Origin of the sequence: Pseudomonas salomonii (assembly GCF_900107155.1) — a bacterium.
Classification (GTDB): Bacteria; Pseudomonadota; Gammaproteobacteria; order Pseudomonadales; family Pseudomonadaceae; genus Aquipseudomonas; species Aquipseudomonas salomonii.
This window is the reverse complement of sequence record NZ_FNOX01000007.1, coordinates 1-57671: the sequence shown is the minus strand read 5'-3', so window position 1 is coordinate 57671 and position 57671 is coordinate 1. Positions and strand designations below refer to the sequence as shown.

Genomic DNA, 57671 nt, shown 5'->3' with positions numbered 1-57671 from the left:
TTCTCCTTGAGGCGGGCTCAGTCGGCCAGGGCGGCGTTCTGCAGTTCGAAGATTTCGGCCATGCCTTTCTGGGCCAGGGCGAGCATGGCGTTCAGGTCGGCCGGCTGGAATGGCGCGCCTTCAGCGGTGCCCTGCACTTCGATGAAACCACCGGTGCTGGTCATCACCACGTTCAGGTCGGTCTCGGCAGCCGAGTCTTCCAGGTAGTCCAGGTCCAGCACAGGCTCGCCCTGATACATGCCAACCGACACGGCAGCGATCATCTGCTTGAGCGGGTCGCCGCCTTTGAGGCCGCCGCGCTTCTTGATCACTTTAAGCGCATCAACCAGGGCCACCATGGCGCCAGTGATGGAGGCGGTGCGGGTGCCGCCGTCCGCCTGGATGACGTCGCAGTCGACGTACAGGGTCACGTCGCCCAGCTTGGACATGTCCAGGGCGGCGCGCAGCGAGCGGCCGATAAGGCGCTGGATTTCGAGGGTGCGGCCGCCTTGCTTGCCACGGCTGGCTTCACGCTGGTTACGCTCGCCGGTGGCGCGCGGCAGCATGCCGTATTCGGCAGTCAACCAACCCTGGCCCTGACCCTTGAGGAAACGCGGCACGCCGTTTTCGACGCTGACGGTGCAAATCACCTTGGTATCGCCAAACTCGACCAGTACAGATCCCTCGGCGTGTTTGGTGTAGTTGCGGGTGATGCGGATCGAGCGGAGCTGATCGGCAGCGCGACCACTTGGACGTTTCATAGGGGATACCTGTACGAAGGACGAAAAACTGCCGAGCATTATAGAGCCGCGAACCGTTTCGGGGCACTTCTAAAAAATTCGGTTACGAATGTTCAGACTATTGCCCATTGTTTGGGCGCGCTCGCCCCACTGCGCTACAATCCTGCGCCTTCGCAGCCTGTCGGCTTCAATTTACTCATCAGCCCGCTGTGCGGGACTGCATCGCGAGGTACTTCCATGGTGCACAGCATGACCGCCTTCGCCCGCGTCGAAAAAGCCGGCGTCCAGGGCACCCTGAGCTGGGAACTGCGCTCGGTCAACAGCCGTTACCTGGAGCCGCACCTGCGCCTGCCGGAGTCGTTCCGCGACCTCGAGGGCGCCGTGCGTGAAGCGTTGCGCCAGGGTATCTCGCGGGGCAAGCTGGAATGCACCCTGCGGTTTACCGAAGAAACCACCGGCAAGCCGCTGCAGGTCGACCGTGACCGCGCCGCGCAGCTGGTAGCCGCCGCCGAAACCATCGCCGGCCTGATCAAACAACCTGCTGCGCTGAACCCGCTGGAAGTGCTGGCCTGGCCCGGCGTGCTGGTGGCCGACGCCACCGACCCGCAAGCCCTGAACGCCGAAGCCCTCGCGCTGTTCACCCAGGGATTGAAAGAGCTCAAGGCCGGCCGCGAGCGCGAAGGCGCCGAACTGGCCCGCCTGATCAATGAGCGCCTGACTTCGATCGAAGAAGATGTGGTCACCCTGCGCGAGCTGGTGCCGCAGATGCTCGCCACTCAGCGCCAAAAGGTCCTGGACCGCTTCACCGACATGAAGGCCGACCTCGACCCCGTGCGCCTGGAGCAGGAAATGGTGCTGCTGGCGCAAAAAAGCGACGTGGCCGAAGAACTCGACCGCCTGAGCACCCACATCCTTGAAGTGCGCCGCGTGCTCAAATCAGCGGGTGCCGCCGGTCGGCGCCTGGACTTCCTGATGCAGGAACTCAACCGCGAAGCCAATACACTGGGCTCCAAGGCGTTTGATCCGCGCAGCACTACGGCTGCGGTCAACCTCAAAGTGTTGATCGAGCAGATGCGCGAACAAGTACAGAATATTGAGTAAGGCAACTTCCATGACCCACAGCACCGGCACCCTTTACATCATTTCCGCCCCTTCGGGCGCGGGCAAAAGCAGCCTGGTCAAAGCCTTGACCGACGCCGACGAACACATCCGCATCTCGGTCTCGCACACCACCCGCGCCATGCGCCCAGGTGAAGTGAACGGCGTGCACTATCACTTCGTCGAGCGCACCGAATTCGTCAAGATGATCGAACACGGCGACTTCCTGGAACGCGCCGAAGTGTTCGGCAACCTCTATGGCACCTCGCAAAGCCACCTGCAGCAGACGCTGGACGAAGGCCACGATCTGATCCTGGAAATCGACTGGCAGGGCGCCGAACAAGTGCGCCAGTTGATGCCCAAGGCGCGCTCCATCTTCATCCTGCCGCCGTCTTTGGAAGCGCTGCACCAGCGCCTGACCAACCGTGGCCAGGACAGCGATGAGATCATCGAAGGCCGCATGCGTGAAGCCGTCAGCGAAATGAGCCACTACGTCGACTATGACTACCTGATCATCAATGACGATTTTGCCCACGCACTGGATGATTTAAAGGCGATTTTCCGCACCAATCAGCTCCAGCAAAAGCGTCAGCAGCAGCGTTTTGGCAAATTACTCGCCGAACTGCTCGGTTGATTGGCTCTTCCCAAAACCGCTGCAAGGGCTTTACATTGGCACTTGTAGCGCTTTTGCGAGGACGCGTGGAAAATCAGCGCTTCCCTAAACGCTGGTGATTTTTTAAACTGTTTAGTCCGCTCGCCCAACCGGGCAGCGCGCATCTTGCATTCGCTCCGAGGAATACCATGGCCCGCGTAACCGTTGAAGACTGCCTAGAACACGTGGATAACCGCTTTGAGCTGGTCATGCTCTCTACCAAGCGTGCCCGTCAACTGGCCACCGGCGGCAAAGAGCCCCTGGTCCAGTGGGAAAACGACAAGCCTACCGTTGTAGCCCTGCGTGAAATCGCTGAAGGCCTGATGAGCTACGAGTTCATCGCCAACGCTGAAATCGTTGAAGACGAACCGCTGTTTGCAGCGTTCGAGGACGAGTCCAACGAGGCCGTCTAAGCCTATGCCTGGTCGACGTAGCACGGCGCAGGGTCACAGCCAACGGCAGGAGTTCATACTTTGCCGAGCATAGACGCCCTCGCCGATCGCTTATCGGCCTACCTCGGCCCAGACCAGGTCAACCTGGTCCGCCGAGCGTATTTCTACGCCGAACAAGCCCACGACGGCCAACGCCGCCGAAGCGGTGAGGCGTATGTCACGCATCCTCTTGCGGTGGCAAATATTCTTGCCGACATGCACATGGACCATCAGAGCCTGATGGCCGCGATGCTGCATGACGTGATCGAAGACACCGGCATCGCCAAGGAAGCGCTCAGCGCGCAATTTGGTGAAACCGTGGCCGAACTGGTCGACGGGGTCAGCAAACTGACCCAGATGAACTTCGAGACCAAGGCCGAAGCCCAGGCAGAAAACTTCCAGAAAATGGCCATGGCCATGGCGCGGGATATCCGTGTGATTCTGGTCAAGCTGGCCGATCGGCTGCACAACATGCGCACGCTGGAAGTGCTGTCCGGCGAAAAACGCCGGCGCATCGCCAAGGAAACCCTGGAAATCTACGCGCCCATCGCCAATCGGCTGGGCATGCATGCCATTCGTATCGAATTCGAAGACCTCGGCTTCAAGGCCATGCACCCGATGCGCTCGGCGCGCATCTACCAGGCGGTCAAGCGCGCACGGGGCAACCGCAAGGAAATCGTCAACAAGATCGAAGAGTCGCTGAGCCACTGCCTGGCGATCGACGAGATTGAAGGCGAAGTCAGCGGCCGGCAGAAGCACATCTACGGTATCTACAAGAAGATGCGCGGCAAGCGCCGGGCCTTTAACGAGATCATGGACGTGTACGCGTTCCGGATCATCGTCGACAAGGTAGACACCTGCTACCGCGTGCTGGGCGCTGTACATAATCTGTACAAACCCTTGCCGGGGCGCTTCAAGGACTACATCGCCATTCCCAAGGCCAACGGCTATCAGTCGTTGCATACCACGCTGTTCGGTATGCACGGGGTGCCGATCGAGATACAGATCCGTACGCGGGAAATGGAAGAGATGGCCAACAATGGCATCGCCGCCCACTGGCTGTACAAGTCCAGCGGTGACGAACAGCCAAAGGGCACTCACGCCCGTGCTCGCCAGTGGGTCAAAGGCGTGCTGGAAATGCAGCAACGTGCCGGCAACTCCCTGGAATTTATCGAAAGCGTGAAGATCGACCTGTTCCCGGACGAGGTCTACGTGTTCACGCCCAAAGGCCGAATCATGGAGCTGCCCAAAGGCTCCACGGCGGTCGACTTTGCCTACGCGGTGCACACCGACGTCGGTAACAGCTGCATTGCCTGCCGGATCAACCGTCGCCTCGCACCGCTGTCCGAACCGCTGCAAAGCGGCTCCACGGTCGAGATTGTCAGTGCACCCGGCGCGCGCCCGAACCCGGCCTGGCTCAACTTCGTGGTTACCGGTAAAGCGCGGACACACATCCGCCACGCCCTGAAGTTGCAACGCCGCTCCGAATCCATCAGCCTCGGCGAACGCCTGCTGAACAAGGTCCTCAACGGTTTTGACAGCGCCCTGGACAAGATCCCGGCCGAGCGCGTGCAAGCGATGCTCCACGAGTACCGCCAGGAAACCATCGAGGACCTGCTGGAAGATATCGGCTTGGGTAACCGCATGGCCTATGTAGTCGCACGCCGCTTGCTCGGCGAAGGCGAACAGTTGCCAAGCCCGGAAGGCCCGCTGGCGATTCGCGGCACCGAAGGCCTGGTACTCAGCTACGCCAAATGCTGTACGCCGATCCCGGGCGACCCGATTGTCGGCCACCTGTCGGCGGGCAAAGGCATGGTGGTGCACCTGGACAACTGCCGCAATATCACCGAAATCCGCCACAACCCGGAGAAATGCATTCAGCTTTCCTGGGCCAAGGATGTCACCGGCGAATTCAACGTCGAGCTGCGTGTAGAGCTGGAGCATCAGCGCGGCCTGATCGCCTTGCTGGCCAGCAGCGTCAACGCGGCCGACGGCAATATCGAAAAAATCAGCATGGATGAACGCGATGGCCGCATCAGCGTAGTCCAGCTGGTGGTCAGCGTGCACGACCGCGTGCACCTGGCCCGCGTGATCAAGAAACTGCGCGCCCTGACCGGGGTGATCCGCATCACCCGCATGCGTGCATAGCCCCTCTCTTACAAGGAGCAACTCATGACCAAGACTGTTATCACCAGCGACAAAGCCCCGGCCGCCATCGGCACTTACTCCCAGGCGATCAAGGCGGGTAACACCGTCTACATGTCCGGCCAGATTCCGCTGGACCCAAAGACCATGGAACTGGTTGAAGGCTTTGAAGCGCAAACCGTACAAGTCTTCGAAAACCTGAAATCCGTAGCCGAAGCCGCCGGTGGTTCGTTCAAGGACATCGTCAAGCTGAACATCTTCCTCACCGACCTGAGCCACTTCGCCAAGGTCAACGAGATCATGGGCAAGTACTTCGAACAGCCGTACCCAGCCCGCGCCGCCATCGGCGTTGCCGCCCTGCCAAAGGGCGCACAGGTTGAGATGGACGCGATCCTGGTCATCGAATAAAACACCCGGCGCAGCCTCAACAGGCTGCGCCGACTTTGTTTCAGAAGGATTTCATGATGCGCAAAGCGCTTGTAGCCACTTCGTTGCTCGCCCTGTTGCTCGGCGGCTGCGCCAGCAACCCCGCCGACCTGGATGTGAGTGGCACCTGGATCAACCAGGCCGCCATCAACGCGGCAGCCAAGGGCGGCCCTTTGCGTGAAGCGCTGCAGAGTTTTGGCCCGAACCTCGAATGGGAGGTCAACACCAAGGCTTTGCAGGCGCGCTACTACAACGGCTTTGAAGTCGCTGAAGGCAAATTGCTCGGCGATAAATCCGGCGCCTGGAGCGTCGAGTTCTACGGCAGCTCCGCCACCGAACTCAAGCGCAAAGGCAAACAACTGCTGCAAGTGGCCAACGATAACGAGCCTGAGCAACTGTTCGCCCGTGCCAAGGATCCCGCTCCGGAAGGTGCGCCACTGGGTGCCAACTTCGAGCGGGCGCTATATGCAGCCTACATGGGCGGCGACTGGAAGATTACCGACGGCAACGGCAGCGGCTCCACGGTGCAGTTCCAGGCCGACGGCAAGGTCGCCGGCCTGCCAGGCGTCGACCGCTACTCGCTGTGCCTGGCTGGCGACTGCGCCTCCATGAGCGGCGGCTACGACAGTATCTGGCTGCAATTGAACGGCCAGGGCAACCCGTGGATCTTCGCGCGCAAAGGCAAGCAGCTGGAAATCTTCCAGGCGATCAACACCGCCCTGGCCGACGAAGTGCCGCAGTTCACACCCGGCCCGCGCCAATGGCTGCTTGAGAAGAAATAGAACCAAATGTGGGAGCCGGCTTGCCTGCGATGACGGTGGTTCAGTCGAGATAGATGTCGACTGATACTTCGCTATCGCAGGCAAGCCAGCTCCCGCATTTTTTTGTTTCAGCCCTTGAGAATCGCAGCATAGCCTTCGCGATAAGTCGGGTAGGTCGGCATCCAGCCCAACGCCTTGGCCCGGGCGTTGCTGCATTGCTTGCTGCCTGCACGTCTTACACTGGCGTCATCCGCCCACTCCGTCACGCCCAGGTATTCGCGCAACCAGCCCACCACCTCCGCCAAGGGCGCTGGGGCATCGTCGACACCGATGTAGATTTTTTCCAGCGAGCCGCCCTGCTCAATATGGCGTAGCAAAAAGGCCAGCAAACCTGCCGCATCATCGGCGTGAATCCGGTTGCCATATAAAGGTGGATCGATTGCCACACGATAGCCTTGGCGCACCTGGGTCAGCAGCCATTCACGGCCAGGACCGTAAATACCGGTCAAGCGCACGATGCTCGCCGGGATACCGCTGTTGAGAGCCACTTGCTCGGCTTCCAACATGACCTGGCCGGAATAGCCCTTCGCTTGGGTCTCGGAGGTTTCGTCGACCCACTCACCATTCTGCTGGCCGTACACGCTGCTGCTGGACACAAACAGCAAATGTTTGGGCGTTTGGCCGTAGTCGTTCAGCCACTCCAGCACATGCTGCAACCCTTGCACGTATGCCGCACGATACCCGGCCTCATCGTGGTCGGTGGCGGCTGCGCAATACACCAGGTAATCCACTGCACCGATCGGCCAGGTCTCAGGGCAATCCTTTTTGAACAGGTCGCCGGCAATACCGATCACGCCATCGGGGAGCTTTGAAATATCACGGCGCAGGCCGTGAACCTCCCATTCCGAGGCCAGCAATTGGCTAGCCAGCCGACTACCCACATCGCCGCAACCGGCAATCACAACAGAAGGCGCAGACATCATAAAACTCCGTTCTTAAAGGTCTAGATTAGCCTTCGCAGATGACGAGCGGCCAGAAAAAGGACAAATAAAGTAACTGTATTACTTCTGTTAACAAGAATTACTTGCAATAATAACCGCCCATTTGTCCTCGACCCCCAAGGGTCTGGCAGGACGATCACTCCATTTTTTCTCTCAGGTCCGGCCAGCATGACACGTAATACAAACCCCGCTTCGCCAACCAAGCTTCACAGCCCATCCCGCGCCTGGCGTGCGATTGCTGCGCTGCTGTTCAGCGTACTGCTGGCACCGACCGCCGCCTTCGCTGATGCCACCGCCCCAACCGCACCGGCTGCTGCCGAGCACACTGGCGCCACGCCTGCCGCTCCTGTGGCTGCGCCGGTTGCCACCGACCCGGCCCAGGCTGCAGGCGATGCAGCACCTGCCGACAAAACCGGTGTAGTGCTGGAAGAAGACAACAGCCTGGGCATGGCCCATGACCTGTCGCCTTGGGGCATGTACCAGAACGCTGACGTGGTGGTAAAAGCCGTGATGATCGGCCTGGCCATCGCCTCGATCATCACCTGGACCATCTGGATCGCCAAGGGCTTCGAGCTGCTGGGGGCCAAGCGCCGCCTGCGCACTGAAATCGTCCACCTGAAAAAAGCCACCACCCTCAAGGAAGCCAGCGACAGTGCGACCAAGAAGGGCACCCTGGCCAACCTGCTGGTACACGACGCGCTGGAAGAAATGCGCCTGTCGGTCAATACCCGCGAAAAAGAAGGGATCAAGGAGCGCGTCAGCTTCCGCCTCGAACGCCTGGTTGCAGCCTGTGGCCGTAACATGAGCAGCGGCACCGGCGTACTCGCCACCATCGGTTCCACCGCACCGTTTGTCGGCCTGTTCGGCACCGTGTGGGGCATCATGAACAGCTTTATCGGCATCGCCAAAACCCAGACCACCAACCTCGCCGTCGTCGCCCCCGGCATTGCCGAAGCCCTTCTGGCAACCGCCCTGGGCCTGGTTGCCGCGATTCCTGCGGTGGTGATCTACAACGTCTTCGCCCGTTCGATTGCCGGCTACAAGGCCCAGGTATCGGACGCGTCGGCAGAAGTCCTGCTGCTGGTCAGCCGCGACCTCGATCACCTGCCTACCGAGCGCAGCTCGCAACCGCACATGGTGAAAGTGGGGTAATCGGCCATGGGCCTGCATTTGAATCAAGGCGACGACGAACTCGTCGAGAACCACGAGATCAACGTCACGCCGTTTATCGACGTAATGCTCGTGCTGCTGATTATCTTCATGGTGGCCGCGCCGCTGGCGACCGTGGATATCAAGGTCGACCTGCCCGCGTCCAGCGCCAAGCCTGCGCCGCGGCCAGAGAAGCCGATTTTCCTCAGCGTCAAGGCAGACCAACGTCTGTTCCTGGGCGAAGAAGAAGTCAAAGCTGAAACCCTGGGCCCGGTGCTCGACGCCAAGACCCAGGGCAAGAAAGACACGACGATCTTCTTCCAGGCCGACAAAGGCGTGGACTACGGCGACCTGATGAGCGTGATGGATGCGCTGCGCGCAGCCGGCTACCTCAAGGTAGGCCTGGTCGGACTTGAGACGGCAGCCAAGAAATGATCACGACGCGCCACAAACTGACGCGTTATGGCACCAGCCTCGCCGTCGTGCTGGGCGTGCATGCCGTCGCGATCATCATCGCGCTCCAGTGGTCCGCGCCGCATCCGGTAACGTTGCCACCGGCGGCCATGGTCATCGATCTGGCGCCGATGCCTGCACCGCCACCGCCGGCGCCGCCCAAGGTTGTCACGCCGCCACAGCCGCCTGCCCCCGTGGAAGAGCTGCCCCTGCCAAAACTGGCCGAGGCGCCGAAGCCAACGATCCAGGTGCCCAAGCCGGTCAAGCCAAAACCCAAACCTCAGCCGCCCAAGCCGGTGGAGAAGAAGCCCGAGCCGCCCAAGGAAAAACCCTCCGAAGAGCCGCCGAGCGAATCGCCACAAAACAATGCGCCGGCTGAAAAGTCCGCCCAGCCGGTTCCGGGCCCGTCGCCACAACAGATCGCAGCCAAAGCGTCCTGGGAAGGCACCCTGCTGGCGCACTTGCAGAAGTACAAGAAGTACCCGCCAGGCGCCCAACAGCGCGGCAAGGAAGGCTTGAACCGCCTGCGCTTTGTGGTCGATGGCGAAGGCAACGTGCTGTCCTACGAATTGGTGGGCCGCTCCGGCAACGCCGATCTGGACCGTGCGACCCTGGACATGATCCGTCGTGCCCAGCCCTTGCCCAAGCCACCGGCCGACATGCTGAAAGGCGGCAGCGTCGAAATCGTCGCGCCGTTTGTTTACAACATCGAAAAACGTCGTCGTTAACCCTCTGCGTGGGCACCTGTCGGGTGCCCACGGTTGCTGCTCCCTCCTCTCTCACACCCGCCAACCTGAACCTGGATTGAACAGGCTTCGCGTCGGCGCAATCTTCACTTGTAACATTTAATTACAATGCCAATCATCCGCGAATAGTTCTCATTAGTGGATATCCGGTGTGCCCAACCTCGCCCGATTGACCATCGCCCTGCTCGCGTTTCCGCTCGCCGCCCATGCGGATCGCCTGGTCACGCTAAACATTCAAAACCACACCTTCACCCCTTCAAGTTTCGAAGTGCCGGCGGGCGAACGCTTTCGTATTCAACTCACCAGCCATGACGAGAGCGTGGATGAGTTCGAAAGCTATGACATGAAGTTCGAGAAAATCATCGTCCCCGGCAACACCATCACGGTTTTCGCCGGCCCGCTGCACCCTGGCACCTACACCTTTTTCGATGACTACCACCCAGACCAGGCCAAAGGCACGGTCACCGCCGTCGCGCCGAAGGAGTAGCCCATGCTCGCGTGTCTATTGATCGTGTTTCGTGAAGTGCTGGAAGCCGGGATTGTGGTCGGGATCATCATGGCCGCCACTCAGGGCCTGGCACGCCGCGGCCTGTTTATTGGCGGCGGAGTCGCAGCCGGCGTACTCGGGGCCGGCCTGCTTGCGCTGTTCACTGGTGCAATCACCCAAGCGCTGCAAGGGTTTGGTCAGGAAATCTTCAACGCAGCGATTTTGATCGTGGCGGTCCTCATGCTCGGTTGGCACAACCTGTGGATGGCCACCCATGGGCGCGAACTGGCGACGCAACTGCGCAGCGCCGGCAATGCGGTGCTGCGTGGGGAGAAATCGCTCTGGGCATTAGCCGTGGTGATCACCGTGGCAGTGTTGCGCGAAGGCTCGGAAATAGTGCTGTTCCTTTACGGCATTACCGCCTCGACCCAGACCGACCCGCTGACGATGCTGGTCGGCGGCGTGCTCGGCATCATTGCCGGCGCGGCGCTGTCGTGGCTGCTGTATCGCGGCCTGGTCGCCATCAGCCTGAAACGCCTGTTCTCGATCACCTCCTGGATGATTGCCCTGCTCGCCGCCGGAATGGCCGGGCGCGCCGCCGCGATCCTTGCCGGCATCGACCTGATTCCTGCCTGGGGCTATCAGCTCTGGGATACCTCCTGGCTGGTGTCCGACGCCAGTCTCACCGGCAGGGCGCTGCAAGCGCTGGTGGGCTACACCGATCGACCGCTGGGTGTGCAGCTGGTTGCCTGGGTCGCCACGCTACTGCTCTTGGTGATGGGCAGCCGATTGATTCACTCACGTTCCACCTCCCAAGGAGCTACCCAATGAAACACCTGAGCAAACCCCTGGCTGCCGCGCTGCTATTGGCCGGCACCGTGGCCATGTCGACCCTGGCACAGGCACGCGAATATCCGATTGGCGGCCCGGTACAGGCCAACGACATGGAAATCGCATCCTCCTACCTGGTCGGCATCGAAATGGCGCCGATGCCGCCGGGCATGGTCATGAGCAAGGACTCGGTGCACCTGGAAACCGACGTCCACGCCACCGCCGACAACAAATACGGCCTGGCCAACGGTGAATGGGTGCCGTACCTGACCATCAGTTACTCGCTGGTCAAGCAAGGCGCGCCGGACTACAAGGAAATCGGCACCCTGCTGCCGATGGTCGCCAAAGACGGCGCCCACTACGCCAACAACGTAAAGATGGACGGCCCCGGCACCTACACCGTGGTACTGCGTTACGAGAGCCCGCAGATCAAAGGTTTCTTCCATCACGTCGACAAAGAAACCGGCGTACCGGAATGGTGGTCTCCCTTCACCGAAACCTTCACCTTCAAGTACCCACAGAATTAAGCGCTTACTTACGACACCCGATTACCGGGTGTCGTAAACACCACAGTGTCTGATAACGTGCGTCTATCGATTGCAGCCGGTATGCTTGGCCCGCAACCTCATGGACGCCCGCTATGACTCTTACAGAATTACGCTACATCGTGACCCTCGCCCAAGAACAGCACTTCGGCCACGCGGCCGAGCGTTGCCATGTCAGCCAGCCGACGCTGTCGGTGGGTGTGAAAAAGCTTGAAGACGAACTCGGTGTGCTGATTTTCGAGCGCAGCAAGAGCGCCGTGCGCCTCACGCCGGTGGGCGAAGGCATCGTTGCCCAGGCCCAAAAGGTACTGGAGCAAGCGCAAAGCATTCGCGAGCTGGCCCAGGCCGGCAAGAACCAGCTGACCGCACCGCTCAAAGTCGGCGCCATCTACACCGTCGGCCCGTACCTGTTCCCGCATCTGATTCCGCAACTGCACCGCGTTGCGCCGCAGATGCCGCTGTATATCGAAGAAAACTTTACCCACGTACTGCGCGACAAACTGCGCAACGGTGAGCTGGACGCGATCATCATCGCCCTGCCGTTCAACGAAGCAGACGTGCTGACCCTGCCGCTCTACGACGAGCCGTTCTACGTGCTGATGCCGGCCTCCCACCCGTGGACGCAGAAAGACACCATCGACGCCGGCCTGCTCAACGACAAGAGCCTGTTGCTGCTGGGCGAAGGCCACTGCTTCCGCGACCAGGTACTGGAAGCCTGCCCGACCCTGACCAAGGGCAACGACGGCGCCAAGCACACCACCGTGGAATCCAGCTCCCTGGAAACCATCCGGCACATGGTCGCGTCCGGCCTGGGCATTTCGATTCTGCCGCTGTCGGCGGTGGACAGCCATCACTACGCTCCCGGCGTGATCGAAGTGCGCCCTCTGACGCCACCGGTGCCGTTCCGTACCGTGGCGATTGCCTGGCGCGCGAGCTTCCCACGCCCGAAAGCCATTGAGATCCTCGCCGACTCGATCCGCCTGTGTTCGGTGGCCAAACCGCCTGCTGCGAGCTAAGCAAACGTATGACTGAGCTGTCGCAGGTGTCGGTGACGGCACTTAAAGGTGTCGGTGACGCCATGGCCGAGAAGTTGGCCAAGGTCGGCCTGGAAAACCTCCAGGACGTGCTGTTCCACCTGCCCCTGCGTTATCAGGACCGCACACGCGTCGTGCCCATCGGCCACTTGCGCCCTGGGCAGGATGCGGTGGTCGAAGGCACGGTCAGCGGCGCCGACGTGGTCATGGGCAAGCGCCGCAGTTTAGTCGTGCGCCTGCAGGACGGCACGGGCGGCCTGAGCCTGCGCTTCTACCATTTCAGCAACGCGCAAAAGGACGGCCTCAAGCGTGGTACCCGCGTGCGTTGCTATGGCGAAGCGCGCCCCGGCGCATCGGGCCTGGAGATCTATCACCCGGAATACCGTGCCATCACCGGTGACGAGCCGCCGCCGGTCGACACCACGCTCACACCGATCTACCCGCTGACCGAAGGCCTGACCCAGCAACGCCTGCGCCAGTTGTGTATGCAAACGCTGACGATGCTCGGCCCCAAAAGCCTGCCCGATTGGCTACCTCTGGAGCTGGCGCGCGACTATCAACTGGCGCCGCTGGACGATGCGATTCGCTACCTGCATAACCCACCCGCCGACGCTGACGTCGACGAACTTGCACTGGGCCATCACTGGGCTCAGCATCGCCTGGCCTTCGAAGAACTGCTGACCCACCAACTGTCCCAGCAGCGCCTGCGCGAAAGCATGCGCTCCCTGCGCGCGCCGGCGATGCCCAAGGCCACGCGCCTGCCCGCCCAATACCTGGCCAACCTTGGCTTTGCGCCGACGGGCGCCCAACAACGGGTAGGTAATGAAATCGCCTACGATCTCAGCCAGCATGAACCGATGCTGCGCCTGATCCAGGGCGACGTGGGCGCGGGCAAGACCGTGGTTGCCGCCCTCGCCGCCTTGCAGGCATTGGAAGCCGGTTACCAGGTGGCGCTGATGGCGCCTACCGAAATCCTCGCTGAACAGCACTTCATCACCTTCAAGCGCTGGCTCGAACCCTTGGGCCTGGAAGTGGCGTGGCTGGCCGGCAAGCTCAAGGGCAAGGTGCGTGCCGCCGCTCTGGAGCAGATCGCCGGTGGCGCACCGATGGTGGTGGGCACTCACGCCTTGTTCCAGGACGAAGTGCAGTTCAAGAACCTGGCGCTGGTGATCATCGACGAACAGCATCGCTTCGGCGTGCAGCAGCGTCTCGCGTTACGCCAGAAAGGCGTGGGCGGGCGCATGAACCCGCACCAGTTGATCATGACCGCCACGCCGATCCCGCGCACCCTGGCGATGAGCGCCTACGCCGACCTCGACACCTCGATCCTCGATGAGCTGCCGCCCGGCCGCACCCCGGTCAACACCGTGCTGGTCACCGACACGCGCCGCGTCGAAGTGATCGAGCGCGTGCGCGGCGCCTGCGCCGAAGGCCGTCAGGCGTACTGGGTGTGTACGCTGATCGAAGAGTCCGAAGAACTGACCTGCCAGGCCGCCGAAACCACCTTTGAAGACCTCACCAGCGCTCTGGGCGAACTTAAGGTCGGGCTGATCCACGGGCGCATGAAGCCTGCGGAAAAAGCCGCGGTGATGGCCGAGTTCAAAGCTGGCAACCTGCAACTGTTGGTGGCCACCACGGTGATTGAGGTCGGCGTGGACGTGCCCAACGCCAGCCTGATGATCATCGAAAACCCGGAACGCCTGGGCCTGGCCCAACTGCACCAACTGCGCGGCCGTGTCGGCCGGGGCAGCGCCGCCAGCCACTGCGTGCTGCTGTACCACCCGCCGCTGTCACAGATCGGCCGTCAGCGCCTGGGCATCATGCGCGAAACCAACGACGGTTTTATCATCGCCGAAAAAGACCTCGAACTGCGCGGCCCCGGTGAAATGCTCGGCACCCGCCAGACCGGCCTGTTGCAATTCAAGGTCGCCGACCTGATGCGCGATGCCGACCTGCTGCCTGCCGTGCGTGATGCGGCGCAAGCGCTGCTGGAGCGTTGGCCGGAGCACGTCAGCCCTTTGCTGGATCGCTGGCTCAGGCACGGGCAGCAATACGGCCAAGTGTGACGCCTGACTCACTTATCCAACCAACAGGTGTATCAAGCTGGTTATACTCCAATGACTGTAAGAAATTGGATCAGGCCATGTCAGAAGTCGCCCTCGCCACAGCCCCACTGACCGCCCCGCCGGTCATTCGGGCTCTGCTCGCAAAGCTCGCCATCCCTTACACGGAAGTGACCGAACACGCCGGCCTGAATCCCGCACAAAAGGTCCAGGCGGTGCTGCTGGAAGATGCCGTGGGCGCACTCATGGTGCTGTTCCCCCAGAGCCAGTTACTCGACCTCAACCGCTTGGCAGAACTCACCGGCCGCCGCCTCACGGCCGTGTCGCCGGACCGCATCGAACGCATGCTGGCCAAGCACGACTTGAGCCTGTTGCCGGGCTTGCCGGCGCTGACCAGCTCGCCATGCCTGTACGAAGGCAGCCTGCTCAGCGAGCCAAGCTTGTTGGTGCACTCCGGTGAAGCCGGGCTGCTGCTGGAAATCGCCAGCAGCGATTTCAAGAGCATGCTCACCAAGGCCAGTGCCGGGCACTTCGGCGAACCGCTGAGCAACATCCGCCCCAACCTCGACCGCCCCAATGATGACCGCGAGGAAATCACCCAGGCGATGCAAGCGTTCACCGCACGTCGTATCCAGCAGCGTCTGGAAGCGACTATCGAGATTCCACCACTGGCCGACACCGCACAGAAAATCATCAAGCTGCGCGTCGACCCCAACGCCACCATCGATGACATTACCAGCGTCGTCGAAACCGACCCGGCCCTTGCGGCCCAAGTGGTGAGCTGGGCCGCGTCGCCGTACTACGCCTCGCCGGGCAAGATTCGTTCAGTCGAAGACGCCATCGTGCGCGTGTTGGGCTTTGACCTGGTGATCAACCTGGCGCTGGGCCTGGCCCTGGGCAAAACCCTGAGCCTGCCCAAGGATCATCCGCACCAGTCCACGCCGTACTGGCACCAGTCGATCTACACCGCCGCCGTGATCGAAGGCCTGACCCGCGCCATGCCCCGCGCCCAGCGCCCGGAAGCCGGCCTGACGTACCTCGCCGGCCTGCTGCACAACTTCGGCTACTTGCTGCTGGCCCATGTGTTCCCGCCACACTTCTCGCTGATCTGCCGTCACCTGGAGGTCAACCCGCACCTGTGTCACAGCTATGTCGAACAGCATCTGCTGGGCATCAGCCGCGAGCAGATCGGCGCCTGGCTGATGCGCTACTGGGATATGCCGGACGAACTGTCCACCGCCCTGCGCTTCCAGCACGACCCGACCTATGACGGGCAATATGCCGAATACCCGAATCTGGTGTGCCTGGCGGTACGCCTGCTGCGCAGCCGTGGGATTGGTTCCGGGCCGGATGAAGCCATCCCGGACGCCCTGCTGGAACGCCTGGGCCTGAGCCGGGAAAAGGCTGAAGAAGTGGTCGGTAAAGTGCTGGATGCCGAAGTGCTGTTGCGCGAGCTGGCATCCCAGTTCAGCCAGGGATAAGTCTGCCGCCTGCTGCATAGCTTTCGCAGGCAAGCCAGCTCCCACACCTGACCGCGTTCCAGCGTTGGAATGCAGTCAACTGTGGGAGCTGGCTTGCCTGCGATGAATACAACTCGGTCTGCCTGAAAGACTCGCGTTAGCAGGACACCGCAGACGATATGCCATTGATATCGCCTTCGCACAGGGTTCGACCCTGAAATAAACATGAGATCGACCCCCTCTCGATATGATTTTTCCAATGCAAGAAAAGCGAACAATAGTTTTATATTTTAAACTCGCGCCTCACCGTAACAACTTGAAGTTAATATATGCAGCAACATATAACGTTGAACTGATCACCCCTTCCGACCCACATAGCGAATGTGCCCAATCCGTACCTGGAGTTTCTTATGAACGTCACTTCGCCCTTTTCATTTACGCCTTCTCCTCCACTATCTCAACAGCCCAAACCCCCGCAAGAAAATTTTGTAAAGATCGTACATGATCGCGATTCAAGCGGTCACATCGTCTCTATTAGCGTCACTGAAAACCAGGCCGACATCAGAATTAAAAAAGAACTCGACGGAAGACTGGTTGCCTTTATAAATGGAAGACCACATGCGCTGGACGTTCCAAACTCTGGCAGCAGCACCCTCAACATCACCACAGGCCGCTACAAAGATCGTATAACGATCGACGACGACGTTAGGGTCACCGCTAACGTAAAATCCGGAGCCGGCGACGACTTTGTACAAACAGGTGGTGGCTTTGCCAACGTGGACACAGCAGACGGCGATGATCACGTACAACTCAGCACCGGGGGAGGTTATGTAAAGGGCGGAAACGGCAATGATAGACTGTTTGCGGGCAGTGGCAAAAGCGAACTTCACGGTGAAGGCGGAGAAAACTTTTTTACCACCGATATACCCACGCACAACGCAGGAAACACTCACATACGCTCATCGGGACTCCGTGACACGATATTCGCTCGCGCAGGCGAAGTAGACATTGAGGTTCGGGCAGGAAACGCTAAAATCCAGGTAAACAAAGAAGCAAGTGTTAAGATCAATCTTTATTCAGACAGTATCGGTAGCGAGATTACCCTCAAGGGTCGAGATACTGCAGCGCACATTTCCAAGCGAACTAAAACAAAACTTATTCGTGAATAAAAATACCTTTCCTGGAAACAAGCGTTCGGGGCAATCGCTGCCCTGAACACCGACAAGAACTAACGTATTGTCTTTTTACGCGGCTTCAAATACTTGGTCAGCCCCTGGAACCAAATCACCAGCGCCGGGTTGCCCTTGATCTGGATCGACTTGTCCTGAATCCCCGTCATGAACGCCAGTTGCTTGTTTTTCGCCTGCATCGTGGCGAAGCCGTAGGCGGCATCTTTAAAGGCAATGGCAAACGCGGGCGACGGGTGAACACCTGAACGGCTGGTGATGCGCTGGTCTTTGACGATGAAGTGACGGGCAACCTTGCCGTCGAGGGTCTGCAACTGGAACGCCAGGTCTTTGTCACCCAGCTGTTGCTGAAAGGCAGGATTGGTGCGGCTGGCTTTGCCCATCATCAGGCCCAGCACCCACAGCAGAAGACGAAATTTCATGCACACAGCCTCAGTGTATTTATTAAGTGGCCGCAGCAGTGTAACGATTTACCGGCAGAACGCCACCGATCTCGCGCTTTAGCAGGAGATCGGCAGGCGTTTAACGCTTATAGCAACAATATTACTTAAACGTTAGGGCACGGCACTGGCGCCCAGTCGGCCAGGTTCGGATCGCGGCAGGTGCCTTCGATCTGCGCCTTACCGGCGCTGGCCACCTGCTTGCTTTCAGCCTGCTTGGTTTGCACGGTCTGAATGCTCTTCTCGGTGGTCACCGCTTCTTTCGGCACGGTTGGCAGCACCGGTTTTTTGGCGACTTTGGCAGGCGTCTTGCCCTTCTTCGCCGGCACCACCTGCGGCGTCGTGTCGGCCTGGGCCACGGTCACCACGTCAGCACGCTGCACACCCACTTGTTTCAGGTCTTGCTCGTAAGCCTGGGTGTAGTTGTTCAAGTCTTCGCTGGCCTTGCCGTTCACGGCAACGATCAGGTCATTGGACTCTTTCAAGCCCGCCACGATTTCCGCCAGGCGTTTGCGGCCTTCAGTGTCGTTGACGGTCTTGGCCTTGCGATCATTCACCAGCTTGGTGAACGCGCTCTGGTAGCACTGCTGGGATGCCTTGGCATACGCGGTGCTGCGGTCGATGTCAGAGGCGCTCTTGTTGAAGTCGGTGGAGTACGACGCGATGCGCTGGTTGTCATCGGTGATCTGCTTCTGACGCTCGGTGTAATAACCTGCTGCGCCACCCGCCAGGGCACCGCCCGCTGCACCGATGGCGGCATTACGGCCGCGCTTTTCGGAGTCGCCGGTCAATGCTCCCAGCAATGCACCGCCGGCTGCGCCCAGGGCGGCACCCGTCACGACCGACTTGGTCATGTTCGAATCGGTTGCACGCAGGTGCTGCACCGGCTCGTAGCAGTTAGGGTAGTACTCGACCTTGGTGCTCGACGCGACCTTGGAGGCCGGCGACGTGGCGCAACCGGTCAACACGGTGCTGAAACCGGCTGCGATCAGCAGCAGGTGACGCTTGGAAACCGCCTTACGGGAAAAAAGCATAGGTGTGTTCTCTGTTAAGTTTGACTTGCCCAGCACGGCCCACCGCCGACTGAGTCCCTTCCAAGCTCGCCGCACAACCAACGGTCAAGACCGCTGACCGCTCGCTGCGAGCAGTTCCTTCAAGATCGTTGCCGGGTCGGCCCGCTGTTGCTTGCGGTAGTTGCCGACATGGCGAACGAACAGTGTCGCGCGCGTCACCAGGCTCTTGCCGAGCACTGGCTTGCGATCCAACTCTTCCTTGATCCTTTGAAACTGGGCCTGGATCACCGCATCGGTGTAACGCGTGCCGGTGGCCAGGTTGTCGATGTAAATCGCCACCGCGCCGTCGAGGGCGCTGCGACCATTGGTGATGGCCATGTCGAACAGTTGCGCGCTGGCCTCATCCTTATTGTCTTTGGCCTGTTGGCGGCTCTTCTGCAGGTTGGCCAGGCGGATGTTGTAATTGCTGATGGTCTCGGCCACCAACGCGGCCGACTGGATCAGGTTGCCCGCGGCTTCTTCGCGCTGCTGGGCGATCAACGAGACGTTGCGTTTGAGCTCTTCGTTGACCAGGCCGAGTTCGGCTTGCAGTTTTGGGTCGACACTGGCGGCGATGATGCTGTCCAGGCGCTTGGTTGGGTCCTGGGCGTCATCGATGGCGTCAGTCAGCGAAGCCAGGCGGCCTTCTTTCTGCCACTGGGCGAACAGCTCCTTGTAGCGCGAACGCGGCGCCGACAGCGCGCCGATCGCTACGCGAAAACCGGTGGTTTCGTTGCTTTGCTCGGTGCCGTCAGCGGCGAATAACGGGTACTCGCGGCGCATACCGGTAAACAGCGTGCCCTCGCCTTCCAGGTAGTTGCCGCCCTTGACCACGAAGCCACCGTAGGTGCCCTGACGACGCCCGGCGTGCACCAGTTGGAAGGATTCCTGGACCATTTCCGCCGCGTTGCCGATCACATCGAACAGGCCGATAGGGTTGGGCAATTTGGTGCCGATGGGCATCAAGCGCGCTGCCTGGCCAGTGCCGCCAGCGACCTGGTTGAACACTGCGTAGTCACCCAGCGGGCCATCGCTTTCGCTGCCTTCGACGCGGCGCGGGAACAACCGCCCTTCCAGTTCCTGACGGCTCACCGCCTGGCCACCGCGTGCGGCGTATTCCCATTCCACTTCGGTGGGCAGGCGCACAAAACCCAGGCCGCCGTCATCGGCAGAAGAGCCGCGGCCGCTCACCGGCAGCAGCTCACGGTGGTACTTCATCAGCCAGGCGCTGTACACCGCCGAAAAACGCTCCGCTTCAAAGCGCGACAATTTCACCTTGGGCAGGCGCGCAGCCATGCCGGTCGGTGCATCACACGCAGGTGCCGGCTCGCCGCTGGCCAGCGACTGTGCCTGGGACATCACCTGCGCATACTGGCGGGCGGTCACTTCGTACTTGCCGATGAAATACAGCATCGGCTTGAGCGGCGTCTTGGCGTCGGTTTTCGGCATCAATGGCGCGATGACTGTGTTCCAGCCCTTGGGCAAATCCTTGAGCGTGAACTGGCCGTTGATAAAGTCGCGACGGTAGCCGGAAATAAACGACTGCTGATAACCCGCCTCGCCTTCGGCAAAGGGATAACCGAGGCTGATCTCGCGGTCATCCAGCGTGCCTTGGGCCAACACGTAGGCGTAGCGGAACACCATGTTGCCTTCGCAGGGCAGCGGCAGGCTCACGTCATCCGCCAACGGCTTGGGGTTATCAAGTTTGTCACTCGCTTCATCGGCCCAGGCCAACGAGGCCAGGCTCAGTGCCACACAGGCGCCCAGTAACTTATACATCTCTGATTCCTTCAGAAGCCTGGATACGCGCCACTCGCCAACCGCCGCAGGCCGCCGCCACGGCGCTGACGCCGAGGATTGCGACCAGGGCCAGGGCGTAGTGACGCGCCAACAGGTGACTGGCGTATTCGCCCGCCCCCTGCACAAATAGTTTATTCAAAGCGGCCTCGGCCAGGCCATACAGCCCGGCGCTCAGCACGGCGGCATACCCTGCGCTGTACAGCGCCTGCAACACCACAAACAACAACAGTGCGCCGGTGGAAAACCCCAACAGGCGCAGCACCGACAATTCCCGCCGCTTGCGTGCAACCGCCGCCAGCGCCCCGGCGAAGATCGCTGCAAACGCCCCAACCAAGGCCAGCCCGGCAATAATCCAGAATACCAACGACAGGTTGCGGCTCAACGACTGCACCTGGGCGATGGTCTGTGCCTGGGTCGACACCAACAGATTCTGCCCGGCGAAATACACCCGCAGCGGCTCCACATCAGTCAGGGTGCGCGCGTATAGACGAAACGCCGGGTACACACGCTGCTCGCTCACCCCGACCGCATCCCCGTCCCAGCCCAACGCCAATACGGCACGGCCATCGCGGTAATCTTCCGCTGCTTCCAGCAAACCCAAATCAGCAAACAAACCGTCACGGGCGAAGGCTTCCAACGGCAACACCGCCAGCACTTGCAAGCGGGTGCGCTGGGCCTCGACACGCCCCGCCACTTGCCGCGCAAAGCGGGTTTCAAGCCAATCCCCAGGCCGCGCCGCAAGCTTTTCGGCTGCGGTATGGCTCAGCACGATCTGGTCCAGGCCCTTGGGCATCGGCAAACCACTGAGCAACGGGTCACCCGCCGCCGTCGGCAGCATTTCCAACGCCAGTGTGCCCACCTGCGCGGTCGCCGCAATTTGCCGGGTACGCGGCACGGCAAAGGCCACATCGCTGCGCCGACCCAGCTGCCGAATAAATTCGCTGCTGAATCGCCCACCGCCCAATGGGATAATTTCACGGGTGGCCGGATCGGTCTCCAAGCGTTCGGTCAAACTGCCAACCAGTCCAAATTTCAGGCCGAATAACACCAGCAGCGGCGCGATCACCGCCACCAGCGCCAGCACCGAACAGGCCGACAGCCAGGCATCATTGCGGAAATCCCGCCAGGCCAGCGAGGCCACCACGCCGATGCGCATCAGCACACCTCCCCGAGCGTGGCCGTGACGCCGCCGTCAGGGTCGCGGCGGCAACCGATGCGCCGTACCTGCAAGCCGCTGGCGCGGGCCAGGGGTTCGTCATGGGTGGCGATCACGCAGGCGGCACGGTGTTCGCGGGCCTGGGCCAGCAGCGCCTGCATCACGCGCTCGGCATTCAGCGGGTCCAGCGACGCGGTCGGCTCATCCGCCAGCACCAGCTGCGGCGCATGGGCCAGGGCACGGGCGCAACTCACGCGCTGGCGCTGGCCTACCGACAGGTCCGCCGGTTTCTTCGCCAACTGGTCACTGATCTCCAGCTGCCCCGCCAGGCGCGCCACGCTGCCGTCATCTTTCAAACCCAGCAATTGCCGCGACAAGGCGATATTGCTGCGCACATCGAGAAAACCCAGCAGGCCACCGGTTTGCAGCACATAACCCAAGTGCCGGCTGCGCAGCGCAGCCAGGGTAGATTGCTGATCGGCACGCCATAGCCCGCCGATATCGGTGTTGTCGAATTCAAACTGACCGGCCTGATCCGGCGCCAACACCAGCGCGAGCAAATCCAGCAACGTGCTTTTGCCGCAGCCGCTGGGCCCGACAATCGCCAGTTGCTCACCGGCACGCAGCTGCAAGGCCGGAATCACCAGGCTGTAACGCTGGCTGCCCGTGCCCCGGCTTTTGTGTACCGCGCTCAAGTTCAGCATTACGGCAGCGTCGACAACGGCACGCGGTACAACGCATCGCCCGGCTCGGCATCGCCGAAACGGACCCAGTTGGCCACATCATTGTGAAAGGTTTCATACAGGCGGATTTTCGAATCCAGCTCGTCGATAAAGTCTTCCTGCTCGGCCACACTCAGCGACAACCACAAGTCCTGGGTCATGTTCAGCGACTTGCTGCGGTACGGCAGGCCTTCCAGGTACTCACCGAGCAGGCCGCCATCGGCCAGGTTACCGCCCTTGCGCAGGGCCTGCGGGTCACGGCTCATATAGGCCGAAGCGCTGGCAATTTCCTGGAAGAAATCCTTGGGCGATGTTTGGGTTTTGCGCGCGGCATCCACGATCAGTTTCAGCGATTGCTGCAGGTCGTTGAGCTGCAATTTGGTGAGCATCACGCACACCTGGAACGCCGGCAGCGCCGGGTTGGTCAGGTCGCGATCGGCGGTCCAGGCGCTGACCAGTTGCGGCGCCTGGCTCGCGGTTTTACGGCCAAGGAAGTCCATGTGCATGGCGTAGCCGACTGCTGCGGATTTGTCCGCCAGGCTCGGCGCGCTGCTCAGCAGCGGCACCGGTTGCGGTGTGTCGCTGCGAACCTGGTGCACCAGGTTGGCGAACACTGTACCAATCTCATCAACCCGCTCGCCCAGCTTGTGTACATCACCACCAGGCACCGGCGTGTAAAGGTCGCCGATCTGCGGATTGGCGTCGGCGGTGAGCACGCGGTACTGGGTTTCGGCACCGGCGTGGGTTTTCTTGCCGGCATCGGTGCGCAGGTGCAGGGCGTAAATCTTGATCTGCTTGCCGAGTGCCGCCTGACGCACTTCGGCTTCGTTCATCTGGGTGGCGGCGAAGGGGTCGTTCTTGCGCAGCGCGCCGGCATCGGTGACCAGCAAAATGATGCGCCCGCCGTAGCCGGACCAGTCCATGCCATCGACCGCCTGCATCACCCCGGCAAATGCATCTTCGTTGAACGAATGGCTGGACACCGTTGACGCTTTGACCTGACGCGCCATGTCGAGGAAACGTTGCGGGTCGCGCCCCTGATCAAGGGTAATAAGCGTCTTGGCGACGTATTCCAAACCGGGGGTTTTCTTGATGCTGTTGCGAAACCCCACCAGCCCGAAGCTCACGCTATCAAGCTCGCCGCGCTCGGCAATGCGGGTTTGCAACTCATGCACCACATCGCGAACCTGGTCGATGTAAGGCTGCATCGAAACCGTCGTGTCGACCACCAACACCACCGCCGTGCGGAAAGCGTCTGCAGCGATCGCTTTGGTAGCCGGCTTGGCCGCCGCGCTGCCCGGGTCGATGGACGCCACATTGAGCAACTGCACCGGCTGGCCGTTTTCGTCGAAGCTCTCTTTGGAGTCAAAAATCGGCAGCAGGTAAAACTGGTTTTGCGGCACGGCGCTGGCCGTCGGCTCAAGCGCCAGCACCTGTTGATTGTCTTCGTGGTTCTTCTGCGCCTTGGCCAACACGTTTTTGGCGGCGGCGGGATCAGCCAACAGCTTTTCCACCTCAGCCGGTTGGCGCAGGAACATCACCGGCGCGCGGCCCGAGCGCTCGGTGAACTTGAGCACCAGGCTTTGCTTCCAGTCGCTGACTTGAGCGGCGGGCAACCACCCATCGCTGCGCCCATCGGTAGCGGCGCCGACGCGCACCCACGGGCTGCCGTCGATGTCTTTGCGCTGGTAAACATAGAGCACCGAAAACGCCGGCAGAGCTTCGCCTGCTGCACCACCGGCATCATGGGAGAGCTTGGCGCCCGGCTTGCTGAGCACGCGCTGGAACAAGGTCTTTTTGCCCGCCATCAGCAACGGCCGCTGGCCGCCATCCGCCTCAGCCACTGCCGGCTTTACCTGCGGCGGTGGTGAGGTTTTGGGCACCACGGCGACAGGCGGTTTGGCAGGTTCATCGCTGCCGCTCAGCCACCAGTAACTGGCGCCACCAATGGCCAGTGCCACCGCCACGGCCACGGCGGCCAGGGCCAGCACCGGGCCACGGCGCTGTTCGGACACGGCGCGGTGTTGCGTCGGCGTCACCACCGGCTGACGCACCGGTTGCGGCTGGGGTTTGTCGGTCGGAATGTCGATGGACACCGGCGTCATTCCGGCCAAGTCAAAACTCAGCGGAATCGGTAACGGCCGTACCAACGTGGCTTCCGGCGAGTCTGCGGGCAGTTGGTCCAGCGCACGCAGCAACGCCGCCGCATCCGGAAAACGCTCGGCGGGGTCTTTGGCCAACAGCTTGCGCAGCACGTCCTGATAACGGCCATGGTGCACCGGCAGTTCCGGCAGCGGCTCGGTCAGATGTGCCAGCGCAGTGGACAGCGCATCAGTGCCGTTATACGGCAGCTTGCCAACCAGAATTTCGTAGAGCACCACGCCCAGCGCATACAGGTCGGCGCGGCCATCAATTTCCTGGCCTCGCGCCTGCTCCGGGCTCATGTAGCTCGGCGTGCCCACGGCAAAGCCGGCTTGAGTGAACTGGGTGCGATCGTCCAGGGACTTGGCGATGCCGAAGTCCGACAGTACGGCGGTGCCGTCAGCGCGAAACAGAATGTTCGCCGGTTTGACGTCGCGGTGCACCAAACCCTGCGCATGCGCATAGCCCAACGCCGAAGCGATCTGGCGAATCAGCGTCACGCCCTGCTCCGGCGTCAGGCCGGCGGCGATGCGCTCTTTGAGCGTGCCGTTGGGCAGGTATTCCATGGCCATGTAGTACAGCTCACCGACATTGCCGATGTCATGGATGGTCACCGTGTGCGGATGCGACAGGCGCGCCAGGGTCTTGCCCTCGCGCAGGAAGCGCTCGCAGAAGCTCGGGTCGGCCGCCAGCGCCGCGGCCATCACCTTCAAGGCCACCTTGCGCTCCAGCGAGCGCTGGGTCGCCAGGTACACGCTGGCCATGGCGCCTTCGCCGATCTCGCCTTCGATGTCGTAGCCCGGGATCACAATGTTCATGGCGAGACCTTCACGACAATGGCAGTGATATTGTCCGGCGCGCCGCGATTGAGCCCCAGGTGCACCAGGCTGCGCACGATTTCATCCGGCGCATCATGGCCCAGCACTTCGCGGATCTCATGGTCTTCAACGGTCTTGTTAAGGCCATCGCTGCACAGCAGGTAGCTGTCGCCGGGGGAAATCAACAGGTCAGCCACCGCCACTTCCAGCTGGGCCTCCACGCCCACCGCGCGGGTGACAATATTGGCACGGGGATGCACGCGCGCGTCGGCTTCGCTGAGCAGGCCGCTGTCTTGCAGGTCCTGCACGTAGCTGTGGTCACGGGAAATGCTCTCCAGCTGCCCCTCGCGCAGGCGGTACAGGCGACTGTCGCCGGCCCATAAACACACGCCACGCAGGCCACGTGCGGCAAGCACCACCACAGTGCTGCCCATCATGCTCACGCCACGGTTAGCGGTTTCTTCGCGCACCGTGGCGTTGATGCGAATCAGGTCATTGCGCAAGGCAGCCGAGTATTCATCCAGTGAGCGCCCCACCGACACATTGCGCAGGCTGTCGACGATCAGGCTGCTGACGTAATCACCGGCCGCATGCCCGCCCATGCCATCGGCCACGACCCACAGGCGGTTTTCCGGCAGGTCCAGGCACGCGTCTTCATTAACCTGACGCACCATGCCCACATGGCTTTTGCTCGCGGATTTAAACGTCGCCCCCATCTACACCACACCTTCTTGTCCGAGCAAAAACTGCGCAAAATCGCCGGCAGCCGGCAAACCCTGGCACCGCAATAAACCGGGTGAAATACGTTGTGAGCCACGGCCCCACCACAGGCTGGCACCTTCACAGGCCTGCTCGGCCAGTGCGGTCATGCGGCTGTGGGGCACAGTGGCGGCGACCCGTTGCAGGCCCGCGAAGCGACTGTCGACCGCGCGTTGCTCACTGGCCGGAAGGCCCAGGCTGTCGACGCCATCGTTGAAACGTTCGAACGTGGCGTCAGTATCCAGGGTGCTGAGCAACAGCTCTTCAGCCTGCTCAAACCACGTATCCGGGCCGCCCACCAATGACGCCGGGTTAGTGTCGTGATCAAGCAACGCCACCACGGCCAACGGGAAATAGCGCCCGACCCGATCAATACTCGGCATCACCACACCTGTCGCAGCGTCCGGCCCGCACACGCCCGGTGCCAGCACAAAACGCCACAACGGGCTGACCAGATAGACGTTGAGCCAATCGCCGCCCAGGCTGTTCTGGCTGGCGAGCAAACCGGCGGCCAGCCAGCTGTCCCACGGGCCGATAAAACTCTGGGGCAAGGCGCGGCTGACAAAGTCGCCGCGGCTGGCCAACTTGCCGTAGAAGCCTAGCGTGGTCATAGCCGCTCCGGCAGGCTGAAGCCACTGAGTACGCGGCTTTTGAACGGGTTGAAGGCGCTGTTGGCGCGCAACTCGTAGGCGATGCTCGCGCCATCAACCCGCAAACGCAGGTTGAAACGGTCCGGTGAGTTGCCGGCACTCAGGTCCGATTGCTCCAGCAGGCGGAACCACGCCCACGGGCCGTCCAGGGTCACGCCGGAACGGCCACTGGCTGACGGAGGCATGATCGAAATACGCACCACGCCAATGCTGCCGGGGTTGGGCCATTGCATCGCCACCGGGCGGCTTGGGCCGTGGTCGTAGCTCAGTTGCTGGCCGTCGAGGTCGAGCAGGAACTGGGTGATGGTCGGGTCCATCGACACCGGCTTGAGCTCGAAACGCACGATCGGCTGGGTGCCCCCCGATCTGAAGAACGCGTCACGAATAGCCGCCGCACGCTGGAAGGTTTGCAGCACGCCCGGTGCAATCCCGAGCTTTTGCGCCGCGCCCGGCTGCCAGCGCCAGGTCTGCGTGGATGTATCCACGTAAGGCTGCAGGTATTTGCGGAAGTAGTTATCCATCACCCCGCCCACGCCGAAGAACTGGCCGAAGTCATCCAGCGTGGCGTCCCGCGCGCTGCCCGGCGACATCGGATAACGGCCTGCCAGAGACTGGCGATACACGTTGACCACTTCACTCACCCACGCCGCATTCAGCTGGTTACGCACCCCGCCCATCATGCTGTTGGTGGTGGAGTTGACCACCGACTTGACCATGCCCTGCACCAGCGGGGGCTGGCGTTCGGCATTCAAGCTGACCCGCGTGGCCGCAGCCGCCGCCTGGTTCTTGGCCTCGCCGAGCAAGGCGTCGCCACTGGCGCCGACCATGGCGCTGACTTGCACATACAGCGCGTTCATGTCCGCCAGCAGGCCGTCGATGGCCGCCGGTTCGCCTTCGTTTTTGCTGACGATGCTATTGAGTTCGGCAAAGTGCGCGGTCACCGGATCGTCCGCCGCTTGCGGTGCATTAGCGCTTGGTTGCTCCTGGCCGAGCAGGCTGCCGAGGCGCTCCTTGAGCTTGTCGACGCCGCCTTCCACCGGCACGCCTTTGGCGGCCAATTGGCGTTCTTCAGCTTGCAGGTCGGTCTCCTTGGCTACGGCTACCAGCAGCTTTTTCAGCGGCGAAGTGGGGCCGGAAATCACCCGCAGCACATCGGCCGCCTGGGCCACGCTGGTGATCGGCACAAAGTCGATGTCCGCGAGCAAAGCGTCCCATTGGCGCTGGTAGTCCTGGAAGTACAGGCGGCGCACGTCGGCGGCCAGGCTTACCACGTTCTGCTGATCGGCTTGCTCACGGCCCAACACCCATTGTTCTTCCGCGAGCGTGCCGGTCTGGTTCAGGCTGCTGAGCAGGAAGGCCTGACGATAGCCTTTGGCAGTGAAGAACCCACTCAACGGCTCGCCCAACGGCTTGCCGCTTTTACGGCTGAACACCAGCGCGGCATCGCGGCCGGCGGCTTCGTTGAGGCGAAAGTCGGGGATACCCTCGGGCAGCTTCTGGCGCTTGACCCGGTCGTACACGCGTTGCGCCACCGGCAGCTGTTGCAGTTGGCGACGCAGGTCATCGATCAAGCGTGGGTCCAGCCGCGCATTCGGCGGGTGGCGGTCGAACAGCGCCTGCAAGTGCCCGTTCAACGCCTGGCGCTGATCGGCCGGCAGGTCACGCGGCAGGTTGCGGTCCCAATCCAGGGCGACCCAGGCTTTGATGAAGTCCGGGTCGTAGTGCTCGTTGTCGGCGAGCATCAGGTAGGCCTTGAGGCCTTCATAAAGGAAGTCGGAATTGCCGCCGCCATGCAGTTGCTCTTCGATGCGCGTGACCAGGCGTGGCGCGAACACGGCGATCAACAGCTTGCGGTAGACACTGGCAGATTCGGCTTCAAGCATATCGCCCTGATACAGGCCCAGGCCTTCGGACCAGCTCGGCGAATCGCCCGCGAGGTTCTTCACCGCATTGAGCAGCGGCAACACTGCCAGCACTTCACGCTGCGCCGGGCTGAGGTTCTGTACCGTCTGGCCGAGCGGCGCAACCTTCTGATCAACCTGGGCGATATACGCCTGGTTGGCGCGATAACTTACCCACCACAGGCCACTGACCACCACCACCAAGGCGACGGTAGCTGCCAGCACACCGCGTGCAATCCACTTGCGGCGGCGCTCGACTTTCGGGTTTACACCCACCAACCCACGCTCGGCAAACGCCACGGCGGTGAATAATTTTTCGATAAAATAACTGCGCCCGGTGCCGCTCTGTCGCGCCAGGTGCTGGCGGTCCAGGTTCATGCTCTGGGCCATGGCGCCGATCAGGCGATCAATCGGGCTGCCTTCCTGGGTGCCGCTGGTGAAGTACACACCGCGCAGCAACACGCGCTCTTCGAAGGCGTTGGGTTTGAACACGCCTTCGAGGAAGCTTTGCAGGCAATCTTTCAACGCGCCGAACTGCTGCGGGAAACCGTAGATCAGGTCACGCCGCGCCGGGTCACGCTCCTGTTGCAGGCGTTCCACCAGCCGTTCGTTCAGGCGCTGCTCAAGACCGGCAAATTCGCTTTGCAGATGGGCCAGTGGGCTGTCACTGTTTTTGCCGTCGTCCAGGGCGAAGGTCATGCCCCACACCTGGGCGCGGTCTTCCTTGCTCAGGTTGTCGAAGAACTCCATAAAGCCCGGCACCAGGTCGAGCTTGGTCAGCATCAGGTAGATCGGGAATCGCACGCCCAGTTGGGTGTAAAGCTCCTGGATCCGCAGGCGAATTGCGGCCGCATGGGCGGCGCGTTCGGCATCCGTACCGAGCAGCAGATCCGAGAGGCTGATGGCGATAAACGCGCCATCAATCGGGCGACGCGAACGCTGCTTTTTCAGCAGATCGAGAAAGCCCAACCACGCAGCTTTATCCACTGTGGAGTTACTGTCCTGGGTGGTGTAGCGGCCGGCGGTATCGAGCAAAACGGCCTGGTCGGTAAACCACCAATCACAGTTACGCGTGCCGCCAACACCGCGCACCGCACCGGCGCCCAACTGTGCAGCAAGTGGAAAGTGCAGGCCGGAATTGACCAGCGCGGTGGTCTTGCCCGAACCCGGCGGGCCGATGATCACGTACCACGGCAGCTCATAGAGATTGCGGCGCTCATCACCACCGAGCTTGGCCTTTTTCAACAATGCCAGGGCTTCGTCCATGCGCTGGCGCAAGGTCGACAACTCTTCGGCGGTGGCGACGCTGTTGGGGTCGGCCGGGGTTTCGGCGGCGAGGCTGCGCATCACTTCGGCGGCCTGGCGGCGCGCCTGGATAATGCGCACTACGCGGTAGGCGATCCACAGCGCAAACACCAGGATGATCAGCGCCCAGCGCCGCCCTTCCGGCACCAGCACATCGAGCAACGGCCCCACAAACCAGATGATCAGGCTCAGGGCAATCAGGCCCAGTACGGGGATCACCCAGCGAATCATAAAACTGAAAAACGCCTTCACTCGACGCCCTCCGCCAATACGGTGATTTCAACCCGACGATTACGGGCACGGCCTTCGGCAGTAGCGTTGGTCGCCACCGGCTCGGTGTCGCTGCGGCCTTCGGCACTGAAGCGATCCGCCTGGCCGGTCTTGGCCGCCAGAATCTCCAGCACCGATTTGGCACGTGCTTCGGACAATGCCCAGTTGGACGGGAAACGCAGCGTGGCAATCGGGCGGTTGTCGCTGTGGCCGGTCACGCGGACCTGGCCCTTGACCTTGCGGATGGCGTCAGCGATGCGCAGCATCAGCGGCTCGAAGTCATCGCGGATGCTGGAGCTGGCAGACGCGAACAGCTCATCGCCGCGAATCGTCACCACGGAACGGTCGACCTTGTCTTCCACCGCCACGCGGCCCGCCTTGATGTCTTCCACCAGGAAGCCGGCCAGGCGCGGCCGTTCGATGACTTTAGGTTGCGCCACCGGGCGGTCGATGGCCTGCACGGGAATCTCGCCCAGGGCATGGATATTCTTGAACACCGGTTCCGCATCCGACGCCAGCTTCATGCGCAACCCAAACAGTAACGCCAGCAGCAACGCCAGGCCGATGGCCACGGCGATCCACGGCGGCATGAATTGCGCCAGGCGATCACGCGCCACACTCACCCCGCGCCAATGCGGCGACAGCTCGCGTTCGTGCTCGCCACGCGCACTGCGAATCGCTGCGGCGGTGCGTTCACGCAAGGCTTCCAACTGGCTGCGACCGTCATTCATCACGCGGTAGCGGCCTTCAAAACCCAGGCACATGCACAGGTACAGCAGCTCCAGCAGGTACAACCGCTCGCGTGGGCTTTGCAGGCAATGGTCGAGCAACTGGAAGACCTTTTCACCGCCCCAGGCTTCGTTGTGCACGGTGATCAACAAACTCTGCTTGCCCCAGTCACTGGTACTGCCCCAGGGCGTGCTGAGCACGGCTTCATCGAGCGCCGTACACAGCGCGTAACGCGCCAGCAGCACTTCGTTGCGCGCCACACCGGCGGCTTCAGCACGCTCTTCGAACTGGCGCAGGTAGGCCAGCAACTGCGCACGCAGGCTGGCCGGCGCTGGGTGGGCGATGGTGTTGCGCAGGCGCGTCAACAACGCCAGCAGCGGCCCGGCGGCGCTTTCCAACGGGTTCAGGCCTTGGCTTTTGCCGGTGAGGATCGGCGCGGCCGGCATCGACAAAGGCGCCGGTTCCGCACGTGCGGGAGCAGGCTCCCGGCCACCCGGACGCGGCATGAACTGAGTGCGGTCATCATCATTGGGATGCATCGCCAATTATCCTCGGATCGCCCAGAAGGCCAGGTTCAAGCCCGGGAACTGCCCGGCGATGTGGAAGGCAAACCCGCCGGAGTTGTTCAGTTGCTGCCAGTGCTCGCTGCCACGGTCCAACTCGTAATAGGTGCTGCCTGCGTGGTAGGGGATCTGGCGTGGCGCGACCGGCAACGGCAGCAGGCCGATGCCTGGCAGTTGCAGGTTGACCATGTCGCGGATGTGCTCCACCGAACCGACTTTGCTCTGCTGGCCGAAGCGTGCGCGCAGGGTTTCGCCGGGCACGTCGGCGCGGACCACGAGGATGAAACTGGCACTGTCGAGCAGGGTTTTGTCGGCGAGCATGGCCACGTGGATGCCGTAGGCTTTTTCCACAATAGGGATCGGCGTGGCTTTGCTGTCGATCAGCATCGACAAGGCTTCACGCAATGCTGCCATCACCGGGGCAAAGCTCAGGGCCAGGTCATCATGTTGGTATTGCGGGTATTCCTGCGGGCGCCGGCCCGTGGTGGAAAACGTGGCGAACTCACCCGCCAGGCTCACCAACTCGCTGAAAAGCCGCTCAGGGTGCAGCGGGCTTAACTGGCTCAAATGCTGGATCAGCGGCTGCGCCCGGTTGACCAATTGCAGCAGCATGAAGTCGGCAATTTCCGAAGCACCACCCGCACCCGAGGCGACCACGCGGCCCGCCAGGGCTTCGCCGCGCTGGTGCAGCAGGCCGAGCAGTTCGCTGCGAAAGGCAGTCAGTGGTTTGCTCGCGGCCACGTCCAGCACCGGCGGGATGTAAGTGTCATCGAGTACCAGCGCGCGGTCGGCACGCTTTTCCTTGATGCGCACCAGGCCGATGGCGGCGTAGTCACTGATGCCATCCTGCGCAGTCAACAGGCGCAGCGCTCGGGAGCCCACGGCCACTGGTGCGCGGTTTTCAAACGGCGCGTTGTCGTCGCGCACTTCGCGCACCTGGCTTACGTAGCGCGCCGCTTCCAGCGCTTCACCTTCATCCACCGTGTCTCGCGCACCGGCGCGCTTGAGCGGCAAGGCCAGGTACACCAGGCCGTCGCGCAGGTTGTCGTCGATATTCAGCGGGCTCGGCGCCAGGTCGTCCTGGGGAATGTTGAACGGCGTGCCGTCGGGCAACAGGCCACGCGCCGACACGATCGCCAGCTTGCCCTGGGCCAGCAGGCCCTGATCGATCAGCAACTCGGAAAAGCCCCAGGCACCGGCGGACAACGGGCGGCTGCGCGCGTCGATGAGGTTTTCCAGGTAACGGTCATGCTGCTGGAAGTGCTGCGTTCCGATGAACATGCCTTCCGACCAGACCACGCGATTGTTCCAGGACATGGGGGCTCCGAGGGTTTCTTATTGGGCAGGGCTGGATGGGGGAACCACGACGTCGGCGCGCACGGCACGCACATCGAGGCTGATCTGATATTCGGTGTATTGGCGCGCCGGAACAGTGAGCACCGTGCGCCATTGCGCGCGGTCCAGCTCGCGATAGCCCACCAACAAACCGATCTGGCGTGTGGAGGGGTCAAGGTCGCGCTGGATGCTCAATTGCTGGCCGGGCTGGATCATCACTTCATCCTGGTCCAGCAGGTCCAGGCCAAGGGTGGATTGCGCGCGATCGGCCAAGGCGAAGTAGTCGGACCGACTGAAGGTGGCGGCATTTTTCAGTTCGAAAATGCGCACCCGTACCGGAGCGGCCTGGCCGTTGGCGCCGGGGTTTAGCCCGGCAATGGCGTGAAAGTGCAGCTCGACGGCGGCAGTACCCGCCTCGGCTTCAGCGGCAGCCTCGGGTTTGACCGCGTCCTTGGCACACGCCGTCAGCAGCAGCGCGGTGGCGGCTGCGAGTAAAAACCTGGGAATCATCCTGCGTCCTCAATGACGTACTTAGCTATCCGTTTTATCCATTATTGCGGCGCGTTTTAGCGTCGCTGTCGTGCGCTGTGTTCTTCGTATGCCCGGCTGAATTCGCGACCGAACAGGTCCTGGAAATCTTCCTGGGCCTCACGGGAAATATTGCTGTAGAGCTCGGTGAACTGCTGCCAGTACTGCGCCTGGCGCGAACCGTTGAACAGGCTCGACAGCCCGGCGGGCTTGCCCATGCGCTCTTCCAGCTGTGCCGGTTCAAAACGTGTGAGCAGGTGTTTGATCGCCGCTTCCACACCGGCCATCACCGCCAGTTGGTGGGCGCGCAGGTCATCGAAACTGTCGCGCACGGCAACGTCCGGCGCCATAAACGCTTGGTTGCCATGACGAAGCAGCAGCAACAAAGCTTCGTCAGCATTCGGCGCAAATTTCAACGGGTTGTTTTCAGCCGGCTGGATCATCGTCTGCTGCATGCGGAACTCGCCTTTGAGGCTGGCGCGGGCACGCAACACGTCGATCAGGCCTTCGACCATCAGGCGGTAGCTGCGGCCGATGCTTTCCATTTGCGCTTCGGCTTGAGCCTTGTCGAGGCGCAGTTGGTCCAGCCCGGCGCCGCGCAGGAACGCCTGGAGCAGGTCGGGCTGCGAGGAAATGTCCCGGGCGGCCGGCTGCATGATTGGCGCGAGGGGCGGTTCAACGGGTGCAACCGGCTGGGGAGTTGCTACGACTGGCGCTGGCGTGTCGCCGAACAAGTCCCAATCTTCAGGAATCACCGAGCCTGCCACTGCGGGCTTTTCGACCACAGGCACCGCGACCGGCGTTGGCGGACGAAAATCGTGCTGCTCGCTGGGTACGTGGTCCGCCACGGTTGGCGGCGGCACGGTGGTCGGGGTGAGGAAGTCGAACAGGTCCGGCAGCGTGTCCATCGACGAGGCGCCCTGGAACTGCGGCGCGATCACAGGCGCAGGTACAGGTGCAGGCTTGTTCGCCACCGCGCCCATCAGCGCTTCAAAACTGTTCGCCGAATCGCCGCTGAACGGCTGGCTATCAAGCGCCTGCACGTTGAAGTCGATACGCGCCTGGATCTCGTAATCGCCGATGCGGATCAACTCGCCATCTTGCAACGGCTCGCTGTTCCCTCTACGCATCCGGATGCCGGCGTTAACCAGCTCCACTCCGTTTGTACTGTTATCGGTCAGATAGTAACGGCCATCTTTGTATTGAATCACGCAATGCTGCGAGGAGACTAACCGCTCTGGATCAGGTAATACCCAGTCATTGTCGGAATTGCGGCCAATAGCCATCACGCCCTGATCCATGGACTTTTCAGAGCATTGCCCAGGGGTAATCTTGTGATAACTAGTGATAGTCAAACACAGCGACATCTTGCCTCCTTGCTGATACATCGCGCGCGGTCTATTCCAAGGGAGGGCGTTTCCCGTAAACGCCCTGCCAAGTCGTGCAACAGACCGTAAAATCTGCTTTTGTCAGCATGATCGCTGATCTTAACCGGCTTCTGTGACAAAAATCCTGTCTCGGGGCGCCGTCAGACCCGTCAGTCGCGCAGTGTGTTAAACACCGCACATCTGTCACAGAGGGCGAGTAGCTTACCTTGACAACGCGTAACTACTACACCAAAAATGCACAACTTCTTGAACATAAGTGATGGCACCATAGTGGCACGCTGAGTATATGACCAAGAAAACATGCAAAGTTCATTGCGCAACTAATGCATGCGTTGCCTGGCATCTAACGGGCTGATAAGGAGATCGAATCAAGTGGATGTGCCGTTGCTGCTCGCCGCCGTTTCCGCGACTTCGCCCTGTGGTGAAGACCTGGAATATGACGCGCAATTCCTTCAACTGGAACGTGACGCCAAGGGCCAGCCCGAGCGCAGCATGGGCGACTCGATTCTGCCCGCCGAACCACCGCAATGGCGCAGCATCCAGCAGCAAAGCCTCGATTTGTTGCAACGCAGCAAAGACCTGCGCATCACCCATTTCCTGTTGCAAAGCTCCCTCGCCCTCCAGGGTGTGGCCGGGCTTGCCGAAGTCCTTACGTTGATCAACGCGCTGCTGCGCGAATACTGGGCCGACCTGTACCCGCGCCTGGATGCCGACGACGATAACGACCCCACCGTGCGCATCAACGCCCTGTCCGGCTTGACCAGTGACGCGACCATTCGCCTGCTGCGCGAGAGCATCCTCACGCGCTCGCGCACGTTCGGGCCGGTGAGCCTGCGCGCGGCGCTCAACGCCAGCGGCCTGTCGAACTTCCCGGATGAGCAACTCGGCGCGCAGCAACTCAATGCCGCGTTCCTCGACAGCGACGCCGAACACCTGCAAGCCACGCGCGACGCCTTGAGTGCCGCGCGTGCCGCCTGCGAGGCCATCGAACAACAGGTCAGCGACCAGGTCGGCTCGGCCCAGGGCGTAGACCTGAGCCTGTTGAAGCAACCGCTCAAGCAGGCGCTGCAGATCCTCAATCAAGCCGTACCCGACCCTGCAGGCAGCAGCGAACCCGAGGCCGTCAGTGAAGACAATGCCCCCTCGGTCGATTTCGCCGCCGCCCCCGCAGCACCGCGCCCCACGGGCGACATCGCCACCCGCGATGACGTGCTGCGCAGCCTCGACAAGATCCTTGCGTACTACACCCGGCACGAGCCTTCGAGCCCGCTGCCGGTGTTGTTGAACCGGGCGAAGCATCTGGTGCACGCCGACTTTGCGGCCATCGTGCGCAATCTGATCCCCGACGGCATGTCCCAATTTGAAAACCTGCGCGGCCCGGAAAGCGAGTAAGCCGCCGGACTGTGCAGTAACAACACCGTCGCTCAAGCGACCAGGAGCAGCAACGTGGCGAAGCAAAGTTCTCAGAAATTCATCGCGCGCAACCGTGCGCCTCGAGTGCAGATCGAGTACGACGTCGAGCTTTACGGCGCCGAGAAAAAGGTCCAGCTGCCCTTTGTGATGGGCGTGATGGCCGACCTCGCCGGCAAGCCTGCCGAGCCGCTGGCGCCTGTGGCTGATCGCAAGTTCCTTGAGGTAGACGTCGACAACTTCGACTCGCGCCTCAAGGCCATGCAGCCACGCGTAGCCTTCCACGTACCGAATGAGTTGACCGGCGAAGGCAACCTGAGCCTGGACATCACCTTCGAAAGCATGGACGACTTCAGCCCGGCCGCCGTAGCCCGCAAGGTCGATTCCCTCAAGCAACTGCTCGAAGCCCGCACCCAGTTGGCCAACCTGCTGACCTACATGGACGGCAAGACTGGCGCTGAAGAAATCATCATGAAGGCGATCAAGGACCCGGCACTGCTTCAGGCACTTGCCAGCGCGCCTAAGCCAGCAGGGGATCAGTAATCATGACCGACAATACCGCCCGCGAAGGCTCCCAGATTCTGGGGGCTACCGAAGAAGCCAGCGAGTTCGCCAACCTGCTGCTGCAAGAATTCAAGCCCAAGACCGAGCGTGCCCGCGAAGCCGTGGAAACCGCCGTGCGCACCCTGGCCGAGCAGGCTCTGGCGCAGACGGACCTGGTTTCCAATGACGCGATCAAGTCGATTGAATCGATTATCGCGGCCATCGACGCCAAGCTCACCGCCCAGGTCAACCAGATCATCCACCACCCGGATTTCCAGCAGCTCGAAAGCGCCTGGCGTGGCCTGCACTACCTGGTCAACAACACCGAGAGCGATGAGCAGCTGAAGATTCGCGTGCTCAATATCGCCAAACCTGAACTGCACAAGACCCTGAAAAAATTCAAGGGCACGGCGTGGGACCAGAGCCCGCTCTTCAAGAAGATGTACGAAGAAGAATACGGCCAGTTCGGCGGCGAACCGTACGGTTGCCTGGTGGGCGACTACTACTTTGACCAGTCGCCTCCGGATGTCGAATTGCTGGGCGAGTTGTCGAAAGTCTGCGCCGCCATGCACGCACCATTCATCGCGGCCGCTTCGCCGACCGTGATGGGCATGGGCTCGTGGCAGGAACTGTCGAACCCGCGCGACCTGACCAAGATCTTCACCACGCCGGAATACGCCGGCTGGCGCTCGCTGCGTGAATCGGAAGACTCGCGCTACATCGGCCTGACCATGCCGCGCTTCCTGGCGCGCCTGCCGTATGGTGCCAAGACCGACCCGGTGGAAGCCTTCGCCTTCGAAGAAAACACCGACGGCGCCGACAGCTCCAAGTACACCTGGGCCAACGCCGCTTACGCGATGGCGGTGAACATCAACCGTTCGTTCAAACACTACGGCTGGTGCTCGCGCATCCGTGGCGTGGAGTCCGGCGGTGAAGTGGAAAACCTCCCGGCCCACACGTTCCCTACCGATGACGGTGGCGTGGACATGAAGTGCCCGACCGAAATCGCCATCAGCGACCGCCGTGAAGCGGAGCTGGCCAAAAACGGTTTCATGCCGCTGCTGCACAAGAAAAACACCGACTTCGCCGCGTTCATCGGCGCCCAGTCGTTGCAGAAACCGGCCGAATACGACGACCCGGACGCCACCGCCAACGCCAACCTGGCTGCGCGCCTGCCGTACCTGTTCGCCACCTGCCGCTTCGCCCACTACTTGAAGTGCATCGTGCGCGACAAGATCGGTTCCTTCAAAGAGAAGGACGAGATGCAGCGCTGGTTGCAGGACTGGATCCTCAACTACGTCGACGGCGACCCTGCACACTCCACCGAAACCACCAAGGCCCAGCACCCGTTGGCCGCCGCCGAAGTGATCGTGGAAGACGTCGAAGGCAACCCGGGTTACTACAACTCCAAGTTCTACCTGCGCCCGCACTACCAGCTCGAAGGGCTGACGGTGTCGTTGCGCCTGGTATCGAAACTGCCGTCGGCAAAAAGCGCGTAACTCGCTCGTTCCCACGCTCTGCGTGGGAATGCCGCCCGGGACGCTCCGCGTCCCAGTGACGCAGAGCGTCACAGGATGCGTTACCACGCAGAGCGTGGGAACGATCAGCGTTAATAAATTCTGTGGCTGAGTCCACACAGGGAGAAAACATGGCTGTTGATATTTTCATCAAGATCGGCGACATCAAGGGCGAGTCCATGGACAAGGCCCACAAGGACGAAATCGACGTGCTGAACTGGAGCTGGGGCATGGCCCAGTCCGGCAACATGCATGTGGGCGGCGGCGGCGGCGCGGGCAAGGTGAATATCCAGGACCTGTCGCTGACCAAGTACGTCGACAAGGCTTCGCCTAACCTGATGATGCACTGCGCCAGCGGCAAGCACATCGACAAGGTCAAGTTGACCGTGCGCAAGGCCGGCGGCGAAAGCCAGGTCGAGTACATGGTGATCAACCTGGAAGAAGTGCTGGTCACGTCCCTGAGCACCGGCGGCTCGGGCACCGATGATCGCCTGACCGAAAACGTCACCCTGAACTTCGCTCAAGTGATGGTCGACTACCAGCCGCAGAAAGCCGACGGCACCAAAGACGGCGGCGCAATCAAGTTTGGCTGGAACATCCGTTCCAACACCAAGCGCTGATAGCCCTGGCGGCCGCAGCCAATGACCGCAGCCCATGGCTGCGACCCCTGGCTGCGACCCCTGGCACCTTGTCCCTCTCTTAGCCCGTCCGTGGAGCTGCTTTGGTGGTAACTGAAATCGCTTCCCGCGACCGTCTGCAACCGTCCCTGCTGGACCGGCTGACCGACGACGACCCGACCAACCCCAAGGAAAGCGCCGATAAACGCGTGCTGTCCCTGACCCAATTGAAAGCTTCGGTGCTGCGCGACCTGGCGTGGCTGCTTAACACCACGTCGCTCCTCGACGCCGATGCGACGTTGCACACCCCGGCTGGCACATCGGTGGTCAATTACGGCCTGCCGGCGCTGGCGGGCAATAGTGTTTCCAGTGTGGATATCAAAGCCCTGGAAGCCCTGATCTATCAGGCGATTGCCACCTTTGAACCCCGAATTCTGCGCCACACCCTGCGCGTCAAAGCCCGCGTGGGCCATGGCGAGATGAACCACAACGCATTGAGTTTCGAGATCGAAGGCGACCTGTGGGCGCAGCCGGTGCCGTTGCGCCTGCTGCTGCAAACCGACCTGGACCTGGAATCCGGGCATGTGCGTGTCGTCAATGCCGACCAACGGAGGCGCCCATGAACCCGCGCCTGCTGGAGTTGTACAACCAGGAACTGCACCACGTGCGCGAAAGCGCCGCCGAGTTCGCCAAGGAATACCCGAAGATCGCCAGTCGGCTGACGTTGTCCGGCATGGACTGCGCCGACCCGTACGTCGAACGCTTGCTCGAAGGCTTTGCCTACCTCACGGCCCGGGTGCAGCTCAAGCTCGACGCCGAGTACCCGACCTTCACCCATAACCTGCTGGAAATCGCCTACCCGCACTACCTCGCGCCCACGCCGTCGATGACCGTGGTGCAATTGCAGACCGACCCCGACGAAGGCTCGCTGGCCAGTGGTTTCCCGCTGCCACGCGACACCGTGTTGCGCGCCGCACTGGGCCGCGAAACCCAGACCTGCTGCGAGTACCGCACCGCGCACCCGGTGACGCTGTGGCCGTTGCAGGTCAGTGGCGCCGAGTACTTCGGCAACCCCGCTGCCGTGCTGGGTCGCCTGGCGGCCAGCGAACCCAAGGCCAAAGCCGGCCTGCGCCTGACTCTGCGCACCGGCGCCGAATTACCCTTCAACAGCCTCGACCTCGATAGCCTGCCGCTGTACCTCAGTGGCGCCGATGAGCAGCCGTTCCGTCTTTACGAACAACTGCTGGGCAATGCCTGCGCGGTGTTCGCCCGCAAACCCGGTGGCGATTGGGTCGAGCGCCTGCCGCCAAACGCGGTGCGCTCCCGGGGTTTTGACGACGCCGATGCGGCCATGCCGGTGGTGGCCCGCGCGTTTCAGGGTTATCGGCTACTGCAGGAATACTTCGCCCTGCCCCACCGCTTCCTGTTCGTCGAATTCGCGCAGCTGAGCCGTGCGGTCAAACGCTGCGACGGCCAGGAGCTGGAGCTGATCGTGCTGTTCGACCGTCACGAGCCGAGCCTGGAAGGCAGTGTCGGCGCGGCGCAGTTCCTGCCGTTCTGCACGCCGGCGATCAACTTGTTTCCCAAACGCGTCGACCGTATCCACCTGTCGGACCGTGTTAACGAACACCATGTGATCGCCGATCGCACGCGGCCGATGGATTTCGAGATTCACTCACTGAGTGGCATTACCGGCCATGGCACTGGGCCGGAGCAGCCGTTCCTGCCGTTCTATGCGGTGCGCGATCCGTCCCGCTACGGCCGCGATCAGGCTTACTACACGCTGCGCCGCGAGCCTCGCGTGTTGTCCAGTGACCAACGCCGTAACGGCCCGCGCTCTACCTATGTGGGCAGCGAAACCTTCGTCAGCCTGGTCGACAGCCAGCAAGCGCCCTACCGCCATGACCTGCGCCAGCTCGGCGTGACCGCACTGTGCACCAATCGCGATCTGCCGCTGTTCATGAGCGTGGGCAATGGCAAGACCGACTTCACATTGGCCGATAGCGCGCCGGTGTTGTCGGTGCGTTGCGTCGCCGGGCCGAGTCGTCCGCGTGCCAGCCATGCCCATGACGCCAAAGCGTGGCGCCTGATCAGCCAGCTGTCGCTCAACTACCTGTCGCTGAGCGAACAAGGCCAGGGCGCTGGCGCCTTGCGTGAACTGCTGCGCCTGTACGGCGACAGCAATGACGCGGCCCTGCAATTGCAGATCGAAGGCTTGCGCGAAGTCAGCAGCAAAGCCGTGACCCGGCGCCTGCCGATGCCCGGCCCGATAGTGTTTGGACGCGGCCTGGAAATCACCCTGGAATTCGATGAAAACGCGTTTCGCGGCACCGGCGTGTTCCTGCTCGGCGCAGTGCTGGAACGCTTCCTGGCACGTTATGTGTCGATCAACAGCTTTACCGAGACGGTGATCCGTACCACCGAACGCGGCGAGATCATGCGATGGAAAGCCAAGCCCGGTCGACGTCCGACCCTGTGAACACACTGGATGCGATGCATCAGGAGCCCTGGGAATACGATTTCTTCCAGGCGTTGCGGCGTATCGAGTGCGAATCGCCCGATCTGCCGCGCCTGGGCCATTCCCTGCGCCTGGCCGATGACCCACTGCGCCTCGGGCAGCAAGCCGATTGCACCTTCGCACCGGCCACATTGGCCTCGGTCGACCCCGGCGGCGATGGCAAACCGGCGCGGCTTGAGCAGTTCTTTTTCGGCCTCGGCGGCCCCAACGGCCCCTTGCCGCTGCATATCACCGAGTACGTGCGCGAACGCCAGCGCAACAATGCCGACAGCACCAGCAAACAGTTTTTGGATGTGTTCCACCATCGCCTGCTCAGCCTGTTTTACCGAGCCTGGGCCGAGGCACGGCCGACCGTCAGCCACGACCGCCCGGATGATGACTACTGGTCCGCACGCCTCGCGGCGCTGAGTGGTCGAGGCATGCCGAGCCTGCTGAATCAGGGGCTGATTCCGGATACCGCGAAGCTGCACTACAGCGGCCACCTGTCGGCGCAAACCCGCTACCCGGACGGTTTGAAAGCCATTCTCAGCGAGTACTTCGGCCTGCCGGTAACCATCGAAGAATACGTCGGCCAATGGCTGGAACTGCCGGAGCGCAGCCGCGTGAGTGTCAGCGCCAACCAGTTGGGCGTGGACTTTTGCCTGGGCAGCCATGTGTGGGATCGCCAGCATAAATTCCGCATCCGACTCGGCCCGCTCAAGCTGGACGATTACATGGGCATGCTGCCCGGCAGCCAGCCGTTCAACGAGCTGGTAGCGTGGGTGGCCGAGTACCTGGGCCATGAACTGGACTGGGACTTGAACCTGGTTTTGCAACAACCCGAAGTCCCAAAGCTGCAACTCAATGGCCAATTCCGCCTGGGCTTCAACACCTGGCTCGGCCAACCCGAGCATGACGCCAACGACCTAATCCTGGCCCGGCATTACGCCGATCACGCCACCACCTCAAGGAATCCAGAGCATGGGTGAAATCAGTCGCGCCGCACTGTTCGGCAAACTCAACAGCGTGGCCTACAAGGCCATCGAAGCCGCCACCGTGTTCTGCAAATTGCGGGGCAACCCGTATGTGGAACTGGCCCACTGGTTTCACCAGTTGCTGCAACTGCAGGACTCGGACCTGCACCGCATCATCCGTCAGTTCAACGTGGAGCCGGCACGCTTGGCCCGTGACCTGACCGAAGCGCTGGACCGCCTGCCGCGTGGTTCGACGTCGATCACCGACTTGTCCTCCCACGTGGAAGAAGCCGTAGAGCGCGGCTGGGTCTACGGCAGCCTGATGTTTGGCGAAAGCCAGGTGCGTACCGGCTACCTGGTGCTGGGTATCCTTAAGACGCCAAGCCTGCGCCATGCGCTGCTGGGCTTGTCAGCTGAGTTCGACAAGATCAAACCCGAAGCCCTGAGCGAGCGTTTTGACGAATACGTCGGCGACTCGCCGGAGAATGCGCTGAGTGCCAGCGATGGCTTCAATGCCGGTGCCGTGCCGGGCGAAGCCAGCGGTGCCATGGCACCGAGTGCGATGGGCAAGCAGGAAGCGCTCAAGCGTTTTACCGTCGACCTGACTGAGCAAGCGCGCAGCGGCAAGCTCGACCCGATCGTGGGGCGTGATGAAGAGATCCGCCAACTGGTGGACATCCTGATGCGTCGGCGCCAGAACAACCCGATCCTCACCGGTGAAGCCGGTGTGGGCAAGACCGCCGTGGTTGAAGGGTTCGCCCTGCGCATCGTCGCCGGTGACGTGCCGCCTGCGCTCAAGGATGTGGAACTGCGCAGCCTCGACGTGGGCCTGCTGCAAGCCGGTGCCAGCATGAAGGGCGAGTTCGAACAGCGCCTGCGCCAGGTCATCGAAGACGTGCAGGCTTCGCCCAAGCCGATCATTCTGTTTATCGACGAAGCTCACACCCTGGTGGGTGCCGGTGGCGCCGCCGGGACCGGTGATGCCGCCAACCTGCTCAAGCCGGCGCTGGCCCGTGGCACCTTGCGTACCGTAGCCGCCACGACCTGGGCCGAGTACAAAAAACACATCGAGAAAGACCCGGCCCTGACTCGCCGCTTCCAAGTGGTGCAGGTGGCCGAGCCGTCGGAAGACAAAGCGCTGCTGATGATGCGTGGCGTGGCCTCGACCATGGAAAAACACCATCAGGTGCAGATCCTTGATGAAGCCCTGGAAGCCTCGGTGAAACTGTCGCACCGCTACATCCCGGCACGCCAGTTGCCGGACAAATCCGTCAGCTTGCTGGATACCGCCTGTGCGCGCGTCGCCATCAGCCTGCACGCCGTGCCGGCCGAAGTGGACGACAGCCGCCGTCGCATCGAAGCGCTGGAAACCGAGCTGCAAATCATCGCCCGCGAGCATGCCATCGGCATTGCCATTGGTGCGCGTCAAACCCATAGCGAAGCCTTGCTGAGCGCCGAGCGCGAACGCCTGGCAACGCTGGAAAGCCGCTGGGCCGAAGAAAAAACCCTGGTTGATGAGCTATTGTCCACTCGCGCGACCTTGCGCGAAAAGGCGGGCGTGGTAGACAGCGGCAACGATGAGTTGCGCGCCCAACTGGTCGACCTGCAACAACGCCTCACTGCGCTGCAAGGCGAAACCCCGCTGATCCTGCCGACCGTGGACTACCAGGCCGTGGCCTCGGTGGTCGCCGACTGGACCGGCATCCCGGTGGGCCGCATGGCACGCAACGAACTGGAGACGGTGCTCAACCTCGACCAGCATCTGAAAAAACGCATCATCGGCCAGGACCATGCCTTGCAGATGATCGCCAAGCGCATCCAGACCTCCCGCGCCGGGCTCGATAACCCAAGCAAACCGATAGGCGTGTTCATGCTCGCCGGCACCTCGGGTGTAGGCAAGACCGAAACCGCCCTGGCCCTGGCCGAAGCCATGTACGGCGGTGAGCAGAACGTCATCACCATCAACATGAGCGAGTTCCAGGAAGCCCATACCGTGTCCACACTCAAGGGCGCGCCGCCGGGTTATATCGGCTACGGCGAAGGCGGCGTGCTGACCGAGGCGGTGCGGCGCAAACCCTACAGCGTGGTGCTGCTGGACGAAGTGGAAAAAGCCCACCCGGACGTGCACGAAATCTTCTTCCAGGTGTTCGACAAGGGCGTGATGGAGGACGGCGAAGGCCGGGTGATCGACTTCAAGAACACCCTGATCCTGCTGACCACCAACGCCGGTACCGAGCTGATTTCCCGCGTATGCAAAGACCCGGCGAACATCCCCGAGCCGGAAGAAATCGCCAAGGCCCTGCGCCAACCGCTGCTGGAGATTTTCCCGCCGGCTCTGCTGGGCCGTTTGGTGACGATTCCGTATTACCCGTTGAGCGATGAGATGCTCAAGGCGATCACCCGCCTGCAGCTCAATCGCATCAAAAAGCGCGTGGAGAACACCCACAAGGTCGCCTTCGATTACGACGACGCGGTGGTCGATTTGATCGTCTCGCGCTGCACCGAAACCGAAAGCGGCGGGCGCATGATCGACACCATCCTCACCAACAGCCTGCTGCCGGACATGAGCCGTGAATTCCTCACGCGCATGCTCGAAGGCAAGGCGCTGGCGGGTGTGCGTATCAGCAGCCGGGATAATGAATTGCACTACGACTTCAGCGATTGACCTGACGGAATACGATCAAAACTGTGGGAGCGGGCTTGCTCGCGAATGCGGTGAATCAGTCACCGGCTGCATCAGCTGACACACCGCATTCGCGAGCAAGCCCGCTCCCACATTTAGAACCGGTTCCTACAGTTAATACGCAATTTACGGGACTACCGATGCTATTCAACCAAGCCTCACGCCTGGCCAAGATCACCAGCCCTCTGGGGCCGGATGTGCTGCTGCTCAATGAAATGGGCGGCGGCGAAGAGCTGGGCAGGTTGTTCAACTATGAGCTGCGACTGACCTCGCTGGACGCCAACATCGACCTTAACCAGTTGCTGGGCAAGCCGATGAGTGTCGGCGTGCAGTTGGCGGACGGTGGCGAGCGGCACTTCCACGGCATCGTCGCGCGTTGCAGCCAGAATATCGACCAGGGCCAGTTCGCCAGTTATCAGGTGACCCTGCGCCCGTGGTTGTGGCTGCTCAGCCGCACCTCGGACTGCCGGATTTTCCAGAACCTGAGCATCCCGCAGATCATCAAGCAGGTGTTCCGCGACCTGGGTTTTTCCGACTTCGAAGACGCGCTGAGCCGCCCGTATCGCGAGTGGGAATATTGCGTGCAGTATCGCGAGACCAGCTTCGATTTCGTCAGCCGCCTGATGGAGCAGGAAGGTATTTACTACTTCTTCCGCCATGAGCAGGACCGTCATGTGCTGGTGCTGGCCGATGCTTATGGCGCACACGCCACGGTGCCGGGCTACGCGTCGATCCCGTACTACCCCAAGGACGAGCAGCAGCGCGAACGCGACCATATGCACAACTGGCACCTGGCGCAGGAAGTGCAGCCGGGGTCGCTTGAGCTTAACGACTACGACTTCCAGCGCCCCAGCGCCAGCATCGACGTGCGCTCGGCCATGCCGCGCCCGCACACCGCCGGCGACTACCCGCTGTACGACTACCCCGGCACCTACGTGCAAAGCGCCGACGGCGAACACTATGCGCGCACCCGCATTGAAGCCCTGCAAACCCTGCATGAGCAGGTCGAGTTCAACGGTAATGCGCGTGGCCTGGGCTCGGGCCATTTGTTCAGCCTCACCGGCTTCAGCCGCCAGGACCAGAACCGCGAATACCTGATCGTCGGCTGCCGCTATGCCATCGTCCAGGAAAGCCTGGAAAGCGGCGGAGGCTCGGGAGCGGCGCAGTTCGAAAGCAGCCTCACCTGTATTGACGCCCAGCAAAGCTTCCGCCCGTTGGCCAGCACCTATCGGCCCATCGTCAAAGGCCCGCAGACTGCGCTGGTGGTCGGCCCCAAGGGCGAGGAAATCTGGACCGACCAGTACGGCCGCGTAAAGGTGCATTTTTACTGGGACCGTCACGACCAATCCAACGAAAACAGCTCGTGCTGGATACGTGTGTCGCAATCCTGGGCCGGTAAAAACTGGGGCTCGATGCAGATCCCACGGATCGGCCAGGAAGTGATTGTGAGCTTTCTGGAAGGCGACCCGGACCGGCCGATCATCACCGGGCGGGTGTACAACGCCGAGCAGACCGTGCCTTACGACCTGCCGGAAAACGCCACCCAGAGCGGCATGAAAAGCCGTTCCAGCAAAGGCGGCACGCCGGCCAACTTCAATGAAATCCGCATGGAGGACAAGAAGGGGCTGGAGCAGTTGTATATCCACGCCGAGCGCAACCAGGACATCGTGGTGGAGGTGGATGAAAGCCACTCGGTGGGGCATGACCGCAACAAGAGCATTGGGCATAACGAGACGGTGACGATTGGTAATAACCGCCTGCGCATCGTCAAGCAGGAGGACATTCTCTCGGTGGGCCAGCGCAAGACCGACAGCATCAGCCAGAGCTACGTGATTGAAGTGGGCGAGAACCTGCGGCTGGTCTGCGGCGAAAGCATTCTGGAGTTGAATGCCAGCGGGCAGATCAACCTCACCGGCGTGCAAATCAGCTTTTACGCCAGCGGCGACGCCGAGTTCAACACCGGCGGCGTGCTGCACCTGAACAACGGCGGCGGACCCGGTGCCACGCCCGATGGCCAGGGCCAAAAAGGCGCTATCGACGCCAACATTAAAGCCGCGTTCCCCACGCCTAAAAGCTCCTGACGAGACCTGTTTGCCATGACGTACCGAATCAACGAATTTCAGTTCCAACTGCCGGCCGCAGAGTTGCAGGACGCGACGATCAATATTCTCAAGTTTCCCGAGCTGGGCACTTCTTTGATCGTCAGCCGCAGCTTGCTGGCCGAAGGCGAAACGTTGCACAGCAACTTCGACGACCAACTCAAGCGCCTGGAAAAACAGGTGCAGGATTTGCGCTGCCAACCCAGCGTTACCGTGCGCCTGGGCGCCGCTCAAGAGGTGGAAGGTATCGAGTTGCGCAGCCAGTTCAACAAGGGCAATGACAAGGTGTTTCAGTATCAACTGGCGCTGGTGTTGCCAGGTACGCGCAAGATGCTCGCCTTGAGTTATGTGAAGGCCGAAAAGCTAGGCGATGCCGAGGCTGCGCACTGGGCATTGATCAAAAACTCGTTGTCGTTCGACGCTATTTCTTGATGAGCTGCCTGCATGTCTGACGCGTTATGGGCAGCCCGGATGGGCGATGCGCTCTCCCACACTTCGATGATGGCGGACATCCTCGGCGGTGTGCTGGAGGTGGCGGCCAATATCGCGATCACGGCGGTGGCGACGGCTGCCGTGGTTGCGGCCACCGGCATTACCGTGGTTACCGGTGGCCTCGGCTGCTTCCTGCTGGGTGCGGTGGTGGGCACGATTGTTGGCCTGGCCATGAGCAAAAGTGGCGCGGACAAAGGGCTGACCAAGATATGTGATGCCTTCAGTAACGCCCTGTTTCCGCCCACGGTGCAGGCGAACATTCTCACCGGCTCGACCAACACCCTGACCAATAACATGCCTGCGGCTCGTGCGGCCGGGGCGATCAGTTCCCATGTCACGCCGGCCGGTACCGAGCTGGAAGAAACCAAACCCGAGCCGGAACCCAGTTACCTGGACATGGCCGCAGGTTTCTTCTCGCAGATGTGGCGCCCTACCGTTGCAACGCCTGCGCCGGGCGCCGTGCCCAAGCCGCTGGACCTGGTGGTGTGTATGAAGCACCCGCCAATGCCGCCGCAGTTTCTGGCCGAAGGCTCGGAGAAGGTCACGGTCAACGGCCAACCCGCCGTGCGCAGTGGTGATCGCAGTACCTGCGATGCGACGGTGGTGTCGTCCGGGCTGATCTCTTCCAACGTGACCATCGGCGGCGGTTCGGTGGTGGTGCGTGAAATTCGCAGCGGCAAGACGCCTGGCGTCGGGCTGGCGGTTACAGCGCTGTTGATGCTCAAGGGTGGCAAGGGCAAGTTCTTCAGCAAGTTGCCGTGCATGTTGGTCAGCGGCGCAACCTCGATGGCGATCAGCAGCGCGATGGGCGCTGCGGCCAACGCTGCGATGGGCACGTCGAACCCGGTGCATGCCGCGACGGGCGCGAAGGTATTGGGTGATGTCGAGGAGCTGGATTTCGTACTGCCGGGCATCCTGCCGATTGACTGGCAGCGCTTTTACAACAGCCGCGACGAGCGCCCGAGCAGCCTGTTTGGCGTCGGCTGGAGCGTGCCCTACGAAGTATGCGTCGACATTCAGCCACATCCCGAGGGCGGCGAAACGCTGGTGTATACCGATGAGCAGGGTCGGCCCATCGACATGGGCTCGATTCCATTGGGCGGCGCAGTGTTCAGCGCGGGCGAAGGGCTCGCGGTGCGGCGACACCTCAATGGGCAATTGCTGATCGAAAGCGACGACGGCATGTACCGCTTGTTCGAAGCTGCGCCAGCGAACCCGTCGCAACTGCGTCTGAGCCAATTGGGTGATCGTAACGACAACCGCATCTACCTCGACTATGACGAAACCGGGCACTTGGTGCGCCTGCGCGATACGTTCGATCTGGTTCAGGTTGAGCTGATCCGTGAGCAGGGCCATGTGAGCCGCATCGAACGCCTGTACCCGGATCAACGTCGCGAAGTGCTGGTGAGCTACGGCTACGACGCAGCGGGCAATCTCGCGCAAGTGCGTGATGCAACCGGCCAGTTACAGCGGCGCTTCGCCTACGATGCCGGGCGCCGAATGGTGGAGCATCAATTACCCACCGGATTGCGCTGTTTCTATGAGTGGGCACTGGTTGAAGGCCTGGAATGGCGCGTGGTTCGGCATTGGACCGATGAGGGCGATGCTTACCAGTTCGACTATGACCTGCAGGCCGGACTCACACGCATCACCGATGGTTTGCAGCGCGTGAGTACGCGGTACTGGAACACTCAACATCAGATCATTCAATACAGCGATAACCTTGGCCAGACCTGGCTGTTTGAGTGGAATGACGAACGTCAGTTGCTCAGCGCGACTGATCCGCTGGGTGGGCGCTATGAGTACAGCTACGATGAGAGCGGCAACCTCAGTACATCCAGTGACCCATTGGGCCGTATTGAATCCGTTTTATGGCTGGAACATTGGTCTCTTCCACTGGTTGAAACCGATAGTGCCGGCAGCAGTTGGCAATACGAATATAACGCCAGCGGCAATTGTGTCCGCGAAACAGACCCGCTGGGTCTCGTCACTCGCTACCGTTATAACGCTGGTGGCCAGATCGTAGAGATTGTCGACCCCGCAGGTAAAAGCAACACCTTGCGCTGGAATAAATACGGGCAGCTGTCAGAGCATATCGACTGCTCAGGTTACTCAACAAAATTCAGCTACGACCATCGCGGTTATTTACAGACCATCACCGATGCGCTCGGCGAGCGCACGACTTACCTGCATGACGCTCGCGGGCGTCTGCTGCATTATCAACTGCCAGATGGTCGCGTTGAAGAATACCTACGTGACACAAGTGGCCAGCTCACCCAACACATCGATGCGGCCGGCCACACCACCGCCTATCAATACGATGGACGTGGGCAAGTTCGCCAACGCATCGACGCCCACGGACGCCACGTTCAATTTAACTATGATGCCTATGGTCGTCTCCAGGCACTGACCAATGAAAATGGTGAACAGTATCGATTTATCTGGGATGCGGTCGACCGAATCGTCGAGCAACAAGACCTGGATGGCAGCGCCCGACGCTATGCCTACGACGGATTGGACAATGCCATTCTCGAGTCTCATATACCCGCCCCTTATGGTTCTGGACTGGCACTTGTACCCGATACACCAATAGATCCCATCACTCATCATTTGGAACGGGACGCCGCTGGCCGATTGACCGGAAAAGTAACGGCCGATGGTCGAACCGACTACACCTACGACAGCGTCAACCAACTTACCGTTGCCACATTCACAGATACCCAAGGCTGCGAGCAAAGCCTGTCATTTACTTACGATGCTGTCGGCCAATTGCTGGAAGAACAAAGCTCGGCAGGCAGCCTGCGTCATCACTACGACGAACTGGGTAACCTGATACAAACGCAATTGCCCGATGGGCGCCATATCAACCGTCTCTACTACGGAAGTGGTCATCTGCACCAACTGAACCTCGATGGTCAGTTGATCAGTGATTTCGAGCGGGACCGGCTGCACCGTGAGGTTCTGCGTACTCAGGGACACATTACTACGCGGAGCGAGTATGACCGTGGTGGACGCCTACGTTCGCGCATACTGCGCAATGCCGACCAGCCAACACTGCTACCGCCCAGAGTACAGAAGCATTTCAATTACGACGCCAACGACAATCTGATCACCCGCATTGACCGTACGCCGGTTGCCAGTCGTCAACAATTGTTCCACTACGATGCGACGGGACGTATTGTCGCCAACCAAGACAACCTTCAGGGGCTGAGCGAAACGTTTGCCTACGACGCTGCCGCCAACTTGCTGGACGGTCCCCAACCCGGTGCAGGGCTGGTGGTACATAACAAACTACTGACCTATCAGGACAAACGATATCGCTACGATGCCTTCGGTCGAATGGTAGAGAAGCGTACCGGTAGTCATCGAGTACAACGCTTCTTTTATGATGCAGAACATCGTTTAATTGAAGTTCACAGCACCAACGGAGTTCAAGAAACTGTCGTCAAAATGTGCTACGACCCACTCGGTCGAAGGACATTAAAAACTGAACATGACATCCGCGGGTTTCCACTAGGCGAGACATATTTCATCTGGGACGGATTGCGACTGCTTCAAGAGCAAAAGAACAGTCTGAACAGCCTGTACCTCTATGGAACAGACAGCCACGAGCCGCTTTCACGTGTGGATGGTGTGGGTGCCCAACAAAAAATCCGGTACTACCACAATGATCAGAACGGACTGCCCGAACAACTATCGGATGCCACGGGTAATATCGTCTGGCATGCTCGTTATCGGGTTTGGGGCAATACCATTGAAGAGGTTCGTGAGCCTCACTACATCGAAGAGCAGAATCTGCGATTCCAGGGCCAATATTTGGATCGCGAGACAGGCCTGCACTTCAATACCTTTCGTTTCTATGATCCGGATATTGGGCGATTCACCACACCAGACCCCATCGAGCTATTGGGAGGAGTCAACCTTTACCAATACGCTCCCAACCCTTTAGGGTGGATAGATCCTTGGGGCTGGTCATGCCACGGCAACTCGAGAAAAAGCCGCAAGGCACAACACGGCTATGAAGTCGTAGACACGCGCACCGGAAAAGTTGCAAAGACCGGTGTGAGTGGCGGCAGAATAAAGAAAAATGGAAAATCGGCGCGAGCCGAAAAACAGGTTAGAGACTGGAACGCAGAACCAGGTAATACGGGACGGTATGAGTCCAGAGTAATCAAAAAGGTGCCGGCTGGCCCCGGCGCTCGGTGGAAAATCGAGCGTTGGGAGCAACGAAATGCAAACCGCCGCAGGCAGGAATTAGACCCAGCGAGGCATTCAAGGCCATGATTTTAAAAGAAGTGTACCTGTACCCGGACTTGACCGAATACAGCGACGAGATCATTCATCCGTTCCGCGATCAAAGCCGGTCTGTCTGCAATTTTCTGGAGCGCCATTTGAGCGCCCAAAAATTCGAGACGGTGGGCTTCAAAAAAATTTGTTTTGTCGGAACCAAGCAAACTACGCAGGAGGTCTACGTGAACTCCAGCGGCGCACTTATTGTGCCGGTCACTATGGACGAGGTCGCCTATAAAAACTGCGTAACGTCCGACGAACTCAATGAGTTTTTTATAAGCCTGCTGTTGAATGGGTTGGCAAAAGCGATAAAGCACATAGCGCTTCCTGCCGCCCTATTCAAAGACACACTTGATGAGTTTCGCCGTAACCACTTTAAAAACGAGTGGGTTTTCAAGAGTAAAAAAATAAAAACCCCTGCGTGTACCTGCGTACTTGAGTGCCGCCTGACAATCGATTTTTTCTTTTTGAGTTTTAAAGTTTTGAAGAACAACACCTGTGTGCTCGACAAAGAGATTTTGCGAACAGCTCCCGATGAAGTGGTCTTCCTTCCTTACTTAAAGGATATCAAGGAAGAAAACGGAAGAATAAAAGTCATCGACAAGTCAGGCATGGCGTTTTACATCACCACCGCTGCCAGCCTCGATAAGCTATGACGCGCGCAGTCGGCAACATCATGTTTAACTCAGAGCTCAATCAAGCACTAAAGCGTCAGCACACACCGATATTCGCCTAATAAAACAAGCATGGGGGCAGATTTATTTTCCGGCTCGTTCAAGCATCATAAAATGCGCCCCCTTTCCCCGGGAAAGAGTATCGCGTGGTAGCGACCGTCAATAACAAAGGGGTGAGTATGCTCAACGACCATAAGGACATTTCTACCGTTGACTATAAAGAGACGGGCCTCAAAGATGGCGTACTCTCCAAGACCAATGAGCCCAAGGCAAAAGGTGTAGGTTTTCGGATACTCGACAAATTCAACAAAACCATCACCTCTTTTCGCGTCGAGAAAAAAGGGGCGAACGGAAAGTGGAAGACCTGCGGATAACGACAAAATGGATATCTTCAATCTCATTTCATACAAGCTTGAAAGCTTCCTGAACATCCGGCCAGTTCCTCAGTCACTGGGCGTTATTTTTTATCAGGAAGACGAACCTTTATTGCTCTCCGCTGCCGCCAAGAAAAGCAATGGAACAACGCTTTATGTGAGCCGCTGGCACGATCTTCTTTCCGCGAGCGCTTTTGAAAAAGCCATGTTGAAACAGGGATTTACGGAGGCGGACTGCTATGCTCTTCTACTCGTCCTGTCTCGCTTTGGTCATTTGTTGGACATCGACAATCGTCAACGCACTAATAAAGACTATTTTGTTTTCTTCTATCTGATCCAGCTGATCAGTCTAAAAAATAGTCCTATCGATGAGAACGCGGCGTTCAGGAATCACATGCTCACGTTCCTGCTTTTTGAATTGAGCATTGATGACGAGGTGTATCGCAGGTTCAGTATCAAGGATAACCAACTGCTGATGGTGACCGAGGCTTTTGGATCTATAGCACTGCTGGACCTGATTAACGTGATATACAAGACGATTAAAGCAGACACCAGAAAAGAACACGCACTGCTGAGCACCTTGAAAGCGTTCCAGACAAACATCGTTAAACTATTGGTTACGCCGGATAATAAAAATTATCGCTTGAATTTTAATGATCGTTACAGCGAGCTCATGTATCCCGACGTGTTCCTGTATACCTATACCCACCACAGGCAGCAGGCTTTTGAAGCCTTGGTCGATACCGTCAACCCACTTCAATCAACCGAAAATCTTTTCGTCTCTAGTATTATTTTGATGAATTATGCTTTTTATATCCTGCGAACCCACCCAAAAGAGACTCTGAAGCTAAAAAAATTCGTCGATGATGATGCACTATTCGGCAAACTGCTGGAAGCAGTGATCAAGCGTCGAATGGCCGTTACTAAAGTGCAATTTGAAAAGATTCCAACAGGCCACGATCTGTCACTGATAAACGATAAGCAAACCTCCTTCTACAATATTTTGTACAGTCTTTAACCTATATGTCTGACGCGTTATGGGCAGCCCGGATGGGCGATGCGCTCTCCCACACTTCGATGATGGCGGACATCCTCGGCGGTGTGCTGGAGGTGGCGGCCAATATCGCGATCACGGCGGTGGCGACGGCTGCCGTGGTTGCGGCCACCGGCATTACCGTGGTTACCGGTGGCCTCGGCTGCTTCCTGCTGGGTGCGGTGGTGGGCACGATTGTTGGCCTGGCCATGAGCAAAAGTGGCGCGGACAAAGGGCTGACCAAGATATGTGATGCCTTCAGTAACGCCCTGTTTCCGCCCACGGTGCAGGCGAACATTCTCACCGGCTCGACCAACACCCTGACCAATAACATGCCTGCGGCTCGTGCGGCCGGGGCGATCAGTTCCCATGTCACGCCGGCCGGTACCGAGCTGGAAGCGCCCGAACCGGAACCCGAAGCCAGTTATCTGGACATGGCCGCAGGTTTCTTTTCGCAGATGTGGCGCCCTACCGTTGCAACGCCTGCGCCGGGCGCCGTGCCCAAGCCGCTGGACCTGGTGGTGTGCATGAAGCACCCGCCGATGCCGCCGCAGTTTCTGGCCGAAGGCTCGGAGAAGGTCACGGTCAACGGCCAACCCGCCGTGCGCAGTGGTGATCGCAGTACCTGCGATGCGACGGTGGTGTCGTCCGGGCTGATCTCTTCCAACGTGACCATCGGCGGCGGTTCGGTGGTGGTGCGTGAAATTCGCAGCGGCAAGACGCCTGGCGTCGGGCTGGCGGTTACAGCGCTGTTGATGCTCAAGGGTGGCAAGGGCAAGTTCTTCAGCAAGTTGCCGTGCATGTTGGTCAGCGGCGCAACCTCGATGGCGATCAGCAGCGCGATGGGCGCTGCGGCCAACGCTGCGATGGGCACGTCGAACCCGGTGCATGCCGCGACGGGCGCGAAGGTATTGGGTGATGTCGAGGAGCTGGATTTCGTACTGCCGGGCATCCTGCCGATTGACTGGCAGCGCTTTTACAACAGCCGCGACGAGCGCCAGGGCAGCCTGTTTGGTCTAGGGTGGAGCGTCCCGTATGAGGTGTGCGTCGACATCCAGCCGCATGCCGAGGGCGGCGAAACGCTGATCTACACCGACGAACAAGGCCGGGCCATCGACATGGGCTCGATTCCGTTGGGCGGCGCGGTGTTCAGCGCCGGTGAAGGGCTTGTGGTGCGGCGACACCTCAATGGGCAGTTGCTGATCGAAAGCGACGACGGCATGTATCGTTTATTCGAGCCTGCGCCCGCAAATCCGTCGCGGCTACGCCTGAGCCAGTTGGGTGATCGCAACGACAACCGCATCTACCTCGACTATGACGAAACCGGGCACTTGGTGCGCCTGCGCGATACGTTCGATCTGGTTCAGGTTGAGCTGATCCGTGAGCAGGGCCATGTGAGCCGCATCGAACGCCTGTACCCGGATCAACGTCGCGAAGTGCTGGTGAGCTACGGCTACGACGCGGCGGGCAATCTGGCGCAAGTGCGTGATGCAACCGGCCAGTTACAGCGGCGCTTCGCCTACGATGCCGGGCGCCGAATGGTGGAGCATCAATTGCCCACCGGATTGCGCTGTTTCTATGAGTGGGCACTGGTTGAAGGCCTGGAATGGCGCGTGGTTCGGCATTGGACCGATGAGGGCGATGCTTACCAGTTCGACTATGACCTGCAGGCCGGCATTACGCGCATCACCGACGGCCTGCAGCGTGTAAGTACGCGGTACTGGAATACTCAGCATCAGATCATTCAATACAGCGACAACCTCGGCCAGACTTGGCTATTTGAGTGGAATGACGAACGTCAGTTGCTCAGCGCGACTGATCCGCTGGGTGGGCGCTATGAGTACAGCTACGATGAGAGCGGCAACGTAATCGGCGAAACCGACCCGCTGGGCCGCAGTGATTCGACATTGTGGCTGGAACATTGGGCGTTGCCACTGGTGGAAACCGACGCTGCCGACAACAGCTGGCAGTATCGCTACGACCCTCGCGGTAACTGCATCGCCGAGACCGATCCGCTGGGTTATATCACCCGCTATCGCTATGACGCCCACGGCCAGGTCGTGGAAATTGTCGACGCCACCGGCAAAAGCAAAAAGCTGCGCTGGAATGCATTCGGGCAGTTGGTCGAGCATATCGATTGCTCGGGTTATCCGACGCGTTTCAGCTACGACGAGCGCGGTTATTTGCAGGTCATTACCGATGCCTTGGGTGAACGCACGCAGTTCAGCTATGACGCTCAGGGCCGCTTGCTCAGCAGCCAATTGCCGGATGGGCGCACCGAGCAGTATCAGCGCGACGCCAGTGGACAGTTGGTGGGCTACACCGACCCCGCCGGGCACACCACGCTCTACCAACACAACCGGCGCGGCCAGGTACGCCAGCGCACCGATGCCCATGGGCGGCAGGTGCAGTTTGGGTATGACAGCTACGGGCGGTTGCAAGCGTTGGTCAACGAGAACGGTGAAAGCTATCGGTTCGCATGGGACGCCGGGGATCGGCTGACCGAGCAGCAAGACCTCGACGGCAGCGCCAAGCGCTACGACTATGACTTGCTCGACAACATCACGCTGGTGACAGCCGTTCCAGCGCCTTATGGCAATGGACTGGCGATAGTGCCCGAGACGCCGCCCGCGCCTATCGTTCACCGGCTTGAGCGTGATGCGGTCGGGCGACTGGTGGCCAAAACCACTGACGATGGCCGCACCGACTACCACTACGATGCAGTGGATCAGCTCACGGCTGTGACCTTCACTGATCCACAAGGCAACGCCCAGGCGTTGGGTTTCGCCTATGACGCTGTCGGCCAACTGCTGGCCGAACAAAGTGCCGCCGGCAACCTGCAACACCACTACGACGAACTCGGCAACCTGATCCAGACCCAGCTGCCGGACGGCCGCTGGCTCAACCGCCTGTACTACGGCAGCGGCCATCTGCACCAGATCAACCTCGACGGCCAGGTCATCAGCGATTTCGAACGCGACCGCCTGCACCGCGAAGTGCTGCGCACCCAAGGCCAGCTCAGCACCCGCAGCGAATACGACCGCAGCGGCCGCCTGCGCTCGCGCCAACGCCGCCTCGTCAGTCAGCCAACGCTGATGCCCGCAGCGGCGCAAAAGCAGTTCGAATACGATCCCGCCGACAACCTGATCGGCAAACTCGACCAACAGCCCGCCGCGCAACATCGCCAACTGCTGCATTACGACGCCACTGGCCGCATCATCGCCAGCCAGGACAGCCTGCACGGGCAGCGCGAAACCTTTGCCTACGACGCCGCCGCCAACCTGCTGGACGGCCCGCAAGCGGGTGCTGGATTGGTGGTGCATAACAAGCTGCTGACGTATCAGGACAAGCGTTATCGCTATGATGCGTTTGGGCGGATGGTCGAGAAGCGCAGTGCCAAGCGTGGTGTGCAGCGGTTTGCGTATGACGCGGAAAGTCGGCTGGTTGAAGTGCGTAATGACGATGGTAGCGTGGTCAGGATGGTGTATGACCCGCTGGGCCGTCGGATAGAAAAAACCGAGCACGGCACTGATGGGTATCCGCTGGGGGAAACGCGGTTTACCTGGGACGGTTTACGGTTATTGCAGGAGCATAAGCACAGTCAGACAAGCCTGTACGTCTATGAAGATGAAGGCTACCAACCCTTGGCTCGTGTCGATGGTGCCGGGCCGTTGCAGAAGACTCGTTACTACCATAACGACCTGAATGGATTGCCGGAGCAG

46 protein-coding genes are annotated in these 57671 nt (G+C 60.8%); 31 read left to right on the top strand and 15 right to left on the bottom strand.

Annotated elements, in window-relative coordinates; genetic code table 11:
* Positions 1 to 17 precede the first annotated feature (17 nt).
* The gene (rph, locus tag BLV67_RS16720; protein WP_017253725.1) at positions 18 to 740 is read right to left on the bottom strand and encodes a ribonuclease PH; all 723 of its coding nucleotides are present in this window, start codon (positions 738 to 740) and stop codon (positions 18 to 20) included.
* 216 nt (positions 741 to 956) lie between these two features.
* Between rph and BLV67_RS16715 the strand changes: the two genes are divergently transcribed.
* The 6 genes from BLV67_RS16715 to BLV67_RS16690 all read left to right on the top strand — a co-directional run bounded on the left by BLV67_RS16715 (position 957) and on the right by BLV67_RS16690 (position 6253).
* Positions 957 to 1820, top strand: coding sequence for a YicC/YloC family endoribonuclease (locus BLV67_RS16715; protein ID WP_056860836.1), 864 nt, complete (start codon positions 957 to 959; stop codon positions 1818 to 1820).
* 10 nt (positions 1821 to 1830) lie between these two features.
* Positions 1831 to 2451, top strand: a complete 621-nt coding sequence (gmk, locus tag BLV67_RS16710; RefSeq protein ID WP_065931902.1) for a guanylate kinase — start codon at positions 1831 to 1833, stop codon at positions 2449 to 2451.
* Positions 2452 to 2618: 167 nt separating this feature from the next.
* Positions 2619 to 2882, top strand: coding sequence for a DNA-directed RNA polymerase subunit omega (gene rpoZ / locus BLV67_RS16705; RefSeq protein WP_003176920.1), 264 nt, complete (start codon positions 2619 to 2621; stop codon positions 2880 to 2882).
* A 60-nt stretch (positions 2883 to 2942) separates the two neighbouring features.
* Positions 2943 to 5048 (top strand): bifunctional GTP diphosphokinase/guanosine-3',5'-bis pyrophosphate 3'-pyrophosphohydrolase, encoded by a 2106-nt coding sequence (gene spoT / locus BLV67_RS16700; RefSeq protein ID WP_056860838.1) that lies wholly within the window; start codon positions 2943 to 2945, stop codon positions 5046 to 5048.
* A 24-nt stretch (positions 5049 to 5072) separates the two neighbouring features.
* Complete coding sequence (locus BLV67_RS16695) at positions 5073 to 5453, top strand: RidA family protein (protein WP_003176922.1); 381 nt, start codon at positions 5073 to 5075, stop codon at positions 5451 to 5453.
* 56 nt (positions 5454 to 5509) lie between these two features.
* Positions 5510 to 6253, top strand: coding sequence for a hypothetical protein (locus tag BLV67_RS16690; protein WP_065931903.1), 744 nt, complete (start codon positions 5510 to 5512; stop codon positions 6251 to 6253).
* A 107-nt stretch (positions 6254 to 6360) separates the two neighbouring features.
* Here the strand turns inward: BLV67_RS16690 and BLV67_RS16685 are convergent, their stop codons facing one another.
* Positions 6361 to 7212, bottom strand: a complete 852-nt coding sequence (locus BLV67_RS16685) for an SDR family oxidoreductase (RefSeq protein WP_065931904.1) — start codon at positions 7210 to 7212, stop codon at positions 6361 to 6363.
* 189 nt (positions 7213 to 7401) lie between these two features.
* On the opposite strand from BLV67_RS16685, the gene exbB reads away from it, so the two are divergent.
* The 10 genes from exbB to BLV67_RS32550 all read left to right on the top strand — a co-directional run bounded on the left by exbB (position 7402) and on the right by BLV67_RS32550 (position 17170).
* Positions 7402 to 8385: a tonB-system energizer ExbB gene (exbB, locus tag BLV67_RS16680; protein ID WP_069787133.1), complete on the top strand. Its 984-nt coding sequence runs from the start codon at positions 7402 to 7404 to the stop codon at positions 8383 to 8385.
* 6 nt (positions 8386 to 8391) lie between these two features.
* Complete coding sequence (gene exbD / locus BLV67_RS16675) at positions 8392 to 8817, top strand: TonB system transport protein ExbD (RefSeq protein ID WP_003195519.1); 426 nt, start codon at positions 8392 to 8394, stop codon at positions 8815 to 8817.
* Positions 8814 to 9563: an energy transducer TonB family protein gene (locus BLV67_RS16670; RefSeq protein WP_065931906.1), complete on the top strand. Its 750-nt coding sequence runs from the start codon at positions 8814 to 8816 to the stop codon at positions 9561 to 9563. Before exbD ends, BLV67_RS16670 begins: the two co-directional genes overlap by 4 nt.
* Before the next feature lie 169 nt (positions 9564 to 9732).
* Positions 9733 to 10068: a cupredoxin domain-containing protein gene (locus BLV67_RS16665; protein WP_176727922.1), complete on the top strand. Its 336-nt coding sequence runs from the start codon at positions 9733 to 9735 to the stop codon at positions 10066 to 10068.
* A gap of 3 nt (positions 10069 to 10071) precedes the next feature.
* On the top strand, positions 10072 to 10899 hold the full coding sequence (locus tag BLV67_RS16660) for an FTR1 family iron permease (RefSeq protein ID WP_069787134.1): 828 nt from the start codon (positions 10072 to 10074) through the stop codon (positions 10897 to 10899).
* Positions 10896 to 11426: an iron transporter gene (locus tag BLV67_RS16655; protein ID WP_069787135.1), complete on the top strand. Its 531-nt coding sequence runs from the start codon at positions 10896 to 10898 to the stop codon at positions 11424 to 11426. The genes BLV67_RS16660 and BLV67_RS16655 overlap by 4 nt, the downstream gene beginning before the upstream one ends.
* A 113-nt stretch (positions 11427 to 11539) precedes the next feature.
* Positions 11540 to 12460 carry a hydrogen peroxide-inducible genes activator gene (locus BLV67_RS16650; protein ID WP_015886540.1) on the top strand — a complete coding sequence of 307 codons (921 nt, stop codon included), beginning with the start codon at positions 11540 to 11542 and terminating at the stop codon, positions 12458 to 12460.
* 8 nt (positions 12461 to 12468) lie between these two features.
* Positions 12469 to 14544, top strand: a complete 2076-nt coding sequence (gene recG, locus BLV67_RS16645) for an ATP-dependent DNA helicase RecG (protein ID WP_065931937.1) — start codon at positions 12469 to 12471, stop codon at positions 14542 to 14544.
* Positions 14545 to 14621: 77 nt separating this feature from the next.
* Complete coding sequence (locus tag BLV67_RS16640) at positions 14622 to 16022, top strand: aminoacyl-tRNA deacylase and HDOD domain-containing protein (RefSeq protein ID WP_069787136.1); 1401 nt, start codon at positions 14622 to 14624, stop codon at positions 16020 to 16022.
* Positions 16023 to 16411: 389 nt separating this feature from the next.
* The gene (locus tag BLV67_RS32550; protein WP_139114127.1) at positions 16412 to 17170 is read left to right on the top strand and encodes a hypothetical protein; all 759 of its coding nucleotides are present in this window, start codon (positions 16412 to 16414) and stop codon (positions 17168 to 17170) included.
* Positions 17171 to 17229: 59 nt separating this feature from the next.
* Here the strand turns inward: BLV67_RS32550 and BLV67_RS16630 are convergent, their stop codons facing one another.
* The 13 genes from BLV67_RS16630 to tagH form a co-directional block, all read right to left on the bottom strand.
* Positions 17230 to 17610: a helicase gene (locus BLV67_RS16630; protein WP_065931911.1), complete on the bottom strand. Its 381-nt coding sequence runs from the start codon at positions 17608 to 17610 to the stop codon at positions 17230 to 17232.
* A 125-nt stretch (positions 17611 to 17735) separates the two neighbouring features.
* The gene (gene tagQ / locus BLV67_RS16625) at positions 17736 to 18662 is read right to left on the bottom strand and encodes a type VI secretion system-associated lipoprotein TagQ (protein WP_065931912.1); all 927 of its coding nucleotides are present in this window, start codon (positions 18660 to 18662) and stop codon (positions 17736 to 17738) included.
* A gap of 84 nt (positions 18663 to 18746) precedes the next feature.
* Positions 18747 to 20459 (bottom strand): formylglycine-generating enzyme family protein, encoded by a 1713-nt coding sequence (locus tag BLV67_RS16620; protein ID WP_065931913.1) that lies wholly within the window; start codon positions 20457 to 20459, stop codon positions 18747 to 18749.
* Positions 20452 to 21636 (bottom strand): ABC transporter permease, encoded by a 1185-nt coding sequence (locus BLV67_RS16615; protein ID WP_069787137.1) that lies wholly within the window; start codon positions 21634 to 21636, stop codon positions 20452 to 20454. Before BLV67_RS16615 ends, BLV67_RS16620 begins: the two co-directional genes overlap by 8 nt.
* A complete protein-coding gene (locus BLV67_RS16610; RefSeq protein WP_069787138.1) occupies positions 21636 to 22340 on the bottom strand; it encodes an ABC transporter ATP-binding protein in 705 nt (234 codons plus the stop codon). The genes BLV67_RS16615 and BLV67_RS16610 overlap by 1 nt, the downstream gene beginning before the upstream one ends.
* Entirely contained in the window at positions 22340 to 25318 is a 2979-nt protein-coding gene (locus BLV67_RS16605; protein ID WP_069787139.1) for a serine/threonine-protein kinase, read from the bottom strand. Before BLV67_RS16605 ends, BLV67_RS16610 begins: the two co-directional genes overlap by 1 nt.
* Entirely contained in the window at positions 25315 to 26034 is a 720-nt protein-coding gene (locus BLV67_RS16600) for a PP2C family protein-serine/threonine phosphatase (protein WP_056860853.1), read from the bottom strand. Before BLV67_RS16600 ends, BLV67_RS16605 begins: the two co-directional genes overlap by 4 nt.
* On the bottom strand, positions 26035 to 26688 hold the full coding sequence (tagF, locus tag BLV67_RS16595; protein WP_065931917.1) for a type VI secretion system-associated protein TagF: 654 nt from the start codon (positions 26686 to 26688) through the stop codon (positions 26035 to 26037).
* A complete protein-coding gene (tssM, locus tag BLV67_RS16590) occupies positions 26685 to 30185 on the bottom strand; it encodes a type VI secretion system membrane subunit TssM (RefSeq protein ID WP_069787140.1) in 3501 nt (1166 codons plus the stop codon). The genes tagF and tssM overlap by 4 nt, the downstream gene beginning before the upstream one ends.
* Entirely contained in the window at positions 30182 to 31471 is a 1290-nt protein-coding gene (locus tag BLV67_RS16585; protein WP_069787141.1) for a DotU family type VI secretion system protein, read from the bottom strand. The genes tssM and BLV67_RS16585 overlap by 4 nt, the downstream gene beginning before the upstream one ends.
* Before the next feature lie 6 nt (positions 31472 to 31477).
* Entirely contained in the window at positions 31478 to 32812 is a 1335-nt protein-coding gene (gene tssK, locus BLV67_RS16580) for a type VI secretion system baseplate subunit TssK (RefSeq protein WP_065931920.1), read from the bottom strand.
* A gap of 18 nt (positions 32813 to 32830) precedes the next feature.
* Positions 32831 to 33340, bottom strand: a complete 510-nt coding sequence (gene tssJ / locus BLV67_RS16575) for a type VI secretion system lipoprotein TssJ (protein WP_065931921.1) — start codon at positions 33338 to 33340, stop codon at positions 32831 to 32833.
* A gap of 56 nt (positions 33341 to 33396) precedes the next feature.
* A complete protein-coding gene (tagH, locus tag BLV67_RS16570) occupies positions 33397 to 34725 on the bottom strand; it encodes a type VI secretion system-associated FHA domain protein TagH (RefSeq protein WP_069787142.1) in 1329 nt (442 codons plus the stop codon).
* Between the two features lie 393 nt (positions 34726 to 35118).
* Here tagH and tssA point away from each other — a divergent pair, with 393 nt between their 5' ends.
* The 15 genes from tssA to BLV67_RS16495 form a co-directional block, all read left to right on the top strand.
* Complete coding sequence (gene tssA, locus BLV67_RS16565) at positions 35119 to 36138, top strand: type VI secretion system protein TssA (protein WP_069787143.1); 1020 nt, start codon at positions 35119 to 35121, stop codon at positions 36136 to 36138.
* 54 nt (positions 36139 to 36192) lie between these two features.
* Positions 36193 to 36699, top strand: coding sequence for a type VI secretion system contractile sheath small subunit (tssB, locus tag BLV67_RS16560; protein WP_017135823.1), 507 nt, complete (start codon positions 36193 to 36195; stop codon positions 36697 to 36699).
* 2 nt (positions 36700 to 36701) lie between these two features.
* The gene (gene tssC, locus BLV67_RS16555; protein ID WP_056860861.1) at positions 36702 to 38198 is read left to right on the top strand and encodes a type VI secretion system contractile sheath large subunit; all 1497 of its coding nucleotides are present in this window, start codon (positions 36702 to 36704) and stop codon (positions 38196 to 38198) included.
* Between the two features lie 149 nt (positions 38199 to 38347).
* Positions 38348 to 38836 (top strand): Hcp family type VI secretion system effector, encoded by a 489-nt coding sequence (locus BLV67_RS16550; RefSeq protein WP_005792512.1) that lies wholly within the window; start codon positions 38348 to 38350, stop codon positions 38834 to 38836.
* 104 nt (positions 38837 to 38940) lie between these two features.
* The gene (tssE, locus tag BLV67_RS16545) at positions 38941 to 39456 is read left to right on the top strand and encodes a type VI secretion system baseplate subunit TssE (RefSeq protein ID WP_005792513.1); all 516 of its coding nucleotides are present in this window, start codon (positions 38941 to 38943) and stop codon (positions 39454 to 39456) included.
* Positions 39453 to 41312: a type VI secretion system baseplate subunit TssF gene (tssF, locus tag BLV67_RS16540; RefSeq protein WP_065931924.1), complete on the top strand. Its 1860-nt coding sequence runs from the start codon at positions 39453 to 39455 to the stop codon at positions 41310 to 41312. Before tssE ends, tssF begins: the two co-directional genes overlap by 4 nt.
* On the top strand, positions 41276 to 42319 hold the full coding sequence (tssG, locus tag BLV67_RS16535) for a type VI secretion system baseplate subunit TssG (protein ID WP_069787144.1): 1044 nt from the start codon (positions 41276 to 41278) through the stop codon (positions 42317 to 42319). The genes tssF and tssG overlap by 37 nt, the downstream gene beginning before the upstream one ends.
* Positions 42312 to 44969: a type VI secretion system ATPase TssH gene (tssH, locus tag BLV67_RS16530; protein ID WP_069787145.1), complete on the top strand. Its 2658-nt coding sequence runs from the start codon at positions 42312 to 42314 to the stop codon at positions 44967 to 44969. Before tssG ends, tssH begins: the two co-directional genes overlap by 8 nt.
* 158 nt (positions 44970 to 45127) lie before the next feature.
* Positions 45128 to 47068: a type VI secretion system Vgr family protein gene (locus BLV67_RS16525; RefSeq protein WP_069787146.1), complete on the top strand. Its 1941-nt coding sequence runs from the start codon at positions 45128 to 45130 to the stop codon at positions 47066 to 47068.
* Between the two features lie 15 nt (positions 47069 to 47083).
* Positions 47084 to 47518: a DcrB-related protein gene (locus BLV67_RS16520; RefSeq protein WP_069787147.1), complete on the top strand. Its 435-nt coding sequence runs from the start codon at positions 47084 to 47086 to the stop codon at positions 47516 to 47518.
* A 12-nt stretch (positions 47519 to 47530) separates the two neighbouring features.
* The gene (locus BLV67_RS16515; protein ID WP_074854486.1) at positions 47531 to 51862 is read left to right on the top strand and encodes an RHS repeat-associated core domain-containing protein; all 4332 of its coding nucleotides are present in this window, start codon (positions 47531 to 47533) and stop codon (positions 51860 to 51862) included.
* Positions 51859 to 52524 carry a hypothetical protein gene (locus tag BLV67_RS16510; RefSeq protein WP_065931344.1) on the top strand — a complete coding sequence of 222 codons (666 nt, stop codon included), beginning with the start codon at positions 51859 to 51861 and terminating at the stop codon, positions 52522 to 52524. The genes BLV67_RS16515 and BLV67_RS16510 overlap by 4 nt, the downstream gene beginning before the upstream one ends.
* A gap of 164 nt (positions 52525 to 52688) precedes the next feature.
* Positions 52689 to 52916: a hypothetical protein gene (locus tag BLV67_RS16505; RefSeq protein ID WP_069785698.1), complete on the top strand. Its 228-nt coding sequence runs from the start codon at positions 52689 to 52691 to the stop codon at positions 52914 to 52916.
* Between the two features lie 7 nt (positions 52917 to 52923).
* A complete protein-coding gene (locus tag BLV67_RS16500) occupies positions 52924 to 53934 on the top strand; it encodes a hypothetical protein (protein WP_069785697.1) in 1011 nt (336 codons plus the stop codon).
* Between the two features lie 5 nt (positions 53935 to 53939).
* A partial coding sequence (locus tag BLV67_RS16495; RefSeq protein WP_074854492.1) for a DUF6531 domain-containing protein occupies positions 53940 to 57671 on the top strand: 3732 nt, incomplete at its 3' end.

Excerpts from the sequence above, each read along its gene's own strand:
- tssF (WP_065931924.1), top strand. The coding sequence starts at position 39,453 with ATGAACCCGCGCCTGCTGGAGTTGTACAACCAGGAACTGCACCACGTG.
- tagQ (WP_065931912.1), bottom strand. The coding sequence starts at position 18,662 with ATGCTTTTTTCCCGTAAGGCGGTTTCCAAGCGTCACCTGCTGCTGATC.
- tssC (WP_056860861.1), top strand. The coding sequence starts at position 36,702 with ATGACCGACAATACCGCCCGCGAAGGCTCCCAGATTCTGGGGGCTACC.
- BLV67_RS16515 (WP_074854486.1), top strand. The coding sequence starts at position 47,531 with ATGTCTGACGCGTTATGGGCAGCCCGGATGGGCGATGCGCTCTCCCAC.
- BLV67_RS16620 (WP_065931913.1), bottom strand. The coding sequence starts at position 20,459 with ATGTATAAGTTACTGGGCGCCTGTGTGGCACTGAGCCTGGCCTCGTTG.
- BLV67_RS16655 (WP_069787135.1), top strand. The coding sequence starts at position 10,896 with ATGAAACACCTGAGCAAACCCCTGGCTGCCGCGCTGCTATTGGCCGGC.
- BLV67_RS16610 (WP_069787138.1), bottom strand. The coding sequence starts at position 22,340 with ATGCTGAACTTGAGCGCGGTACACAAAAGCCGGGGCACGGGCAGCCAG.
- BLV67_RS16600 (WP_056860853.1), bottom strand. The coding sequence starts at position 26,034 with ATGGGGGCGACGTTTAAATCCGCGAGCAAAAGCCATGTGGGCATGGTG.
- BLV67_RS16585 (WP_069787141.1), bottom strand. The coding sequence starts at position 31,471 with ATGCATCCCAATGATGATGACCGCACTCAGTTCATGCCGCGTCCGGGT.
- tssG (WP_069787144.1), top strand. The coding sequence starts at position 41,276 with ATGGAAAGCCAAGCCCGGTCGACGTCCGACCCTGTGAACACACTGGAT.
- BLV67_RS16695 (WP_003176922.1), top strand. The coding sequence starts at position 5,073 with ATGACCAAGACTGTTATCACCAGCGACAAAGCCCCGGCCGCCATCGGC.
- tssJ (WP_065931921.1), bottom strand. The coding sequence starts at position 33,340 with ATGATTCCCAGGTTTTTACTCGCAGCCGCCACCGCGCTGCTGCTGACG.
- exbD (WP_003195519.1), top strand. The coding sequence starts at position 8,392 with ATGGGCCTGCATTTGAATCAAGGCGACGACGAACTCGTCGAGAACCAC.
- BLV67_RS16550 (WP_005792512.1), top strand. The coding sequence starts at position 38,348 with ATGGCTGTTGATATTTTCATCAAGATCGGCGACATCAAGGGCGAGTCC.
- tssK (WP_065931920.1), bottom strand. The coding sequence starts at position 32,812 with ATGTCCTGGAACAATCGCGTGGTCTGGTCGGAAGGCATGTTCATCGGA.
- BLV67_RS16510 (WP_065931344.1), top strand. The coding sequence starts at position 51,859 with ATGATTTTAAAAGAAGTGTACCTGTACCCGGACTTGACCGAATACAGC.
- BLV67_RS16660 (WP_069787134.1), top strand. The coding sequence starts at position 10,072 with ATGCTCGCGTGTCTATTGATCGTGTTTCGTGAAGTGCTGGAAGCCGGG.
- BLV67_RS32550 (WP_139114127.1), top strand. The coding sequence starts at position 16,412 with ATGAACGTCACTTCGCCCTTTTCATTTACGCCTTCTCCTCCACTATCT.
- tssH (WP_069787145.1), top strand. The coding sequence starts at position 42,312 with ATGGGTGAAATCAGTCGCGCCGCACTGTTCGGCAAACTCAACAGCGTG.
- BLV67_RS16690 (WP_065931903.1), top strand. The coding sequence starts at position 5,510 with ATGCGCAAAGCGCTTGTAGCCACTTCGTTGCTCGCCCTGTTGCTCGGC.
- BLV67_RS16640 (WP_069787136.1), top strand. The coding sequence starts at position 14,622 with ATGTCAGAAGTCGCCCTCGCCACAGCCCCACTGACCGCCCCGCCGGTC.
- exbB (WP_069787133.1), top strand. The coding sequence starts at position 7,402 with ATGACACGTAATACAAACCCCGCTTCGCCAACCAAGCTTCACAGCCCA.
- BLV67_RS16615 (WP_069787137.1), bottom strand. The coding sequence starts at position 21,636 with ATGCGCATCGGCGTGGTGGCCTCGCTGGCCTGGCGGGATTTCCGCAAT.
- tagH (WP_069787142.1), bottom strand. The coding sequence starts at position 34,725 with ATGTCGCTGTGTTTGACTATCACTAGTTATCACAAGATTACCCCTGGG.
- rpoZ (WP_003176920.1), top strand. The coding sequence starts at position 2,619 with ATGGCCCGCGTAACCGTTGAAGACTGCCTAGAACACGTGGATAACCGC.
- recG (WP_065931937.1), top strand. The coding sequence starts at position 12,469 with ATGACTGAGCTGTCGCAGGTGTCGGTGACGGCACTTAAAGGTGTCGGT.
- BLV67_RS16670 (WP_065931906.1), top strand. The coding sequence starts at position 8,814 with ATGATCACGACGCGCCACAAACTGACGCGTTATGGCACCAGCCTCGCC.
- BLV67_RS16525 (WP_069787146.1), top strand. The coding sequence starts at position 45,128 with ATGCTATTCAACCAAGCCTCACGCCTGGCCAAGATCACCAGCCCTCTG.
- gmk (WP_065931902.1), top strand. The coding sequence starts at position 1,831 with ATGACCCACAGCACCGGCACCCTTTACATCATTTCCGCCCCTTCGGGC.
- tagF (WP_065931917.1), bottom strand. The coding sequence starts at position 26,688 with ATGACCACGCTAGGCTTCTACGGCAAGTTGGCCAGCCGCGGCGACTTT.
- BLV67_RS16520 (WP_069787147.1), top strand. The coding sequence starts at position 47,084 with ATGACGTACCGAATCAACGAATTTCAGTTCCAACTGCCGGCCGCAGAG.
- BLV67_RS16715 (WP_056860836.1), top strand. The coding sequence starts at position 957 with ATGGTGCACAGCATGACCGCCTTCGCCCGCGTCGAAAAAGCCGGCGTC.
- BLV67_RS16685 (WP_065931904.1), bottom strand. The coding sequence starts at position 7,212 with ATGTCTGCGCCTTCTGTTGTGATTGCCGGTTGCGGCGATGTGGGTAGT.
- BLV67_RS16500 (WP_069785697.1), top strand. The coding sequence starts at position 52,924 with ATGGATATCTTCAATCTCATTTCATACAAGCTTGAAAGCTTCCTGAAC.
- rph (WP_017253725.1), bottom strand. The coding sequence starts at position 740 with ATGAAACGTCCAAGTGGTCGCGCTGCCGATCAGCTCCGCTCGATCCGC.
- BLV67_RS16605 (WP_069787139.1), bottom strand. The coding sequence starts at position 25,318 with ATGAACATTGTGATCCCGGGCTACGACATCGAAGGCGAGATCGGCGAA.
- BLV67_RS16650 (WP_015886540.1), top strand. The coding sequence starts at position 11,540 with ATGACTCTTACAGAATTACGCTACATCGTGACCCTCGCCCAAGAACAG.
- BLV67_RS16630 (WP_065931911.1), bottom strand. The coding sequence starts at position 17,610 with ATGAAATTTCGTCTTCTGCTGTGGGTGCTGGGCCTGATGATGGGCAAA.